At 71.0% G+C, this 57,232-nt stretch carries 50 protein-coding genes, 1 pseudogene and 1 riboswitch (2 of these 52 cut by a window edge); of the genes and pseudogenes, 22 read left to right on the forward strand and 29 right to left on the reverse strand.

The genetic code is table 11. The annotated features are described in order from the left end of the window. Positions 1–384: the 3' end of a replicative DNA helicase gene (dnaB, locus tag IF88_RS0105245; RefSeq protein WP_030707751.1), read on the forward strand. The gene continues 1,083 nt to the left of window position 1, outside the view; only the last 384 of its 1,467 coding nucleotides appear in the window; the start codon falls outside the window, past its left edge; the stop codon is at positions 382–384. Positions 385–393: 9 nt separating this feature from the next. Continuing rightward, on the forward strand, positions 394–1,779 hold the full coding sequence (locus IF88_RS0105250) for a serine hydrolase domain-containing protein (RefSeq protein ID WP_030707752.1): 1,386 nt from the start codon (positions 394–396) through the stop codon (positions 1,777–1,779). 60 nt (positions 1,780–1,839) lie between these two features. On the opposite strand, the gene IF88_RS0105255 is transcribed toward IF88_RS0105250, so the two are convergent. From IF88_RS0105255 to IF88_RS0105265, 3 genes are read right to left on the reverse strand one after another with little or no spacing between them, the layout of a single operon-like run. Further along, positions 1,840–3,015: a winged helix DNA-binding domain-containing protein gene (locus IF88_RS0105255; protein WP_030707753.1), complete on the reverse strand. Its 1,176-nt coding sequence runs from the start codon at positions 3,013–3,015 to the stop codon at positions 1,840–1,842. Positions 3,016–3,072: 57 nt separating this feature from the next. Continuing rightward, on the reverse strand, positions 3,073–3,534 hold the full coding sequence (locus IF88_RS0105260) for a GNAT family N-acetyltransferase (RefSeq protein ID WP_030707754.1): 462 nt from the start codon (positions 3,532–3,534) through the stop codon (positions 3,073–3,075). Positions 3,535–3,551: 17 nt separating this feature from the next. Continuing rightward, positions 3,552–4,445, reverse strand: a complete 894-nt coding sequence (locus IF88_RS0105265; RefSeq protein ID WP_107050479.1) for a GNAT family N-acetyltransferase — start codon at positions 4,443–4,445, stop codon at positions 3,552–3,554. A 108-nt stretch (positions 4,446–4,553) separates the two neighbouring features. Here IF88_RS0105265 and IF88_RS0105270 point away from each other — a divergent pair, with 108 nt between their 5' ends. Continuing rightward, the gene (locus IF88_RS0105270; RefSeq protein ID WP_030707756.1) at positions 4,554–5,204 is read left to right on the forward strand and encodes an HAD family hydrolase; all 651 of its coding nucleotides are present in this window, start codon (positions 4,554–4,556) and stop codon (positions 5,202–5,204) included. A gap of 104 nt (positions 5,205–5,308) precedes the next feature. After that, the gene (locus IF88_RS0105275; RefSeq protein ID WP_420710908.1) at positions 5,309–6,535 is read left to right on the forward strand and encodes a globin domain-containing protein; all 1,227 of its coding nucleotides are present in this window, start codon (positions 5,309–5,311) and stop codon (positions 6,533–6,535) included. A 33-nt stretch (positions 6,536–6,568) separates the two neighbouring features. Here the strand turns inward: IF88_RS0105275 and IF88_RS0105280 are convergent, their stop codons facing one another. The 5 genes and pseudogenes from IF88_RS0105280 to IF88_RS0105300 all read right to left on the reverse strand — a co-directional run bounded on the left by IF88_RS0105280 (position 6,569) and on the right by IF88_RS0105300 (position 10,250). Further along, positions 6,569–7,048 carry an NUDIX domain-containing protein gene (locus IF88_RS0105280; RefSeq protein WP_030707758.1) on the reverse strand — a complete coding sequence of 160 codons (480 nt, stop codon included), beginning with the start codon at positions 7,046–7,048 and terminating at the stop codon, positions 6,569–6,571. 63 nt (positions 7,049–7,111) lie between these two features. Next, a pseudogene (locus IF88_RS40045) lies at positions 7,112–8,017 on the reverse strand (LysR family transcriptional regulator). A 174-nt stretch (positions 8,018–8,191) separates the two neighbouring features. After that, entirely contained in the window at positions 8,192–9,361 is a 1,170-nt protein-coding gene (locus IF88_RS0105290) for a cystathionine gamma-lyase (RefSeq protein ID WP_078892727.1), read from the reverse strand. After that, a complete protein-coding gene (locus IF88_RS0105295; protein WP_030707760.1) occupies positions 9,358–9,849 on the reverse strand; it encodes a protein-tyrosine-phosphatase in 492 nt (163 codons plus the stop codon). The genes IF88_RS0105290 and IF88_RS0105295 overlap by 4 nt, the downstream gene beginning before the upstream one ends. Before the next feature lie 20 nt (positions 9,850–9,869). Then, positions 9,870–10,250, reverse strand: coding sequence for a phage holin family protein (locus IF88_RS0105300; protein WP_030707761.1), 381 nt, complete (start codon positions 10,248–10,250; stop codon positions 9,870–9,872). Between the two features lie 89 nt (positions 10,251–10,339). Here IF88_RS0105300 and IF88_RS0105305 point away from each other — a divergent pair, with 89 nt between their 5' ends. From IF88_RS0105305 to IF88_RS0105320, 4 genes are all read left to right on the forward strand, one after another. Further along, a complete protein-coding gene (locus tag IF88_RS0105305) occupies positions 10,340–10,657 on the forward strand; it encodes a cupin domain-containing protein (RefSeq protein ID WP_030707762.1) in 318 nt (105 codons plus the stop codon). Between the two features lie 143 nt (positions 10,658–10,800). Further along, entirely contained in the window at positions 10,801–11,025 is a 225-nt protein-coding gene (locus IF88_RS0105310; protein ID WP_030707763.1) for a DUF5326 family protein, read from the forward strand. 333 nt (positions 11,026–11,358) lie between these two features. Continuing rightward, positions 11,359–12,096: a helix-turn-helix domain-containing protein gene (locus IF88_RS0105315; protein ID WP_030707764.1), complete on the forward strand. Its 738-nt coding sequence runs from the start codon at positions 11,359–11,361 to the stop codon at positions 12,094–12,096. Positions 12,097–12,193: 97 nt separating this feature from the next. Continuing rightward, positions 12,194–12,643 carry an SsgA family sporulation/cell division regulator gene (locus IF88_RS0105320; RefSeq protein ID WP_030707766.1) on the forward strand — a complete coding sequence of 150 codons (450 nt, stop codon included), beginning with the start codon at positions 12,194–12,196 and terminating at the stop codon, positions 12,641–12,643. Positions 12,644–12,653: 10 nt separating this feature from the next. Here the strand turns inward: IF88_RS0105320 and IF88_RS0105325 are convergent, their stop codons facing one another. Continuing rightward, positions 12,654–14,102, reverse strand: coding sequence for a YibE/F family protein (locus IF88_RS0105325; protein WP_037805518.1), 1,449 nt, complete (start codon positions 14,100–14,102; stop codon positions 12,654–12,656). A 72-nt stretch (positions 14,103–14,174) separates the two neighbouring features. Beyond that, a riboswitch (TPP riboswitch) is annotated at positions 14,175–14,320 on the forward strand. Here IF88_RS0105325 and thiC point away from each other — a divergent pair. Beyond that, complete coding sequence (thiC, locus tag IF88_RS0105330; RefSeq protein WP_030707768.1) at positions 14,314–16,101, forward strand: phosphomethylpyrimidine synthase ThiC; 1,788 nt, start codon at positions 14,314–14,316, stop codon at positions 16,099–16,101. Its footprint overlaps the riboswitch before it by 7 nt. A gap of 149 nt (positions 16,102–16,250) precedes the next feature. Here the strand turns inward: thiC and IF88_RS0105335 are convergent, their stop codons facing one another. The 3 genes from IF88_RS0105335 to IF88_RS0105345 form a co-directional block, all read right to left on the reverse strand. Further along, positions 16,251–17,069, reverse strand: a complete 819-nt coding sequence (locus tag IF88_RS0105335; RefSeq protein ID WP_030707769.1) for a hypothetical protein — start codon at positions 17,067–17,069, stop codon at positions 16,251–16,253. Between the two features lie 149 nt (positions 17,070–17,218). After that, a complete protein-coding gene (locus IF88_RS0105340; protein ID WP_030707770.1) occupies positions 17,219–18,442 on the reverse strand; it encodes a metallophosphoesterase in 1,224 nt (407 codons plus the stop codon). 230 nt (positions 18,443–18,672) lie between these two features. Further along, positions 18,673–19,788, reverse strand: a complete 1,116-nt coding sequence (locus IF88_RS0105345) for a LacI family DNA-binding transcriptional regulator (protein WP_030707771.1) — start codon at positions 19,786–19,788, stop codon at positions 18,673–18,675. A gap of 361 nt (positions 19,789–20,149) precedes the next feature. Between IF88_RS0105345 and hisC the strand changes: the two genes are divergently transcribed. Beyond that, on the forward strand, positions 20,150–21,229 hold the full coding sequence (gene hisC, locus IF88_RS0105350) for a histidinol-phosphate transaminase (protein WP_030707773.1): 1,080 nt from the start codon (positions 20,150–20,152) through the stop codon (positions 21,227–21,229). Between the two features lie 72 nt (positions 21,230–21,301). On the opposite strand, the gene IF88_RS0105355 is transcribed toward hisC, so the two are convergent. Then, positions 21,302–21,670, reverse strand: a complete 369-nt coding sequence (locus IF88_RS0105355; protein ID WP_107050474.1) for a cyclophilin-like fold protein — start codon at positions 21,668–21,670, stop codon at positions 21,302–21,304. 190 nt (positions 21,671–21,860) lie between these two features. Here IF88_RS0105355 and IF88_RS0105360 point away from each other — a divergent pair, with 190 nt between their 5' ends. The 4 genes from IF88_RS0105360 to IF88_RS0105375 are packed head-to-tail and all read left to right on the forward strand — an operon-like array spanning position 21,861 to position 29,870. Next, a complete protein-coding gene (locus IF88_RS0105360) occupies positions 21,861–23,366 on the forward strand; it encodes a cytochrome ubiquinol oxidase subunit I (protein ID WP_030707777.1) in 1,506 nt (501 codons plus the stop codon). Positions 23,367–23,384: 18 nt separating this feature from the next. Beyond that, a complete protein-coding gene (gene cydB / locus IF88_RS0105365) occupies positions 23,385–24,386 on the forward strand; it encodes a cytochrome d ubiquinol oxidase subunit II (protein WP_030707779.1) in 1,002 nt (333 codons plus the stop codon). Between the two features lie 48 nt (positions 24,387–24,434). Beyond that, positions 24,435–28,070 (forward strand): thiol reductant ABC exporter subunit CydD, encoded by a 3,636-nt coding sequence (gene cydD, locus IF88_RS0105370; protein ID WP_037805519.1) that lies wholly within the window; start codon positions 24,435–24,437, stop codon positions 28,068–28,070. Between the two features lie 24 nt (positions 28,071–28,094). Continuing rightward, positions 28,095–29,870 carry a GAF domain-containing sensor histidine kinase gene (locus tag IF88_RS0105375; protein WP_234323442.1) on the forward strand — a complete coding sequence of 592 codons (1,776 nt, stop codon included), beginning with the start codon at positions 28,095–28,097 and terminating at the stop codon, positions 29,868–29,870. A 39-nt stretch (positions 29,871–29,909) separates the two neighbouring features. Here IF88_RS0105375 and IF88_RS0105380 read toward each other — a convergent pair whose 3' ends face one another. Then, positions 29,910–30,779, reverse strand: a complete 870-nt coding sequence (locus tag IF88_RS0105380; RefSeq protein ID WP_030707784.1) for a Cof-type HAD-IIB family hydrolase — start codon at positions 30,777–30,779, stop codon at positions 29,910–29,912. 121 nt (positions 30,780–30,900) lie between these two features. Between IF88_RS0105380 and IF88_RS43195 the strand changes: the two genes are divergently transcribed. Continuing rightward, complete coding sequence (locus IF88_RS43195) at positions 30,901–31,806, forward strand: LLM class flavin-dependent oxidoreductase (protein ID WP_078892728.1); 906 nt, start codon at positions 30,901–30,903, stop codon at positions 31,804–31,806. A 1,822-nt stretch (positions 31,807–33,628) separates the two neighbouring features. Here the strand turns inward: IF88_RS43195 and IF88_RS0105390 are convergent. Both IF88_RS0105390 and IF88_RS0105395 read right to left on the reverse strand, forming a co-directional pair. Then, a complete protein-coding gene (locus IF88_RS0105390; protein ID WP_030707788.1) occupies positions 33,629–35,485 on the reverse strand; it encodes an HSP90 family protein in 1,857 nt (618 codons plus the stop codon). Between the two features lie 177 nt (positions 35,486–35,662). Next, a complete protein-coding gene (locus tag IF88_RS0105395; protein ID WP_030707790.1) occupies positions 35,663–36,202 on the reverse strand; it encodes an RNA 2'-phosphotransferase in 540 nt (179 codons plus the stop codon). 132 nt (positions 36,203–36,334) lie between these two features. On the opposite strand from IF88_RS0105395, the gene IF88_RS40055 reads away from it, so the two are divergent. Next, entirely contained in the window at positions 36,335–37,168 is an 834-nt protein-coding gene (locus IF88_RS40055; RefSeq protein WP_051836498.1) for an aquaporin, read from the forward strand. Positions 37,169–37,258: 90 nt separating this feature from the next. On the opposite strand, the gene IF88_RS0105405 is transcribed toward IF88_RS40055, so the two are convergent. The 3 genes from IF88_RS0105405 to IF88_RS0105415 all read right to left on the reverse strand — a co-directional run bounded on the left by IF88_RS0105405 (position 37,259) and on the right by IF88_RS0105415 (position 41,025). Then, a complete protein-coding gene (locus tag IF88_RS0105405) occupies positions 37,259–38,179 on the reverse strand; it encodes a MerR family transcriptional regulator (RefSeq protein ID WP_030707794.1) in 921 nt (306 codons plus the stop codon). A 180-nt stretch (positions 38,180–38,359) separates the two neighbouring features. After that, positions 38,360–40,159, reverse strand: a complete 1,800-nt coding sequence (locus IF88_RS0105410) for an SDR family oxidoreductase (RefSeq protein WP_234323443.1) — start codon at positions 40,157–40,159, stop codon at positions 38,360–38,362. After that, complete coding sequence (locus tag IF88_RS0105415) at positions 40,156–41,025, reverse strand: M24 family metallopeptidase (protein ID WP_030707800.1); 870 nt, start codon at positions 41,023–41,025, stop codon at positions 40,156–40,158. The genes IF88_RS0105410 and IF88_RS0105415 overlap by 4 nt, the downstream gene beginning before the upstream one ends. A 217-nt stretch (positions 41,026–41,242) precedes the next feature. On the opposite strand from IF88_RS0105415, the gene IF88_RS0105420 reads away from it, so the two are divergent. From IF88_RS0105420 to IF88_RS0105440, 5 genes are all read left to right on the forward strand, one after another. Then, entirely contained in the window at positions 41,243–42,232 is a 990-nt protein-coding gene (locus IF88_RS0105420) for an ABC transporter ATP-binding protein (RefSeq protein ID WP_078892730.1), read from the forward strand. Continuing rightward, the gene (locus tag IF88_RS0105425) at positions 42,222–43,109 is read left to right on the forward strand and encodes an ABC transporter permease (protein WP_030707804.1); all 888 of its coding nucleotides are present in this window, start codon (positions 42,222–42,224) and stop codon (positions 43,107–43,109) included. The genes IF88_RS0105420 and IF88_RS0105425 overlap by 11 nt, the downstream gene beginning before the upstream one ends. Beyond that, on the forward strand, positions 43,106–44,017 hold the full coding sequence (locus IF88_RS0105430) for an ABC transporter ATP-binding protein (RefSeq protein WP_030707806.1): 912 nt from the start codon (positions 43,106–43,108) through the stop codon (positions 44,015–44,017). Before IF88_RS0105425 ends, IF88_RS0105430 begins: the two co-directional genes overlap by 4 nt. Positions 44,018–44,032: 15 nt before the next feature. Continuing rightward, a complete protein-coding gene (locus tag IF88_RS0105435; protein WP_030707808.1) occupies positions 44,033–44,752 on the forward strand; it encodes an ABC transporter permease in 720 nt (239 codons plus the stop codon). An 83-nt stretch (positions 44,753–44,835) separates the two neighbouring features. Beyond that, on the forward strand, positions 44,836–45,486 hold the full coding sequence (locus IF88_RS0105440; RefSeq protein ID WP_030707810.1) for a rhomboid-like protein: 651 nt from the start codon (positions 44,836–44,838) through the stop codon (positions 45,484–45,486). A 240-nt stretch (positions 45,487–45,726) separates the two neighbouring features. Here the strand turns inward: IF88_RS0105440 and IF88_RS0105445 are convergent, their stop codons facing one another. The 9 genes from IF88_RS0105445 to IF88_RS0105485 all read right to left on the reverse strand — a co-directional run bounded on the left by IF88_RS0105445 (position 45,727) and on the right by IF88_RS0105485 (position 55,602). Further along, the gene (locus IF88_RS0105445; RefSeq protein WP_030707812.1) at positions 45,727–46,539 is read right to left on the reverse strand and encodes an HAD family hydrolase; all 813 of its coding nucleotides are present in this window, start codon (positions 46,537–46,539) and stop codon (positions 45,727–45,729) included. Then, entirely contained in the window at positions 46,536–47,813 is a 1,278-nt protein-coding gene (serS, locus tag IF88_RS0105450) for a serine--tRNA ligase (RefSeq protein ID WP_030707814.1), read from the reverse strand. The genes IF88_RS0105445 and serS overlap by 4 nt, the downstream gene beginning before the upstream one ends. Before the next feature lie 539 nt (positions 47,814–48,352). After that, the gene (gene pheA, locus IF88_RS0105455; protein ID WP_030707821.1) at positions 48,353–49,288 is read right to left on the reverse strand and encodes a prephenate dehydratase; all 936 of its coding nucleotides are present in this window, start codon (positions 49,286–49,288) and stop codon (positions 48,353–48,355) included. A 42-nt stretch (positions 49,289–49,330) separates the two neighbouring features. Continuing rightward, complete coding sequence (gene efeB, locus IF88_RS0105460) at positions 49,331–50,623, reverse strand: iron uptake transporter deferrochelatase/peroxidase subunit (RefSeq protein WP_030707827.1); 1,293 nt, start codon at positions 50,621–50,623, stop codon at positions 49,331–49,333. A gap of 5 nt (positions 50,624–50,628) precedes the next feature. Next, complete coding sequence (locus IF88_RS0105465; RefSeq protein ID WP_030707828.1) at positions 50,629–52,704, reverse strand: copper resistance CopC/CopD family protein; 2,076 nt, start codon at positions 52,702–52,704, stop codon at positions 50,629–50,631. 22 nt (positions 52,705–52,726) lie between these two features. Continuing rightward, the gene (locus IF88_RS0105470; RefSeq protein ID WP_030707830.1) at positions 52,727–53,206 is read right to left on the reverse strand and encodes a copper chaperone PCu(A)C; all 480 of its coding nucleotides are present in this window, start codon (positions 53,204–53,206) and stop codon (positions 52,727–52,729) included. Continuing rightward, complete coding sequence (locus tag IF88_RS0105475; protein WP_030707832.1) at positions 53,203–53,856, reverse strand: SCO family protein; 654 nt, start codon at positions 53,854–53,856, stop codon at positions 53,203–53,205. The genes IF88_RS0105470 and IF88_RS0105475 overlap by 4 nt, the downstream gene beginning before the upstream one ends. A 67-nt stretch (positions 53,857–53,923) precedes the next feature. Next, on the reverse strand, positions 53,924–54,646 hold the full coding sequence (locus tag IF88_RS0105480) for a YcnI family protein (RefSeq protein ID WP_030707833.1): 723 nt from the start codon (positions 54,644–54,646) through the stop codon (positions 53,924–53,926). A 110-nt stretch (positions 54,647–54,756) separates the two neighbouring features. Continuing rightward, on the reverse strand, positions 54,757–55,602 hold the full coding sequence (locus tag IF88_RS0105485; protein WP_030707835.1) for a hypothetical protein: 846 nt from the start codon (positions 55,600–55,602) through the stop codon (positions 54,757–54,759). A gap of 225 nt (positions 55,603–55,827) precedes the next feature. Between IF88_RS0105485 and IF88_RS0105490 the strand changes: the two genes are divergently transcribed. Then, positions 55,828–56,271: an ATP-binding protein gene (locus IF88_RS0105490; protein ID WP_030707837.1), complete on the forward strand. Its 444-nt coding sequence runs from the start codon at positions 55,828–55,830 to the stop codon at positions 56,269–56,271. Positions 56,272–56,332: 61 nt separating this feature from the next. Here IF88_RS0105490 and IF88_RS0105495 read toward each other — a convergent pair whose 3' ends face one another. Continuing rightward, on the reverse strand, positions 56,333–57,232 hold the 3' portion of the coding sequence (locus IF88_RS0105495) for an aminopeptidase P family protein (RefSeq protein WP_030707844.1). 567 nt of this gene lie beyond the right edge of the window; the window shows 900 of its 1,467 coding nt (coding positions 568–1,467); the start codon falls outside the window, past its right edge — the gene reads right to left on this strand; its stop codon occupies positions 56,333–56,335.

The raw sequence follows: 57,232 nt of genomic DNA on the forward strand, positions 1-57,232 counted from the left end.
ATCGACTACCTCCAGCTGATGCAGTCGGGCGGCTCGCGACGTCCCGAGAGCCGTCAGCAGGAGGTCTCGGACATGTCCCGAAACCTCAAGCTGCTGGCGAAGGAGCTCGAGGTCCCCGTGATCGCGCTCTCCCAGCTGAACCGTGGTCCGGAACAGCGCACCGACAAGAAGCCGATGGTCTCCGACCTGCGTGAATCGGGCTCGATCGAGCAGGACGCCGACATGGTGATCCTGCTGCACCGCGAGGACGCGTACGAGAAGGAGTCCCCCCGCGCGGGTGAGGCGGACCTGATCGTGGCCAAGCACCGTAACGGCCCCACGGCCACGATCACCGTGGCCTTCCAGGGCCACTATTCACGCTTCGTGGACATGGCCAACACGTAGCATCCGATCATGGATGATCTTTCTGAGGACCTGGAACTTCTCCCTGCCACCCGGCGGGCTCTCCGGCACCGGATCGCCGTCGCCCAGAGCGCGGGGCGGGCGCCGTCCGTCGTGGCGGCCGTGCTGCGGGGCGGTGAGGTGGTCTGGGAGGGCTCTCGGACCTCGGTCGAAGGGCACGGCCCCGACGGGAACGTCCAGTACCGGATCGGCTCGATCACCAAGACCTTCACGGCAGTTCTGGTGCTGCGCCTGCGGGACGAGGGACTGCTGAGCCTCTCGGATCCGCTGGAGAAGCACCTGCCGGGGACGGGCGCCGGCGAGGTGACCGTCGCCCAGTTGCTGGCCCACACCGGCGGACTGGCCGCCGAGACCCCCGGCGCGTGGTGGGAGCGCACCCCCGGCGCACTGCGTCCCGAGCTCTCCGACGTCCTGGGCGACGAGCCGTTCGCCCTCACCCCGGGCCGCCGCCATCACTACTCCAACCCCGGCTACACCCTGCTGGGTTCGCTGGTGGAGGCGCTGCGCGGGCAGCCCTGGGAAGAGGTGCTGCGGGCCGAGGTGCTGGAGCCCCTCGGGCTGGACCGTACGAGCGGACAGCCGCAGGCCCCGCACGCGGGCGGTTGGGCGGTGCACCCGTGGGCGGACCTGATGATGCCCGAGCCGCTGGAGGACCTGGGGCTGATGGCTCCGGCCGGACAACTGTGGTCGACGACCAGGGACCTGGCGCGGTTCGCCGACTTCCTGCTGCACGGTGACGAGCGGGTCCTGAGCGCGGAGTCCGTACGGGAGATGCGCACGCCGGCAGCGCCGCCGGAGCCCGGTCTCGCCGATCTCGGCTACGGGCTGGGGATGCAGCTGACGGCCGACGGGGACCGGAGGCTCGCGGGCCACAGCGGATCGCTGCCCGGCTTCGTCGCGGGTCTGTGGCTGAGCGAGGCGGACGACGTGGCGGCGGTGGTGCTGGCGAACTGCACCTCGGGGCTTGCGGCCGCGACGGTGGCGGCGGAACTCGTCGGGATCGTGGCGGACGCCGAGCCGCGGTTCCCGAAGCCGTGGCGGCCCTTCCTGGAGTCGGACCGGGTGCCGCTGGAGCTGTGCGGCCCCTGGTACTGGGGGACTTCGGCGCAGGTGGTGCGGCTGACGGCGGACGGGCTGCTGGAGCTGGGCCCGGTGGGCGGGTCCGGGCGCACGGCCCGGTTCCGGGCCGGGCCGGACGGCACCTGGACCGGACTGTCCGGCTATTACGCCGGTGAGACGCTGCGGGCGGTGCGCCGGGAGGACGGCTCGGTGAGCCACCTCGATCTGGCGTCCTTCGTCTTCACGCGCGAACCGTACGACGCCCAGGCCCCGGTGCCCGGCGGGGTGGACCCGCGGGGCTGGCGGGGCATCGGCTGACGGCGGCCCGGGGCCCCGGCCCCCGGCCCCGGCCCCCGGCCCCGGCCCCCGGCCCCGGGCTCAGGCGACGAGTTCGCGTTCCAGCGGGGTGCGGAAGCGCGGGGTGATCCGGGCCTCGCCCACCCATGCGGCGAGGCGGGCCGCCTCGACGGTGATCGCCTCCTCGGCGGCGCGGCCGGGACCGCCCAGCAGCCGCCAGACGATCTCGCCGTCGGAACGCTGGGCCCAGCCGCCGACGATCTCGCCGTTCCACCACACGGTGGGGCCGATGTTGCCGGCGTAGTCGAACAGTGCGGACTTGTGGGCGGGGTCGAGGTGGAACCCGCGGTCGGCCCAGCCCATGCCGGCGGGGTCGAGACCGGGCAGCAGCGCGGCCCAGGGCTCCGGGGCCGGTTCGGGTGCCGTGTCCCCGGGGCCGACGAGGGCGGTGCTGCCGTCCTCGAGGCGGACCTGGTCCGGTCCCACGGCGGCGAGTGCCGTGCGTACGTCCGTGAAGGTCCAGCCGGTCCACCACTTGAGGTCGGCCTCGGTGGCGGGGCCGTAGGCGTGGAGCCAGCGGCCGGCGATCTCCGCGCGGGCCTCGGCGGCGGGTACGGCGGGCCAGGGCTCGGTGTGCACCCAGCGGTACTGGCTGGAGGTCCACGACCCGCGCGGTCGGCCGCGCCGGATCCGGCCGTCTGCGGCCAGCAGCCGGATGACACGGGTGGCGACGCCGGTCTCCGTCTCGTACTTCTTACCCCGGCCGATGGTGATCTTCTGGCGCAGTGCGGGCACGGCGGCCGACAACTGGCTTCCGGTGGCCGGTCCGTGTACGTCGAGGGCGTTGAGCGCGGCCGCCTCCGCCTGCGCCAGCCACTGCGCGTCGAGCCCCTGACCGTCCTCGTCGAGGTGCTTGAGGAGGGTGCGGCGCTCCTTGACGGCGATGGCCCGGGCGGACGAGGCGTCGACGAAGGGGGCGAGTTCCGCCGAGACCGCGAAGAGCGTGTTGCGCATGCTGAGCAGCCGCACGAGGCTGACGTCCTCGTAGAGCGCCTGCTCGATCAGATCGGGGTCGCCTTCGGCGAGCCGGGCGCGGGCGGAGAGGAAGATCGTCGCGGCGTCGGTGGCGTGCAGGGCGACGACGGAGTCCGCTGCCTCCGCCACCGTGGCGGCCCGGGCCGAGGGAGCGAGGCGATGGCGCCGGCCGAGCCGGTGGCGGCGCTCGGCAGTGGTGACGAGGGGCGGGCTGGGGCTCATCCTCCCGATCGTAGGCCGGGCCGCCGACAGGGCGACCCGGCCCGCGGGCCGTCGTGATCAGAGCTGCAGCTTGAACCCGACGTGGGAGGCGGTGAATCCGAGCCGCTCGTAGAAACGGTGGGCGTCGGTCCGGGTCGCGTCCGAGGTCAGCTGGACGAGCGAGCAGCCCTCGGCACGGGACTTCTCCACCGCCCACTCGATGAACCGGGTGCCCAGGCCGCCACCGCGCTCGTCCGCATGGACGCGGACACCCTCGATGATGGAGCGGGTGGCCCCCTTGCGGGAGAGACCGGGGACGATCGTCAGCTGGAGGGTGCCCACGACGCGGTCCGCGCGGACGGCGACGACCAGGTGCTGGTTCGGGTCTCCGGTGAGGCGCCGCAGGGCCGCGCGGTACGGGGTGAGGTCCTGGGGGGACTCGCGGGTGGCGCCCAGCGGGTCGTCTGCCAGCATGGCGACGATGGCGGGCAGATCGGCCTCGGTGGCGGGCCGGATGGCCGGCTCGGGGGTGTCGGTCATGAAGGGTGCTTCCTCTCTCAGCCCGCTGCCACGGTGAGCGGAGCCCAGCGGCGGGTCCAGTCGCCGGGCAGGTCGGGGATGTCACGGGTCATGACGGCGTTGAAGGCCACGGAGCCGAGGCCGCGGTCCTTGAGCCAGGCGAGGAGCTCCTCGTGCCGTACGTCGACATCGGTGCGCAGCACCCGGTCCGTACCCGCGGCGAGCGCGGTGACCAGTGACTGGGCGGTGCCGGTGTCCTCGGCGATCAGCGGGCCGATGACATGGGTGTCCATGTTGGGCCAGGCGGCGGCGTAGCCGGTGAGGGTGCCGTCTCCGCTGCGGTCCTCGGCGACGATCAACTGGTCGGCGAAGGCGGGCAGCCTGGTGATCATGTGCGTACGGTCGGTGCCGAAGACCTCGGCGTCCAGACGCAGGATGCCCTGGAGGTCTCCGGCGGTGGCCGGCCGGACCAGCGGGGTGCCGTACGCACCGGAGGCGCCCTCGGGCCGGAAGGCACCCTTCAGCATCTCGGCGCGGCCCGTGGTCTTGAAGCCGAGCTCTTCGTACAACGGGCGGCCGTACGGAGTGGCGTGCAAGGTGAGGGGCACACCCTTGAGTACGTCGTCGCAGACGTGGGTCATCAGGCGTCGGCCGAGGCCCTGACGGGCGTAGCGGTCGGCGACGAGGACCATGCCGATGGCGGCGAGTTCCGGGCCGGCGCCGGTGTGGCCGTACCGGGTGACGATGCACGCGGCCGCGAGCCCCCGGCCGTCCGGGGCGTCGACGCCGTACCCCTTTCCGGCAGCGAGGAGCAGACCCCACTTGTGGTCCTCGCGGAGCCAGCCGCGATCTTCGGACAAGTCGGCGCAGCGGTGGAGATCGTCCACGGTCAGCGCCCGGATCGGCAGATCGGTGATGTGTGGTGGTGTCACCGGCTCAGACTGGATCATGGACCGGGAGCCGTCCAGAGGATTTGGGTGGAGATGTTTCACGTGAAACACGCTGTTTCACGTGAAACCAAGCCACTAGCCTCGATGGCTATGACGCTCCTGCACCTCTTCGACCTCGACGGCACGCTGATGTACGGGTCGGCCGCGCCGGTCGAGATCTCCCGCCAACTCGGCCTGAGTACCGAGATCGCCAAGCTGGAAAGGGCCTTCGGCGCGCTGGAGATCGGGCCGCACGAGTTCTCGGTGGCCGCCCACGCGCTCTGGGCCGAGCTCACGCCCGCGCATGTGCGGGCGGCGTTCGACGGGTCCCCCTGGCTCACGGGAATCCGGGACGTCTGGCAGGAGATCCGGGAGCGCGGGGACTACTGCGCGGTGATCTCCCTGTCGCCCTCCTTCTTCGTGGAGCTGCTCCTGGAGTGGGGTGCGCACGCCGCGCACGGTTCGGTCTTCCCGGAGGTGCCGTTCACCCGGCCCGTGGAGGCTGCGGGGATCCTCACGCCCGAGGGCAAGGTCACGGTGGCGGACCGGCTGTGCGAGCGGTTCGGCGTGAGCCGGGGCGACTGCGTCGCGTACGGGGACTCGGTGACCGACTCGGTGCTCTTCGACGTGGTGCCGGTGTCGGTGGCGGTCAACGCACGGCCCTATCTGGCGGAGCGCGCGACCCATGTCTACCAGGGCCGGGACCTTCGGGAGGCATACCAGCTCGTAGGGGAGGCACGCCCGGGAGTTCCGGCATCTTAGGAGGAAAGTGGGTTCGAAACGCGGATTTTCCGCGTTTCCCCACCGGCCTGTGAACCGGCTGGCACGCTGTGGAACCCCGGAACCACGGATTCACAGACCGTGGCGTGTGCAGACCGACCGAGATGCTCGAAGCGAGGCACCGCATGGACGCTCCGCCCACCAGATCGGCCAGACGCGAATCGGCCCGGATACCCGCCCAGGGCGGTGCGGCCGAGCCCTCACCGGATGCCGTGCTCATCCGTCGGAGCCTCGCGGAGATCGCCCCCATCGCCGACAAGGTCACCTCGTACTTCTACGCGCTGGTCTTCTCCGGACACCCCGAAGTGCGGGGCATGTTCCCCGCCGCCATGGACACGCAGCGCGACAGGCTGCTGAAGGCGCTGCTGACCGCCGCCGAGCACATCGACAATCCTGAGGTACTCGCCCCCTACCTGCGCCGACTGGGCACGGGGCACCGCAAGTACGGCACCATGGCCGGCCATTACCCGGTGGTCGGCGAGGCCCTGGTCGGGGCGCTGGCCCGGTACGCCACCGACAGCTGGGGGCCGGAGACCGAGGCCGCGTGGGTGCGGGCGTACACCGCGATCTCCCAGATCATGATCGACGCGGCGGCCGAGGACGAGGTGAAGGCCCCGGCGTGGTGGCACGCGGAGGTGGTCTCCCACGATCTGCGCACCTCGGACATCGCGGTGCTGACGGTCCGCCCCGACCAGCCGTACGCCTTCCTGGCCGGCCAGTACGCGAGCCTGGAGACCCCGTGGTGGCCGCGGGTCTGGCGGCACTACTCCTTCGCCTCGGCGCCCCGCGCCGACGGCCTGCTGTCCTTCCACGTCAAGGCCGTTCCCGCCGGCTGGGTATCCAACGCGCTGGTGCGCCACGCCCGCCCGGGGGACGTGCTGCGTCTCGGACCGCCGGCCGGGTCGATGGTGGTGGACCACACCACGGACAACGGGATGCTGTGCCTGGGCGGCGGCACCGGCATCGCCCCGATCAAGGCGCTCATCGAGGACGTGGCCGAGCACGGCGAGCGCCGGCCGGTGGAGGTGTTCTTCGGGGCACGCAGCGACAGCGATCTGTACGACAAGGACACGCTGCTCGGACTGCAGCGCTCGCATCCGTGGCTGTCGGTGCGCCCGGTGGTGGGCGACGGGCTGGCCGGGCAGCTGCCCCAGGCCGTGGGCGAACACGGGCCGTGGAGCTCGTACGACGCCTTCGTCTCCGGGCCGCCCGCGATGATCCGGAGCGGGGTGGACGAGCTCCTTCGGATCGGCATCCCCGGCGAGCGGATCCGCCACGACGCCGTGGAGGAACTGGTGGGCATCGCCGGCTGAGACCGGCGGGCAGGCCGCCGGTCTCGGCCGGGCTCAGCCCAGGTCGGGGGCGTGCATGGCGCGGACGCCCTCGATGTTGCCGTCGAGGTAGTGCCGCAGGGACAGCGGAACGAGATGGACGGCGGCGATGCCCACGCGGCTGAAGGGCACGCGGACGATCTCGTACTCGCCCTCGGGTTCGTCGATTTCGGGGCCGTGGCGAAGGCTCGGGTCCATCGATTCGAGGCGGCAGACGAAGAAGTGCTGCACCTTCACGCCGGTCACCCCCCTGTCGGCGATGTGCTCGACGGTGTCGACGAAGCAGGGCACCACATCGGTGATCTTCGCGCCGAGTTCTTCGTGGACCTCTCGGTGGAGGGCGTCGATGACGGTGGCGTCCGAGGACTCCACTCCCCCGCCGGGGGTGACCCAGTACGGATCGACGCCGGGCTTGGTGCGCTTGATGAGGATCAGGTCGTCACCGTCGAGCAGGATCGCGCGGGCGGTGCGTTTGACCACGGGACGTTCGGTCATGGGAGAAGAGTGGCCCACCGCTCCCCTTCTGAAACGCGCCACGGGCCGGAAAAGGGGGGGGGCTCACCAGTGCACGGCGGCGTCCACCAGCCGGTCGTGCGCCCGCGCGAGGTGGGCGAGGGCGAGGCTCCCGGTCCGCACGACCAGGAACCAGGTGCGCAGCGGCGGCACGGAGGGCTCGGCCAGGGCCACGATCCGGCCGCTGCCGAGGGCTTCCCGGCACAGGTAGCGGGGCAGGACGGCGAGCCCGGCGCCGGCCCCGACGCATTCCAGTACGGCCCGCAGATCGGGTGCGACCACGGTGGCGGCCAGGGACCGGGCAGCGGGCGGGGGTGTCGAAGACGGCGGCCCAGCAGCGGGTGACGAGCGGCAGGCTCTCGTGGACCTCCACGAGCGGGATGCCGTCGAGAGCGGCGGGGCCCTCCTCGCACAGGCGCCCCGGGTTGACGAGGGCGGCCCAGTAGGGCGCGGCGACCAGGACGTGCTCCTCGTCGCACAGGGCGGTGACGGTGAAGAGCCCGCCGCGCGGATGGGCGGTGGTGACGACGAGGTCGTGGTGACCGGCGGCGAGCCCGTCCAGGGTCGCTCCGGCGCCGGTCTCCAGGGTGGCGCGCAGGGTGTGGCCTGTCCGACGAGGGGCGCCAGGGCGGGGAGTACGCGCAGGCCGAGGAACTCGGGCCGCCCGGCGACGTGAAGGGTGCGCGACGCACCGGCGGCCTCCCGCTCGGCCTCGGTGATCCGCAGCAGGGCGTCGAGGTGCGGGGCCGCCTTGTGGGCCAGTTCGTCGCCGACGGCGGTGGGGGTGACACCGCGGGCCCGGCGGTGGAAGAGGGGCCGCCCCAACTGCCGCTCCAGGATGCGTATCTGCGAGGTCACGGCCGGCTGGGAGAGCCCCAGGAGGGCGGCGGCGCGGGTGAACGAGCCGGCCCGGTGAACGGCGACGAAGGCGCGCAGCAGGGCCAGGTCCATCGCGACACCTCTCGGCGGGGGCCTTCGACTACAAATATGCCGATAGGCCCCTGTCGTTACCGTGATGGGACTCTGACGCGGAGTCAATCAGCCTTGTCGCGTGGTTCTTCGCGCGCGGAACCCTGGGCGTCCGAGCCATGGGGGGGAGGTTCGGACCGCCCGTCCAGGGCCTGCTCAGCCGGCGCGGCCTGCGCGGTCGAGGGCCCGCAGCACGTCCGCGACCAGGTCCTCGGTGTCCTCGGCCCCGGCGGAGAAGCGGATGAACCCCTCCGGCACGGCGTCGCCGCCCCACCGTCCGCGCCGCTCCGCGGTGGACCGCACTCCACCGAAACTCGTGGCGTCCTCGACCAGGTGCAGAGCGGACATGAAGCGTTCCGCGTGGGCACGGTCGGACAGGGTGAAGGAGACCACCGAGCCGAAGCCCCGCATCTGGCGTGCGGCCGTCTTGTGCGAGGGGTCCGTGGCCAGGCCCGGGTAGCGCAGCCCGGTCACGTCGGGGCGGCCGGCCAGCGCCTCGGCGACGGCCAGGGCGTTGGCCCACTGGCGCTGCGCACGCAGCTGGATCGTGGCCAGGGAGCGGTGGGCGAGCCAGGCCTCCATCGGGCCCGCGATCGCGCCGACGATCTTGCGCCAACGCCGGACGCCCGCGGCGAGCTCCGGGTCGCGGCAGACCACGTACCCGAGCAGCAGGTCGCCGTGGCCGGTGAGGCCCTTGGTGCCGCTCGCCACGGAGAAGTCGGCCCCGAGCTCCAGGGGCCGCTGTCCGAGGGGGGTGGCGAGGGTGTTGTCGACGGCGACGAGCGTCCCGCCCCGGTGCGCCGCGTCCACGAGGCGCCGTACGTCGCACACGTCGAGCCCCGGGTTGGACGGGGTCTCGATCCACAGCAGCCGGGCTCCGTCGAGGACCGCGAGCTGGGCGTCGTCGCCGGTCGGGGCGGTGCGCACGTGGATCCCGTACGCCTCCAGCTGCTCCCGCACCAGGGGCAGTGCCTGGTAGCCGTCGTCGGGCAGGACCACGGTGTCGCCGGTGCGCGCCTGGGAGAGGAGGACGGCGGAGACGGCCGCCATGCCGGAGGCGAAGACGATGGTGTGCACCTCCTCGCCGGGGGCCTCCAGTTCCCCGATCGCCCGCTCCAGCAGGGTCCACGTGGGGTTGGTGTCGCGACCGTAGGCGTACGGGCCTTCGACGTCGCCCGGGAGGTGGAAGTGGGCGGCGAAGACCGGTCCGGGCAGGGTCGGTTCGTTCTTCACGGGCTCCGGCAGTCCGGCGCGGACCGCGCGCGTGCCGTCGCCGATCGCCTCGGCGGTTCCTTCGGGGGTTCCTTCGGGGGCGTACTCGTTCACGCGGTGTGCTCCTTCACGGCCTCGCGTACGTCGTCCAGCAGACCGGGGCTCGCCGCCTCGACCAGCTCCAGGCACTCCTCGAACCCGTCGAGGGAACCGTAGTAGGGATCCGGTACGTCGGTCTCCGCGGCCGTGGCCGCCGGATCGTAGGACCGCAGCAGCCGGATCTTGGCGGCGTGCTGCGGGGTGGGTGCGAGCGCCCGCAGGTCCCGCAGGTGCCCGGCGTCGAGCGCGATGACGAGGTCCAGGCGTTCGAACCAGGAGGCGTGGAACTGCCGGGCCCGGTGGTCCTGCTCGTATCCCGCCGCCTCCAGGACGGAGGCGGTGCGCGGGTCGGCGCCGTCGCCCTCGTGCCAGCCGCCGGTCCCGGCACTGTCCACCTCCACCAGGGCGTCGAGGCCGGCTCGCGTCACATGGGCGCGGAAGACGGACTCCGCCATGGGGGAGCGGCATATGTTGCCCGTGCAGACGAAGCAGACGCGGTACATGGGCGTCATGGAAGTCCCGTTCAGTCCTTGTCGGGCAGGACCATGTTCACGGCCCAGGAGACGATGGAGATGATCAGGGCGCCCAGGAGCGCGGTCCAGAACCCGTCGACGTGGAAGCTGAGGTCGAGCTTCGAGGCCAGCCACGAGGTCAGGAGCAGCATCAAGGCGTTCACGACGAGGGTGAACAGACCCAGGGTGAGGACGAACAGCGGCAGCGAGAGCAGCTTCACCAAGGGCTTGACGATCAGGTTCACCAGGCCGAAGACCAGTGCGACCAGGATCAGGGTGAGCGTCCGGCGGCCCAGACTGCTGCCGTCGTCGAGGGTGATGCCGGCGAGCAGCCAGACGGCGACGGCCAGGGCCGCGGCGTTGGCGAGCGTCTTGACTACGAAATTCATCATGTGTCTGATCGTGGCAGAGATGATCCCGGTGGGACATCCGCAGATCAGCGGATGCGACGGCGCTACCGAACACAAGGGGCACAACCACGATGAAAGCGTTCCGGCTTGACGAGCTCGAAGCCGAGCGGGCCGCCAACGACGGCGCCTATCTGCAGTTCCTGCGGGAGCGGCACATGTCGGTCGGGCTGTACGCGCTCGATGCCGGGCAGGTCGATCCGCAGCAGCCGCACCGCCAGGACGAGGTGTACTTCGTCGTGAGCGGACGGGCCTCGATCACGGTCGGGGAGGAGACGACCACCGTGGCGCGCGGCAGCGTCGTCTACGTCCCGGCGGGCGTCCCGCACAAGTTCCACCACATCACCGAGGACCTGAAGGTGATGGTGGTGTTCTCCCCGCCGGAGAGCTGAGCGCACCGGACGCCTGGGGGTCGCCGCTCCGGTTCCCCTAAGGGGAGGTTCAGGGGACTCCGGGGGCTCGCGGGCCCCGATCCGGGTCCGTGGACTCCTAGCATCGAGAGCAGGAAGTCACGGGCGAGGAAGAGGTCGAGGACATGAACGGCATCCGAGAGACATTCGCAGGCATGCCCTGGTGGGTTAAGTGGGTCGCCGTTCCGCTGCTGGCGCTGTTCGTGTTCGGCGGTGTGATCACCACCATCCTGAGCGTGCTGATCGGGTTCGTCTTCAAGCTGCTCCTCTTCATCGGCCTCGTCGCCGGCCTGGTGTTCGTCGTGAAGAAGATCGGCGGCCGTACCAAGTCCTCCTCCGGCGACTGGTAGGAGGAGGGGCCGGCCGCAGGGGGACCGGCCGGATGAGGGCGGAAGGGGACGAGCCGGGTGGTTCCGGGATTAAGCCAGATGAGGTAACGTGAAGTGCTAAACCGCTCACATCCCTGGAATCGGCGGATAGAGTGGCAATCTGCGCCGTTCCCTGGGCACCGAAAGCCGGTACTGCCGCTCTGACCTGCGGCGATGCAAATGAACCGCCGAGTACGACCCCCAGGGGCCACGGCATACGCGGGGGCGGCCCCCGCAGGATGGGTCTCCCCGAAGGCCCGCCGCCACACCTGGGGGTGAGCTTTGTCTCCGGTTCACAATGCCGGTGTGCCGACACTGATCGGTTCGGTGCAGAGGGCGCTGAGACTCCTCGAAGCAGCGGGGTCCCATAGCGGGGGAGCGCCGGCGAAACAGCTCGCGCGCGAGGCCGGGCTCCCGCTCCCCACCGCGTACCACCTGCTGCGCACCCTCACGCACGAGGGCTATCTGCGCCGGGAGGGCGGGGTCTTCGTCCTGGGCGACGCCGCATGTCGGCTCGCGGGTGGGGGACTCCAGCAGAAACGTCGCAGCATGATCCTCGACTCCCTCGCGCACTTCCGCGACGCGGTCGGGGCCCCCGTCTACTTCGCGGTCTACCGCGAGGGTGAGATCGAGGTCGTGGGTGTTTCCGCCACCCCGTCCAGCCCGGCCTGCGAGGAGTGGGCCGACTTCCGTGAGACCGGCCATGCGCACGCCATCGGACAGTGCCTGCTCGGGCAACTCGACGAGGAAATGCGCAAGGACCATTACGACCGTCATCCGGTCGAGCCGATCACCGCTTATACCGTGCGGGATCTCCGGTCCCTGGAGCACCGGATCGGGGCGCTGGGGCGAATGCAGCCAGTAACCGAACGCCAGGAATATGCACTTGGCACAGTCTGCGCGGCCATCCCCATCACGGCGGGCGATACCGCCGCAACGATGGCGATTTCTCTCCCCTTGCACCAGGAAGATCGATTGCTCTATGTAGTCGATCGGCTACGGAGTGAAGTAGGCGCGCTGTTGCGCACCCTCTCCTTCTCTATCAGTATCTGAAAACTCACTCCTTGTGATCTGCTAGCGCTTCCACCACTCTTGTCAAGAGGAGCCTGGGGGATCATTCCTGGCCACTTCCACTACAGCGGGGTAGGCAATGCGCGAGTCGGTACAGGCAGAGGTCATGATGAGTTTCCTCGTTTCCGAGGAGCTCTCGTTCAGGATTCCGGTGGAACTCCGGTACGACGCCCGTGATCCCTACGCGGTCCGCCTGACCTTCCACCTTCCCGGAGACGCGCCCGTGACCTGGGCGTTCGGCCGGGAGCTCCTCCTCGACGGCATCAACAAGCCGTGCGGTGACGGCGATGTGCACATCGCCCCCACGACCCCGGAAGAGCTGTCCGACGTCCACATCCGGCTGCAGGTCGGCGGCGACAGAGCCTTGTTCCGCGCCAGCGCGGCGCCGCTCGTCGCGTTCCTCGACCGCACCGACCGGCTCGTACCGCTCGGACAAGAGCGGAACCTGGGCGACTTCGAGGAGAACCTCGACGAGGCGCTCGGCAAGATCCTGGCCGAGTCGAAGCAGAACGAGCAGAACGCCGGCTGACGCCTCACCCTCAGCGCTTGCGCCGCCGGCCCCGGCCGCCGCGGACCGGTCCCGAGACCGCCGCGACGTCCGGGGATCCCGGCCGGTCGGCGGACACCACCAGCGAGGCCAGCGCCGTCGTCACGGGGACCGAGGCCACCAGTCCGATCGATCCCACGAGGGTCCGTACGATCTCCACCGCGACCAGCTCGCTGTTCGCCACCGAGCCCATGCTGCTGTTGGCGATCGAGAACAGCAGCAGCAGCGGCAGCGCGGCACCCGCGTAGGCCAGCACCAGGGTGTTGACCACCGACGCGATGTGATCGCGGCCGATCCTGATCGCCGCCCGGTACAGGCCGCGCGGTCCCATCGAGGGGTCCGCCGCGTGCAGTTCCCAGACCGCCGAGGTCTGGGTGACCGTCACGTCGTCGAGTACGCCCAGCGATCCGATGATCACACTCGCGAGCAGCAGGCCGCTCATGTCGATGTCCGGGTAGAGCCCGTGGATCAGCCCGGTGTTGTCGTCCGTGTTGCCGGTGAGCGACGCCCAGTCGATGAACACCGAGCCCAGCAGGCCGATCAGCAGCAGCGAGGCGAGGGTGCCGAGGACGGCGACCGAGGTGCGGGCGGTCAGCCCGTGGCACATGTAGAGCGCGATCAGCATGATGGCGCTCGCCCCGACCACCGCGACCACGAGCGGGTTCGAACCCTGCAGGATGGCCGGGAGGATGAAGAGGGTCAGCACGCCGAAGCTGACGATCAGCGCGATCAGGGCGAACAGCCCGCGCATCCGCCCGACGAGGACGACCGAGACCGCGAAGATGCCGGCCAGCACGGCCAAGGGGATCTTGCGGTTCACGTCGATCACCGAGTACTGGAGGTCGCGGGGGGCGTCCGGCGCGTACGCCACGACCACCTCCTGGCCGTCCGTCAACTGCCGTGGCGCGCCGGGCTGGACGACCTCCACGAAGGTGCGGCCCTTGTCCGGGCCGCTGCCGATCTCGACGGTGGCCTTCTTGCACTCCCCGGTCTGCGCCGCCTGCGCCTCGCGGCCCTCGGGCGTGGAGGGGTCGGCGGTCGGCGGCACCTGCGCGGCGTTCACGGACTTGCAGTCGACGTGTTCGAGGGAGACGACCCTGCCCTGCTGCGTCTGTCGGTCGAAGCCCACCCCCGTGCGCTCGTGGGCGGGGGCGCCGCCCGGCCAGAGCACCACCATGCCGATGAAGACGGCGGTGGCGAAGGGGATCAGCACGGCCGCGATGACCTTGCGCAGGTGCTTCGAGACGGGGGCCGCCGGGCCGTGGCCGTGGCTGTGGGAATGGCCGCCGTGACCGGCGGAGTGACCGCGGCCGTGACCGGCGGAGTGGCCGGCGGACGGCCCGGACGAGTGCTCTGCGGAGTGCCCGGAACCGTGGTGCTCGTGGCCGGTGTGGCCATGGGGCTCAGTGGGCTCGGTGGGGGGCTGCGGCGAGGGCGTCACCAGCAGATCATCGCAAGAGATGAGGGGGCCCACTGTTCAGCACGCCCTGGATGACGCTAGCGTGGGGGCACCTTTGCACAACGCGGGAGCTCGGAGCACCGGGCTGAGAGGACGCTGATCACCGTACGCGCATCACGGATGCGTACGGGAGGAGGCTGCGTCGACCGCCGAACCTGTTACCGGGTAATGCCGGCGTAGGGAGATAGGTCTCATGACCATTCAGGACGCACGCACGCCTGCCGTCAGCCAGGACGCCGACGGCCAGACCGAGCGCCAGCCCGGCTGGCACAAGGGCTACCTCGCGGGCTCCCGCCCCGACATCCGGGTGCCGGTCCGCCAGGTCCACCTCACCAACGGCAAGGACGTGACGCTCTACGACACGTCCGGTCCGTACACCGACCCGCAGATCGAGACCGACGTCCGCCGGGGCCTCGCCCCGCTGCGCGAGAACTGGATCATCGGCCGCGGCGACACCGAGGAGTACGCGGGCCGTCCCGTACGCCCCGAGGACGACGGCATCAAGCACACCTCGCCGCGCGGTGGCCTCAAGAACCTGGACGCGGTCTTCCCGGGCCGCCCGCGCCAGCCCCGCCGGGGCCGCGGCGGCCAGGCCGTCACACAGCTCGCGTACGCCCGCCGGGGCGAGATCACCCCGGAGATGGAGTACGTCGCGATCCGCGAGAACGTCTCCCCCGAGGTCGTCCGCGAGGAGATCGCCGCAGGTCGCGCGGTGCTTCCCGCGAACGTGAACCACCCCGAGATCGAGCCGATGATCATCGGCAAGCGGTTCCTGGTGAAGGTCAACGCCAACATCGGAAACTCCGCGGTCACCTCCTCCATCGAGGAGGAGGTCGACAAGATGACCTGGGCGACCAAGTGGGGCGCCGACACGGTCATGGACCTCTCGACGGGCCGCAACATCCACACCACCCGCGAGTGGGTGCTGCGCAACTCCCCCGTCCCGATCGGCACCGTGCCGCTCTACCAGGCGCTGGAGAAGGTCGACGGCCGTGCCGAGGAACTGACCTGGGAGATCTACAAGGACACGGTCATCGAGCAGGCCGAGCAGGGCGTCGACTACATGACGGTCCACGCCGGCGTACTGCTGCCGTACGTGCCGCTGACCGCCCGCCGCAAGACCGGCATCGTCTCGCGCGGTGGCTCGATCATGGCCGCGTGGTGCCTCGCGCACCACAAGGAGAACTTCCTCTACACGAACTTCGAGGAGCTCTGCGAGATCCTCGCGACGTATGACGTCACGTACTCGCTGGGCGACGGCCTGCGCCCCGGCTCCATCGCGGACGCCAACGACGCGGCGCAGTTCGCCGAGCTGAAGACGCTGGGCGAGCTCAACACGATCGCCAAGCGCCACAACGTGCAGACGATGATCGAGGGCCCGGGCCACGTCCCGATGCACAAGATCAAGGAGAACATCGACCTCCAGCAGGAGATCTGCGAGGAGGCGCCGTTCTACACGCTCGGCCCGCTCACCACGGACGTCGCCCCCGCGTACGACCACATCACCTCGGGCATCGGCGCCGCGATGATCGCCTGGTGGGGCACCGCGATGCTCTGCTACGTCACGCCCAAGGAGCACCTGGGCCTGCCCAACCGCGACGACGTGAAGACCGGCGTCATCACGTACAAGATCGCCGCGCACGCCGCCGACCTGGCCAAGGGGCACCCCGGCGCTCAGGAGTGGGACGACGCTCTCTCGGACGCGCGGTTCGAGTTCCGCTGGGAGGACCAGTTCAACCTGGCCCTCGACCCGGACACGGCCCGTGAGTTCCACGACGAGACCCTTCCCGCCGAGCCGGCCAAGACCGCGCACTTCTGCTCCATGTGCGGTCCGAAGTTCTGCTCGATGAAGATCTCGCAGGACATCCGCCGCGAGCACGGCGGCGACCTGAAGGCCGATGAGATCCAGGCGGGCATGGCGGAGAAGTCCGCCGAGTTCGCGGCCTCGGGCAACCGCGTCTACCTGCCGCTGGCCGACTGACGCGACGCACGACCGGAGGGCGCCGCTCCAAGGCCTGTCGGGCCGGGGGGCGCCTGCCGCGTCAGGCGACCACGAGGTACGGGTCCCCCGACCCCAACCACCTGCCGATGCGCCCGAAGCAGCCGAAGCGGGCGCGAGTCGGCCGGAGGCTACTCCGGCCGTTGCTCCGGCCCGCCGAAGTCCGGGCTGGTGAAGTCCGGGGGCGTGTAGTCGGGGCGGGGTCCCTCCGAGGGGGATCCGGGGCTGGTGAAGTCGGGCCGGGTGTATCCCAGGTTGGGGATGCGCCCGGCCGCCGGCGTTCTGGGGGTCGGGAAGCCCGGCCCCGCGCTCGGATCGGCCAGCGCGTCCCGCAGGAACGGCATGATCCCCCGCTCCAGCAGGGCGTGCCGCCAGGCCTCGCGGGCCCGCGCCACCTCGTCGGGTACGGCCTCGGTCTCGTCCGCCACCACCTCGGTCGCGCTGTTGCGGACGGCCGTTACCAACAGCCCGATCACCGCGAACAGCAGCGCCGCGACGGTGAGCGCGCCGAACAGCCAGCCCGCCGTCAGCATCGTCTCGGCGAAGGCGGGTTCGGGCTCGATCAGCTTCAGGCTGTAGCCCACGAGCAGGAATATCAGCATGGCCGTGCCCGCCAGGACGGGTGCGAGGACCGCGACCACGGCGCTGGCGCCCGCGCCGCCGCCCAGGCCCTGTCCGTCGTCCTCGTCCACCGCGGCGCCGGGTGTGGACAGCACCTCGCCGCGTCGTTCCGCGCGGACCTTCACGTAGTGGCCGTACTCGGCGGCGGCGGCCGCCGCCAGCAGTGCGCTGGCCCCCTGGGCCATGGTGCGCAGCTGTTCGGCGTTCAGCCGTTCGCCGAGCGTGGCGAGCTCGGGCCGTTCGTTCGCGGTGCGCAGCGCCTCGTCGAGGAGCCGGTCGAACTCTGCTCGGTCTTCGGTCAGCAGGTGCGGAGCGCTGGTCATGTGCATCCCCCGATGCTCCGTAGAAGCCGGTATTCCCGCGTAGAACGGGGCGCCGGCACAAACGGAGGAGAGCCTGCTACGGATAGAGCGATGGTAGAGCGACCACGCCACAGGTTGACAGGGGCTTTGCGGAAATACCCCCGTGGTGACAAACCTCAGTCGTTCAAGGGGAGCTGTACGACCAGCAGCTTGCCCGCCATCGTCACCCCGCCGTCCATCGCGATGGCGAGCCCTTCCGCGTACACGTGCGGGCCGTTCACGGCCTCCGGGCCGCGCGACTCGTCCCCGTCCTCGGTGCCCACCTCGCCGAGCAGGTACGGGATGGGGCTGTGCCCGTGCACGACGCGGCTGCCGCCGTAGGTGCCGAGCAGTTCGCGTACGGCCTGCGGGCCGGTCCCCTCGTCGCGGAAGGCGAACCGCTTGGTGAACTTGCGGAAGAGGTCCCAAGTGATGTCGGCGTCGCCCCGGTTGAGGAGCTCGTGGATCGTGTCGTTGACGTCCTCGATGGAGTCGCCGTAGTCGAGGTAGGCCGTGGTGTCGGAGTGCAGCAGCAGGTGGTCCTCCTCCAGGACGGCCGCGTCCAGCCGCGACATCCACTGCAGGTGTACGTCCTGAAGGCGCTCCATGTCGGAGCGCTGGCCCCCGTTGAGGAGCCAGGCGGCCTGGAAGCTGGCGGTGCCGGCGCCGGAGACGACGGGGGTGTCGCCGAACCGCTTGGCGCCGATGAGCAGCAGCTCGTGGTTGCCCATCAGGGCCTTGCAGTAGCCGCCGGCGGCGGCGGCCTCGGCGGACAGCCGCATCACGAGGTCGATGACGCCGATGCCGTCGGGGCCGCGGTCGGTGAAGTCGCCGAGGAACCAGAGCCGGGCGTTGCCGGCGGACCAGCGGCGTTCCGCGTCGATCAGGCCCTGGGCGTGGAGTTCGGTGACGAGCTCGTCGAGGTAGCCGTGGACGTCGCCGACGACGTAGAGCGGGCCGGGGCCGTCGGCGGCGGCCTCCTGCGGGACGTACTGGACCTGGACGGTGTCACCGGGACCGCCGACGGCGCCGCGGCCGATGATCGGCAGGTCGCGGTGGGTCGGGGTGTAGCCCTCGAAGTCGTCGTCCTCGGGGTCCTGGCTCGTCGCGTGAGCGGGATGCGAGGCGGGCGGTGCGGCGGGCGGTGCGGCGGGCGGCGCGGTCGGCGCCGGCGCGTAGCCGGGCTGCGGGGGTACGGCCGGCGTGCCGTCGTCGTAGTACGCCGGGTACTCGCCGTAGACGGGAGCCCCGCCGGGATTCCCGGAAGATACGGCGTACGCGGCGGGTTCGGTGACTGGAACCCGGAAGTCCCGCAGCGTGTCCGTCCGCATCGCGGGTCCCTGACCGGCCCCCTGAGTCATCGACCCCTCCACCACCGTCGCGCTGCCGTACACCTGCGGACCCTCCTGACCTCCGGGGAGGAGGGTCCGTGATGTCGTGCGCCCATCATAGGAATGCGGCTCGCGCTCTGTGACGCACCAGGGGTGGTGAATCCTTTGCGGAGCCGATCATTCCTACCGTTTTCTACCGATATCTGTGTTGCTGAAATGTTCGGCCGGGTCCTCGGCAGGCCGACCGGACGGTCTGGCGGTCAGTCCTGGGCCGGGGAACGGGGTGGGCTGACGGTCGTACGCGCCTGCCTGCGCTGCGACGAGGTACGGATGATCAGCTCGGTCGGGACGACCTGTTCGACGGGGCGTCCGGTGTCCACTCCCTCGATCGCGTCGATGAGCAGCTGCACGACGGCGGTGCCGATGCGGCGCGGTTTGAGGGAGAGCGTGGTGATGGGCGGTTCGGTGTTGGCGTAGACGGTGGACTCGCTGCAGCACACGAGCAGCAGGTCCTCGGGGACGCGCAGGCCGTAGCGCCGGGCGGCGGCGAGCAGGTCGGTGCCGTTGGGGTCGAAGAGCCCGTAGACGGCGTCGGGCCGGTCGGGCCGGGCGAGGAGCCGGTCGGCGGCGACGGCGCCCGCGCACGGGTCGTGGGCGGGGTAGGACTCGTAGACGGGGTCCTGGCCGACGCGCTCGCACCAGTTGAGGTAGGCGGTGGTGGAGAGCCGGGTGTAGGTGTCGGTGGTGGTGCCGGTCAGCAGCCCGATCCGGCGGGCGCCGGCGGCGGCGAGGTGGTCGAGCAGGCCGAGTACGGCGGCCTCGTGGTCGTTGTCGACCCAGGCGGTGACGGGGAGGGAGCCTGCGGGGCGGCCGTCGGAGACCACGGGCAGGCCTTGGCGGACCAGTTCGGTGACGACGGGATCGTGGTCGGAGGGGTCGATGACGACGGTGCCGTCGAGGGCGACGTTGGACCACACGTCGTGGCGGGAGGTGGCGGGGAGGATGACGAGGGCGTAGCCGCGGGCGAGCGCGGCTGAGGTGGCGGCCCTGGCCATCTCGGCGAAGTAGGCGAATTCGGTGAAGGTGAAAGGTTCATCCCCGTACGTCGTCACGGTCAGGCCGATGAGGCCCGACTTGCCGGTACGGAGGGTGCGGGCGGCGGCCGACGGGCGGTAGCCCAGCCGGTCGGCCACCTCGCGAACGTGGCGGCGGGTGGCGTCCGGCAGCCGTCCCTTGCCATTGAGCGCGTCGGAGACGGTTGTGATGGAGACGCCCGCCGCGGCGGCCACGTCCCTGATGCCGGCCCGGCCCTGTCGGCCGGCGGCCCGCCGGGTGGTCTCGGTCCGGCTCACCTGATGCTTCCCTGCTGCTGTCATGGCGAGCCGATAGTAGGGCTCGGTGGGGTGGGTGGTCCGGGTGCATATGCAGGCGTTGACAGGCACGATTCTGCATGGTTCGCCACCCCCAATGACCTTGGAAATGAAGGTATTTGATCGCTGAGAGTGAGGGTGAAGCATGTCGGCGGGTCCGGGCATGCCAAAACGGTGTGGTCTCGGGACGGTCTCAACTCACCTGCACGAGGGACGCGCGCCACGGCGCAGGCCACCGGCGCGCGCATATATGCGCGCGCTCCCCCGCATTCCAGGCGCCCCCATTCTCGGAACGGCGGAATCCTCATAAGGTGAGCAGTATTGAGTCGACGGCGACGTCGGACGGGACGGTCGAGGAGGACCTGCGGTGAGCGAGAAGAGCCCGAAGCTGCGCGCCGAGCTGGACGGCATTCCGACGTACAAGCCCGGGAAGCCGGCTGCCGCGGGAGGGCCCGTCGCGTACAAGCTGTCGTCGAACGAGAACCCGTACCCGCCGCTGCCGGGCGTGCTGGAGACCGCGGTCTCGGCGGCCGGCAGCTTCAACCGGTACCCCGACATGGCCTGCACCGGCCTCGTGAACGAGCTCGCCGAGCGCTTCGGAGTGCCGGTCGAGCACATCGCCACGGGCACCGGCTCGGTCGGCGTGGCCCAGTCGCTGATCCAGGCGGCGGCCGGCCCGGGCGACGAGGTGATCTACGCCTGGCGCTCCTTCGAGGCGTACCCGATCCTCACGCAGATCTCGGGCGCGACCTCGGTGCAGGTCCCGCTGACCGACGGGGACGTGCACGACCTGGAGGCCATGGCGGCGGCGATCACCGACCGGACCCGGCTGATCTTCGTCTGCAACCCGAACAACCCCACCGGCACCGCTGTGCGCCGCGCCGAGCTGGAGCGCTTCCTGGACCGGGTGCCCTCGGACGTCCTGGTGGTCCTGGACGAGGCGTACCGCGAGTTCGTGCGCGACACGGACGTCCCGGACGGCGTCGAGCTCTACCGCGACCGCCCGAACGTGGCCGTGCTGCGTACGTTCTCCAAGGCGTACGGCCTGGCCGGCCTGCGGGTCGGCTTCGCCATCGCGCACGAGCCGGTGGCCGCGGCGCTGCGCAAGACGGCCATGCCGTTCGGCGTCAGCCAGCTCGCGCAGGACGCGGCGGTGGCCTCGCTGCGCGCCGAGGACGAGCTGATGGGCCGCGTCGGGGCGCTGGTGGGCGAGCGCGCGCGGGTGCACGAGACGCTGCTCGCGCAGGGCTGGTCCGTGCCGGACACCCAGGCGAACTTCGTGTGGATGCGGCTGGGGGAGCGGACCGCCGAGTTCGCGGCGGCCTGCGAGAAGGCCGGTGTGGTGGTCCGGCCCTTCGCGGGCGAGGGCCTGCGGGTCACGATCGGTGAGACCGAGGCGAACGACCTCTTCCTGCACACGGCGGAGGCGTTCTTCAAGGAGCTGTAGGCGGCCGTGGTTGTCCTGGCGGCCGGACCCGGCAGGGGCCGGCCAGGCCCGGTCCGGGCCTGCGGGGACGGGCTAGGCCAGTTCCACGCGGATGGGATCGCCGTCGCGGACGGTGGAGAGCAGGCGGGGGTCGCCGTCGAACGAGCCGAGCACGTTGCACGGGCTCGCCAGGCGGCTCTCGCCTCCGCGTGAGATGGGTGTGGGGCCGTAGGGCAGCGCGAGCGCGTCGCCCTCGGTCCAGAAGGCGACCGTGCCCGGCTCCACGACCTGCTGGGCGTCGTGTTCCAGGGCCACGCAGACGCCGGTGTCGAAGTAGACCTCCTCGCCCCAGGTGTTCGCGGAGGCGGAGATCGGAAGGGCCTCGGCCAGCGCCTTGCTGGTCGGGGTCTCGTCAAGGGTCGCGGTGAGCTGGCCCGCAGGCCAGGAAATCCGTATCTGCATGAGCCGCATTCAACAATCTGTTGAATGGATTGGCTAGAGGGGTACCCCGCCTGACGGCCGCCGACGGTGGTACGACATAATGCTTGTGAATGTGAACGCGTTCACAAGCGTGTCCTGCTTCCTCCCGGATTGGGTGGGACACAACAGGCAGCCTGCCGCATGATCACGGCGACGCGAAGGAGACGAGGACGTGGACCTGGCTTTGGCGCCGGAGACTCTGGCGCGCTGGCAGTTCGGCATCACCACCGTCTATCACTTCCTCTTCGTACCCCTGACGATCTCGCTCGCCGCGCTCACGGCCGGCCTGCAGACCGCGTGGGTGCGCACCGAGAAGGAGAAGTACCTCAGGGCCACGAAGTTCTGGGGGAAGCTTTTCTTGATCAATATCGCGATGGGTGTCGTCACCGGCATCGTCCAGGAGTTCCAGTTCGGCATGAACTGGTCCGACTACTCGCGCTTCGTCGGCGACATCTTCGGTGCCCCCCTGGCATTCGAGGCGTTGATCGCGTTCTTCTTCGAGTCGACCTTCATCGGTCTGTGGATCTTCGGCTGGGACAAGCTGCCCAAGAAGATCCACCTGGCCTGCATCTGGATGGTGTCCATCGGCACGGTCCTGTCCGCCTACTTCATCCTGGCGGCCAATTCCTGGATGCAGCACCCGGTCGGCTACCGCATCAACGAGGAGCGGGGCCGGGCCGAGCTCACCGACTTCTGGCTCGTGCTCACCCAGAACACCGCCCTCACCCAGTTCTTCCACACCATCACGGCCGCCTTCCTGGTGGGCGGTGCGTTCATGACCGGCATCGCCGCCTTCCACCTGGCGCGCAAGAGGCACATCCCCGTGATGCGGAGCTCGCTGCGGCTCGGCCTGGTCGTCATGATCATCGCCGGCATGGGCACCGCCCTGAGCGGTGACCTGCTCGGCAAGGTGATGTTCAAGCAGCAGCCCATGAAGATGGCCGCCGCCGAGGCGCTCTGGGACGGCGAGGCGCCGGCCCCCTTCTCGGTCTTCGCCTACGGCGACGTGGAGAAGGGCCACAACAAGGTCGCGATAGAGATTCCCGGCCTGCTGTCCTTCCTGGCCAACGACGACTTCACCTCGTTCGTCCCGGGCATCAACGACGTCAACAAGGCGGAGCAGGAGAAGTTCGGCCCCGGCGACTACCGGCCCAACATCCCGGTCGCCTACTGGGGTTTCCGCTGGATGATCGGCTTCGGCATGGCCTCCCTCGGCATCGGCGTGCTGGGTCTGTGGCTGACCCGCAAGAAGTTCATGCTGCCGCCCGGCCTGCGTACCGGGGAGGACGAGGTCCCCAACCTGGTCCTCTTCAAGAAGGCGCTGAGCCCGAAGTTCGCCGACCTGTACTGGATCGTCGCGCTCTGGACGATGGGCTTCCCGCTGATCGCCAGCTCGTGGGGCTGGATCTTCACCGAGATGGGGCGCCAGCCCTGGGTGGTCTACGGAGTCCTGCGCACCCGGGACGCGGTCTCGCCGAACGTCTCCCAGGCCGAGGTGCTCACCTCGATGATCGGCTTCACTCTCCTCTACGCGGTGCTCGCCGTCATCGAGGTCAAGCTCCTCGTCAAGTACGTCAAGGCCGGACCGCCCGAGCTCACCGAGGCCGATCTCAACCCGCCCACCAAGATCGGCGGGGACGACAAGAACCCCGACCGGCCGATGGCCTTCTCGTACTGAGGCTGAGGAGACCGCACCATGCAACTCCACGACGTCTGGTTCGTACTCATCGCCGTCCTGTGGACCGGCTACTTCTTCCTGGAGGGCTTCGACTTCGGAGTCGGCGTACTGACCAAGCTGCTCGCCCGCGACCGTACGGAGAGGCGGGTCCTGATCAACACCATCGGGCCCGTGTGGGACGGCAACGAGGTCTGGCTGCTCACGGCGGGCGGTGCGACCTTCGCCGCCTTCCCCGAGTGGTACGCCACCCTCTTCTCCGGCTTCTACCTGCCGCTGCTGCTCATCCTGGTGTGCCTCATCATCCGCGGCGTCGCCTTCGAGTACCGGCACAAGCGCCCCGAGGACCGGTGGCAGACCAACTGGGAACACGCGATCTTCTGGACCTCGCTGATCCCCGCCTTCCTGTGGGGCGTGGCCTTCGCCAACATCGTCCGCGGTGTGAAGATCGACGAGAACATGGAGTACGTCGGCAGCCTCTTCGACCTGCTCAACGTCTACTCGATCCTGGGCGGACTGGTCACCCTCACCCTCTTCACCTTCCACGGCGCCGTCTTCACCTCGCTCAAGACGGTCGGTGACATCCGGGACCGCTCGCGGAAGCTGGCGACCGGGCTGGGCGTCATCACCGCCGCGCTGGCACTGGTCTTCCTGATCTGGACCCAGGTCTCCCGCGGCGACGGCAAGAGCCTGGTCGCGATGGCCGTCGCCGTGCTGGCACTGCTCGGGGCGCTCGGCGCCAACCTCAAGGGTCGCGAGGGCTGGTCTTTCGCACTGTCCGGGGTCACCATCGCGGCGGCCGTCGCGATGCTCTTCCTGACGCTCTTCCCGAACGTCATGCCGTCCTCGCTGAACGACGCCTGGAACCTCACGGTCACCAACGCCTCGTCCAGCCCGTACACCTTGAAGATCATGACCTGGTGCGCGGCCGTGGCCACCCCGCTCGTCCTCCTCTACCAGGGCTGGACGTACTGGGTGTTCCGCAAGCGGATCGGTACGCAGCACATCGTCGACGTGCACTGAGTTCCGCGCCACCCCGCCCGTCCGACCCTCCCCTGGGGGATGTTTCACGTGAAACCGATCGACCCGCGCCTGCTTCGGTACGCCCGCTCGACCCGCCTCTTCCTGGGCGCGGTCGTGGCCCTGGGGCTCGTCGGGGCCGGGCTGGTCGTCGGTCAGGCGATGCTGCTCGCCGAGATCGTGGTCGGAGCCTTCGAGAAGGGCCTGGGCGGCGAAGCGCTCCGGACGCCGCTGCTGCTGCTCGCGGCGGTGGCGCTCGGGCGCGGCCTGATCGCCTGGCTGACGGAGCTGGCGGCGCACCGCGCCAGCGCGGCGGTCAAATCGGAGCTGCGGGGTCGGCTGCTGGACCGGGCTGCGGATCTCGGCCCCGGCCGGCTCACCGGGCAGAAGACCGGGTCGCTGGTGTCACTGGCCACCCGGGGTGTGGACGCGCTCGACGACTACTTCTCCCGCTACCTGCCCCAGCTGGGTCTCGCGGTGGTCGTGCCGGTGGCGGTCCTGGCCCGCATCGTCACCGAGGACTGGGTGTCGGCGGCCATCATCGTGGTCACGCTGCCCCTGATCCCCGTGTTCATGGTGCTCATCGGCATGGCCACCCAGTCCCGGATGGACCGCCAGTGGCGGCTGCTGTCCCGGTTGTCGGGGCACTTCCTCGACGTGGTGGCCGGCCTTCCCACGCTGAAGGTCTTCGGCCGGGCCAAGGCGCAGGCCGAGTCGATCCGCAAGATCACCGACGACTACCGGCGCGCGACGATGCGGACCCTGCGCATCGCCTTCCTCTCCTCCTTCGCCCTGGAACTGCTGGCGACCCTGTCGGTGGCCCTGGTCGCCGTGACCATCGGCATGCGACTGGTCCACGGTGAGCTGGACCTCTACACCGGCCTGGTCATCCTGATCCTGGCGCCCGAGGCGTACCTGCCGCTGCGGCAGGTGGGGGCGCAGTACCACGCGGCCGCGGAGGGACTGGCGGCCGCGGAGGAGATCTTCGAGATCCTGGAGGCCCCCGCCACCGGTCCGGCGGGGACGGCCGGGCTGCCCGGCGGCGCCCCCCTGCGGATCGAGATCGACGGGGTCGCCGTCCGCTACGAGGGCCGGGGCGAGGACTCCCCCGGGCCGGTCTCGCTGACCGTCGCGCCGGGAGAGTGCGTGGCCCTCACCGGTCCGAGCGGCGCGGGCAAGTCCACCCTGCTCCAGGTGCTGCTGGGGTTCGTGACGCCGACCGCGGGGCGGGTGCGGATCGCCGGCGTGGACCTGGCCGAGCTGTCGTCGGTGCACTGGCGGGAGCAGGTCGCCTGGGTGCCGCAGCGGCCGCACCTGTTCGCCGGGACGATCGCCGAGAACGTCCGGTTGGCCCGCGCGGGGGCCTCCGACAGCGAGGTGGACGGGGCCCTGAAGGACGCCGGGGCCTGGGAGTTCGTGACCGCGCTGCCGCGCGGGGCGCAGACGCTGCTCGGCGAGGGCGGTGTGGGACTGTCCGCCGGGCAGCGGCAGCGACTGGCCCTGGCGCGCGCCTTCCTCGCGGACCGGCCCGTGCTGCTCCTGGACGAGCCGACGGCTGCGCTGGACGGTGAGACCGAGGCGGGGATCGTGGACGCGGTCCGGCGGCTGTCCGCAGGGCGGACCGTCCTGCTGGTCGTGCACCGGCCAGCGCTGCTCGCGGTCGCGGACCGGGTGGTCCCGATGGCGGCGGGCGGGCCCGCCGAGCTCTTGGCCGACGGGCGCCCCGTTGAGGGGTCTCTTGCCGAGGGGCCCCGCCGGGGCGGTGCTCTTCCCGAGGGGCCGGACCGTGAGGGGCTGCTCCCCCACCCGGGCGCTTCCCGTGACGCGGGCCGTGCCCAGTCCCCCGGCGACAGCGGCCCGGACGCCGGGGAGTGGATCCTCGGCGCCGAGCCCGAGCGGGTGCGGGCCGGCGGCGGGACCGATGCGCGCGGGGCCGATCCGCTGCGCCGGGTGCGGGCGGTGGCCAAGGCCTGGCAGGGACGGTTCAGGCTCGGGCTGCTGCTCGGGGCGCTGGCCGTGGGATGCAGCGTCGGCCTGATGGCCGTGTCCGGCTGGCTGATCTCACGGGCCTCCGAACAGCCGCCCGTGCTCTATCTGATGGTGGCCGTCACAGCCACCCGGGCCTTCGGAATGGGGCGCGCCGTCTTCCGGTACGCGGAACGGCTCGTCTCCCACGACGCCGTGCTGCGGATGCTCGCCGACCTGCGGGTGTCCGTCTACCGGCGGCTGGAGCGCATCGCGCCCGCCGGGCTGCGCGAGCACCGGCGCGGGGACCTGCTGGTCCGACTGGTGGCCGACGCCGACGCCCTCCAGGACTACTGGCTGCGCTGGCTGCTGCCGGTCGGTACCGCCCTGCTCGTCGGAACCGGTTCGGTCGCCTTCACCACCTGGCTGCTTCCCGAGGCCGGAGCCGTGCTCGCCACCGGGCTGCTCGCCGCCGGCATCGGGGTGCCGCTGGTCAGCGGGGCCTGCGCCCGCCGGGCGGAGCGCAGGCTCGCGCCCGGGCGGGGCGAGCTCGCCACCCGGGTGGCCGATCTCCTCACCGGCACCGCGGAGCTGACCGTGGCCGGTGCGCTGGACGACCGTAAGGGCCGGGCGCATGAGAGCGACGGTGTGCTGACCCGCATCGCGGCGCGGGGTGCCGCCGCGAGCGGGCTGGGCGGCGGGCTGTCCGCCCTCGTGTGCGGGCTCACCGTGGTGGCCGCCGCGGCCGTCGCCGCGAACGCCGTCCATGACGGGCGGCTGTCCGGGGTGGCCATGGCCGTTGCGGTCCTGACGCCCCTCGCCGCCTTCGAGGCGGTGAACGGACTTCCGCTCGCCGTCCAGTACCGTCAGCGGGTGCGCCGCAGCGCCGAGCGGGTCTACGAGGTCATCGACGCGCCGGTCCCGGTCGCCGAGCCGGAGCAGCCCGCCGCCGCTCCCGCTTCGCCCTTCCCGCTGCGGCTGACGGGGCTCGCCGCCCGCCACCCCGGCCAGGACCGTGACGCCCTGCACGGGCTGGACCTGACCCTGGAGGCCGGCCGCCGCATCGCCGTCGTCGGCCCCTCGGGCTCCGGAAAGACCACGCTGGCCCAGGTCATGCTCCGCTTCCTGGATCCGTACGAGGGCACGTACACCCTGGGCGGGACCGACGCGCGCACCCTCGACGGCGACGATGTCCGCGCGCTCGTGGGCCTGTGCGCCCAGGACGCCCACATCTTCGACAGCTCGGTGCGGGAGAACCTGCGCCTGGCCCGGACCGGGGCGGGCGAGGAGCAGCTGCGCGAGGCGCTGGCCGCGGCCCGGTTGCTGGAGTGGGCCGACGGACTTCCGGACGGCCTGGACACCCTGGTCGGCGAGCACGGCGAGCGGATCTCGGGCGGTCAGCGCCAGCGACTGGCCCTGGCCCGGGCGCTGCTCGCGGACTTCCCCGTACTGGTCCTGGATGAGCCGGCCGAGCACCTGGACCTGGCCACGGCGGACGCCCTGACGGCGGACCTGCTGGCCGCGACCGAGGGCCGGACCACCGTGCTGATCACGCACCGGCTGGCCGGCCTGGCGGCGGTCGACGAGGTGATCGTGCTGGACCACGGCGAGGTCGTGCAGCGCGGCGCGTACGCGGGGCTGGCCGCGGCCGAGGGACCGCTGCGGAGGCTGCTGGAGCGCGAAAGGGCCACGGACGGGACTTTGGCCAACTTTCCCCGCTAATGGGGACTAACTAGTCTCAAGAACATGTCAGCGCAGCAGTCGCAACAGTCGCCGGCTTCGTCGGATCCGCTGCCGGATCCCTCGCCGGCCGCACCGGCCGTGCCCGTGCCGTCGGACCCGCTGGTGGCCGCCACCGAGGCCACCAGGAGCCTGCAGGGCCTGTCCACCGAGCTCACGGCCCGGGTACCGCAACTGCTGGAGGCGATGCGGTCGGTCGGGACCGGCCTCGAACTGCACTCCACGCTGGACCGCATCTGCGAGACCGCGGCCGAGCTCGCGGGCGCCCGCTACGCGGCGATCGGCGTCGTCGACACGGAGGGCCGCGGGCTCTCGGACTTCGTCACCCACGGGATCGCCCCGGAGCTGGACCGGAAGATCGGACACCGCCCCGACGGGAAGCGGGGCCTGCTCGGAGCACTGATCTCACATTCCGACACCGTGCTGCTCGCCGATCTGACGAAGGATCCGCGCTCCGCGGGATTCCCGGCGCACCACCCGCCCATGAAGACCTTCCTCGGTGTCCCGATCCGGGTGCAGGGAGAGATCTTCGGCAATCTGTACCTCGCCGAGAAGAACGGCGGCCGAGAGTTCAACGACTACGACGTCCACATGGTCCGGGTCCTGGCCACCGAGGCCGGCATCGCCATCGGCAACGCCCGGCTGTACGAGGCCGCCACGCAGCGCGAGCGCTGGATCGACGGCTCGGTGGCCGTCACCACCGCCCTCCTGTCCGGCGGGGACGCGGACGACGCCCTCGTGGTGGTGGCGGAGCAGGCCCGCCGACTCGCCGACTCCTCCGCGGGGATCGTGCTGCTGCCGGCCGAGGAGGGCGGGATGGAGATCGTCGCCGTCTCGGCCGAGAACCCGGCCACCTCGCTCGGTGTGGTGATCCCGGCCGAGAGCCCGGTGGTGGACAGTCTGTTGCGCGGCGAGCCGGTCTTCGTGGACGACGCCGCGTCCGACCCCCGCACGATGAGCAAGCTGACCAGCCAGTACGGGCCCTGCATGATGCTGCCCCTGCACAGCGGCGGGCGGGTGCTGGGCGCCCTGGTCACCCCCCGGGGGCGTGGCAAGCGTCCGTTCAGTGAGGCCGAGCGGACCCTGGCCACTCAGTTCGCCTCGCAGGCGGCGCTCGCCCTGATGATGGCCGAGGCGCAGCGCGACCGTGAGCGGCTGGCCGTGTTCGAGGACCGGGACAGGATCGCCCGCGACCTGCACGACCTGGTCATCCAGCGGTTGTTCGCCACCGGGATGATGCTGGAGGGCGCCCAGCGCCGGTCCATCGTTCCCGAGGTCCGCGACGGCGTGGGCAAGGCCGTGGACGAACTGGACGTGACGATCCAGGAGATCCGCACCGCCATCTTCGCCCTCCATCAGGGCCCCGCTGAGGCTCCGTCCGGGTTGCGCACCCGGGTGCTGAGGGAGATCAACATGGCGGCAGTGCCCCTGGGCTTCAAGCCCGCGCACCGCTTCCTCGGCCCGATCGACACCGTCGTCGACGAGCTGGTCGGCAAGAACCTGATCGCCGCGCTGCGCGAAGCGCTGTCCAATGCCTTCCGCCATGCCGACGCGTCCCGGATCGAGGTGGTCCTCGACTGCACCGTCACGCTCGCCGACGGCCGGCCGGGGATCCGGCTGGAGGTCGCCGACGACGGGGTGGGCATCCCCGAAGGGGGCCGGCGCAGCGGGCTGCGCAATCTGCGCCGACGGGCCGAGGCACTGGGCGGCGCGAGCTCGTACGGCCCGGGGCTCGGCGAGGACGGCGGCGGGACCACCCTGGTGTGGGAGGCCCCGCTCTGAGGTGCCCGGTGTCCGTGCCTGTGCGCTCGGAGCCGCTGCTCAGGCCTGCTGCCGTGCGATGAGTTCGGCCAGGATCCGCTCGATGACGAGGGCGACCCCGTCCTCGTTGTTGGCGACCGTACGGCCGGACGCGGCCGCGATCACATCCGGGTGCGCGTTGCCCATCGCGTACGAGGTGCCGGCCCAGTTGAGCATCTCCACGTCGTTCGGCATGTCCCCGAACGCGACGACCTCGTCGGGGGAAATGCCCCGCTCGGCGCAGCACAGCGCCAGCGTGCTGGCCTTGGAGACCCCGTGCCCGCTGATCTCCAGCAGGGCCGTGGGGCTGGAGCGGGTGATCGACGCGTAGGCGCCGGCGGCGGAGCGGGCCAGCGTCAGGAACTCGTCCGGGGCGATCTCGGAGTGGTGCGCCAGCAGCTTCAGTACGGGCGCCCCGCCCCCGTCCGTGTCCTCCCGCAGCAGCTCCTCGGCCGTGGCGATCCTGGCGGCCGGGTCCTTGAAGAACGGCGGGTACGCCGGCTCGTAGTTGATGCCGGTGGTCAGCTCGACCGCGAAGGACGTGCCGGGTGCGGCGATCCGCAGGGCATCGACGACGGCGAGCGCGGCCGCCTGCGGGAGGGACCTGACCTGGACGAACTCCCGTCCGGCGTGCAGGTCGACGACCGCCGCGCCATTGGCGCAGATCGCGAGGCCGTGCCCGTGGACGTGATCGCTGACCACGTCCATCCAGCGGGCCGGGCGTCCGGTGACGAAGAAGACCTCGATCCCGGCCTCCTCGGCGGCGGCGAGCGCGGCGACGGTACGCGGCGAGACGGATTTGTCGTCGCGCAGCAGGGTGCCGTCGAGGTCGGTGGCGATGAGCCGGGGCGTGGGGGTGGGCCCGTCCGGGCGCTGGGGAGCCGAGGTCACGCTCCATCTTCGCCCATGGTCGGGGACGGTCGGACCATGATCGGGTCCGGTTGCTGGCCGGATGATGTTTCACACGAGGCGATGTTTCACGTGAAACATCGCCTCGCCGTAGGCTCGACGCATGAGTCTGCGTCTGAGCACGGTGATCCTTCCGGTACGTCGATGGCATGAGGGAGGCCGCGATCAGTGGCTCCGGGCTGAGCAGCTCGGATTCCACACCGCCTACACCTACGACCACCTGTCCTGGCGGACCTTCCGCGATGGCCCGTGGTTCGGTGCTCTGCCCACCCTGACCGCGGCGGCCACCGCGACCGAGCGGCTGCGCCTGGGCACGCTCGTCACCTCTCCGAACTTCCGCCACCCGGTGACTCTCGCCAAGGAGCTCATGTCCCTGGACGACATCTCCGGCGGGCGGGTCACCCTCGGCATCGGAGCAGGCGGCAACGGCTTCGACGCCACCGCGCTGGGCCAGGAGGCCTGGTCCCCGCGTGAGCGCGCCGACCGCTTCGGCGAGTTCGTGCCGCTGCTGGACCAGTTGCTGACCGAGGGCTCGGTGAGCCACGAGGGCACCTTCTACTCCGCCGAGGAGGCCCGCAACATCCCCGGCTGCGTGCAGGGGCCGCGGCTGCCGTTCGCGGTCGCCGCGACAGGACCGCGCGGTCTGCGGCTCGCCGCCCGCCACGGCCAGGCCTGGGTGACCACGGGCGACCCGAAGCTCTTCGAGGAGGGCACCCCCGAGCAGTCGCGGGAGGCCCTGCGCGGACAGCTCGAACGGCTCGACAAGGCCTTCGTGGAGATCGGGCGGGATCCCGATTCCATGGAGAAGATCCTGCTGACAGGCTTCACGCCCGAGGCCAACACCGTGCTGGAGTCGGTGGACGCGTTCGTCGACTTCGCCGGCCGCCACCGCGAGCTCGGCTTCACCGAGCTGGTGATCCACGCGCCGATCCCGGACTCCGACTTCGCCGCCGACGAGGCCGTCTTCGAGAAGATCGCCACCGAGGCCCTGGCCCAGCTCGACAGCTGATCCGCCTGCCGTCGCCGCTCCGGTCCAGTCCGGAGCGGCGGCGGCGACGGCGACGACCGAGGCTCTACGCCCCGTTCAGCTGCTCGAAAAGGCGCTCCGCCGACGGCAGGAGCCAGTCGCTCTTCCTCCCCGCCGTGGTGGTGGTCCTGGTGCTGGTCGTCCGGGCCGGCCGCCTCAACCGAGCGCAGGTACGACTCCACGCGGATCGCCGACAGTTCCGCGAGCGCGATCCGCCGGGCCCGCAACGGTTCGGCGGCGTCCAATGCCTCGGCGGACCGCAGGGCGATCCGCAGCAGCTTCCGGATCTCCGCGGGCGCGGCCCCCGACTGCGCGGCCACGCTCGCCAGCCGCAGCTCGGCGAGCGCGGCGCGCTCCGCCCGGCCGAGCGCCCGGTAGGCGTCGCGGACCGCGGCGAGGAGCTGGGGAGCCTCCTCGGCCCCGCGCCGCGCGGCGGCCAGGGCCTGCTGGTCCGCGAGGTCGGCGCGGACCAGCGGATCGTGCTCCGGCTGCGCCTCCACCCGTACGGCCACCTCGGCCCACAGGGCGTCCGCACCCGGATGACTCACGTCACGGGCACCGCGGGCCCGCTCCACGAGCTCGGTGAACCCGGCGGGCACCGAGACCGGCGCGGACACGGCGGAGGCGGCGCCCACAGCGGCACCGGCGGTGGCAGCGGCATCGGCACCGGCACCGGCCGTGTCGGTCCGGGGCAGTTCCGCACTGCGCACCCCCAGCGGCAGCGCGCCCACCAGCGGCTCCCGGCCCACCCGCGCGAGGAAGCGGTCCGAGACCCGGGTCGTGCCGTTGCGCGCGTCGAACTGCCGGGCGATGTCCAGGCAGCCCGCGTGGAGCACCTCGTACAGCTCGGAGACCGTACGGGGTGCTCCCTCGTAGGGGACGGCCGGGCTCCGGCCGTGGCCCAGCTCCTCCAGACGGCGCAGCAGCACGAGGATGCCGCCGTGGAAGGCAAGCCGGTCGTCGAGATTGGCGAGCGGAGCCACATGGGCGGCGTGCTCGGCCAGGATCTCCAGTCCGCGCGACTCGTTGCCGGTGAGCGCGCAGAATTCGATGTGCTTGCCGACCGACGGCAGCAGGCTCTCGTTGCCGCGGGCCATGCGGTAGCCGCGCACATGGTTCGAGCGCGCCTCGTCGGCCCGGCCGAGCCGCAGCAGCGGCAACAGCGAGGTGGCCAGGACCCGGTGCGGCTCCTCGGCGCAGACCAGATCGCCCGTGAGCACCGGCTTCCACAGCTCCAGCGCCTCGGCGTCATCGCCCTGCACGACGGCGTACTGGCCCTGGCCGTTGAGCTCGCAGGCCTGGCAGTCGCTCATGTCGTCGCGTTCCGCGGCCAGCCAGCGCCGGAAGGCCCGCTCGGCGCGCTCGTCGTCGCCGATCGCATGGGCGAGCCACAGCTCGGCCTCGCGTACGGGCCGCTCGCTGTAGCCCGCGATCTTGTAGCGGCGCTCCATCTCGTCCAGCCAGCCGACGGCCGACTCCAGCGGGATCCCGGGAGAGTCCGAGATGGCCGAGGCCACCCACTTGAACTGCCAGAACAGCGAGTGCGCGTCCCATTCGCCGAAGGCGCCCGGGTCCTGGTCGTACTCCTGGAGCAGCCGCGCGAAGGGCACCAGCATCTTCGACGACTCGGAGCTGTAGAGATACGCGTTGATCAGGTTGTCCAGGGCCTCGCGGAACAGCGCACGGTCGCCGTTCGCCTCGGCCGCACCGGCCAGGGCCTCGGCGTGCGCGTTGCGCGCCGCGCCGTTCGGCGCTTCGCGGTTCTCCGCCAGACCCCGCACGATCTCCTCGCGCGTCAGCGTCGTCACTTCTGGTCCTCCTGGGCATCGCGGGCATCGGTGGAGTGCGTCGCCCATTCCAGGAGTCCGAGGAAGGCCCGGTTGAGCAGGGTGGAGTCGGCGGGGCGCAGCGGCCGCTGCGACATCAGCAGGGCCTGCCCGTACAGCGATTCGACGGCGGTGCCGGTCAGCGCCTCGTCGGGAAGGGCGGCGATCCGCCGGATCAGGGGATTGTTGTGGTTGAGGACCAGCCGGGCGCGCGGCGCGGAGCCCCGCAGCGCGCCGAGGATGCCGCTCCACAGGGAGTCGGCGCTCTCCAGCGCGGCGGTGCGGTCGCGCTCTTGGCGGGCCTGGCGGTCGTCGAGGTAGAGCGCGGGGACGGCGACGGGTTGGAAGGCGCGCAGCACCACGTCGCAGCCCTGGGGCTCCAGGCGGGTGCGCGCGGTGGCCAGGAAGGCGGCGAGTTCCAGTTCGGCTGCGGTCGGCACCGGGTCCAGCCGCTCGGTGACGGCTCCGGCGTCCAGCTCGGTGATCTTGAGGTCAGGCCGCACGGCGGGCAGCAGGGCCAGTAGGTCCGCGTCGTAGGTGTAGCCGGCGTTGATGACCCCGAGCCCGTGGGCGGCGGCGATCGGTGCGATCTGGCGGAACTCCTCGACGGTGCGCGTGAAGTGGATGTCCGTGTGGGCGGCCGCGAACTCCTGCAGGCTCATCGAGCCGTCGCTGGTCTCGAAGGGCAGCCACGGCAGCATCAGCCCGAGCAGTTCGGAGTCGTGCCGGGCCATGGACTTCACACCGAGGTGGTGGACGCGCAGGAAGGCGGCCAGGCGGTCCGGTTCGCTCGCGGCGAGCTCGGCGAGCCAGCCGCGGACGCGGGCGCCGAGCGCCTCCCGTACGGCGGCCAGGGTCTCGTCGTCGTAGAGGTTCTCCCGGGAGGCGGTGGGCCGCAGGGTGTCCGTGTCGAGGACGGCGCGGACGAAGAAGGCCCAGTCCGGCAGCAGGTTGTCGGCCCGGTCGGTCAGCAGCATGCCCTTGAGGTGGACGCGGTGTCCGGCCCGGTGGGCGGGGCTGGTCGGCTCCGGAAGGACGTACGCCACCCCGCGCACGCCGGCGACCGGCAGGTCGAGGTCGATGCTGTCGAGCGGGGTGAAGCCGAAGAGCTGCGCGCAGTGCCCGGCGAGCGCGACGCGGCGGGCGGCGGGGGTGGGGAAGGGCCGGTCCCATACGGCGGGGCGGTCGGTGACGGGGCGCGGCTCGCCGCCCTCGCCGTCGTCGAAGGTGATGGCGTACGGCAGGAGGGAGCCGTAGTCGCGGGCCAGTTCCTCGACCGTCGCCGGGGCGGTCCATTCCGCGGCGCCCGGGCGGGCTTCGAGGACGACGGTGGTACCGGGCTCCGGGCGTGCCTCGTGGGGCAGTTCGCGGACGGTGTACGAACCGTCGTCCGTGGCGAGCCATTCCACGGGCGCGGCATCGGGGTCGCGGGCGGAGCGGGTGACGACGCGGATCTGGCGGGCCACGACGAAGCACGCGAGCAGCCCGATGCCGAACTGGCCGAGGAACTCACGGCGGGTGGCTTCCAGACCGTGCTCGGCGATGGAGCCGTCGCCTCCGCGCTTTGAGCTGCGGCCGATGGTGGCGAGCAGGGAATGGGCCTCGTCGGCGGTCAGGCCGATGCCGCTGTCCTCGATGGTCACGCGGCCGCCGGACGCCGACAGCCGGATGCGGACCTCGGTTTCCGGGTCGAGGGCGTGGCGGGCGGTGACCGCGTCCACGGCGTTCTGCAGGAGCTCGCGGACGTAGACGCGCGGGCTGGAGTAGAGGTGGTGGGAGAGGAGATCCACCAGGCCGCGCAGATCGACCTGGAAATTGTGGGGTGCGGACGTCATAGGGCGTCACCTCGCGTACATGCAGGGATGGATCGGTGATCGCGAGGTGCCCCCCTCACGGATCCCGGAGTGGGACACACATTAGGGGGATGGTCCGACAATCTCAGCGTGAATTCCCGCCCTTGGGAGTGCCTCCGGAACCGCCGCTGAAAGCCCTGCCGGGCGCGCTGCCGGAAGCTACTGGAAACGCAGGAACTGCGGCGGTACCGCGTCCACCAGCCACACCCCGTTGGCGCTGATCCGGAAGACGTGACCGGCCGCACGCATCGCACCCGCGTCCACGGCGAGCACGACGGGCCGCCCGCGCCGCGCGCCGACGCGGGTCGCGGTCTCCCGGTCCGGGGACAGGTGCACGTGGTGGCGGGTCATCGGGCGCAGGCCCTCGGCGCGGATCGCGTCCAGGGCGGCGGCGACGGTGCCGTGGTAGAGGTACGCGGGCGGCTCGGCCTCCGGAAGGTCCAGGTCCACGGCGACGGTGTGCCCCTGGTTCGCCCGGATCCGGGTGCCCTCGACGGCGAACCGTTGCTTGTCGTTGGCGGCGACGACGTGGTCGAGTTCGGCGCGGCTGAAGTGGAATCCGTGGGCGGCGGCCGCCTCCAGCAGATCGTCGATCTCCACCCAGCCCTGGGGATCGAGCACCAGTCCGATCCGTTCCGGCTGGTGCCGCAGGTGTTTCGAGACGTACTTCGACACCTTCACGGTGCGTCTTTCATCCATGGCCCCAGCGTGCCCGCTCGGGCGGTCTTCCGGCAGGGATTTTCGGTGCGGCCCGATGGTGGACACCCTCTATCGCCATTCCAAGATGCGGAATACATTTTCCGCTGCCACTTCTGCTCAGGGGGAGAAACCATGACAGCCCATGCCTCTCTGCCACGCCGTGCGGCTGCCGAGCTGATCGGGACCGCCGGCCTGCTCGTGGTCGTGATCGGCTCCGGACTCCAGGCCGCCGAGCTCAGCCGGGACACCGGGGTCGCCCTCATCGCCAACTCGCTCGCCTCGGCCATCGGCCTCGGGCTGATCATCACCCTCTTCGGGCCGCTGTCCGGCGCCCACCTCAACCCGGTGGTCACCCTCACCTCCTGGTGGGCCCGGCGCACCGGCGGTGAGGGGCTCGGCGGCCGGGAGGCATTCGTCTACACCGTGGCCCAGACCGCGGGCGCCATCGGCGGCGCCCTCCTCGCGGAGACCATGTTCGGCCGGACCCCGGGCACTTTCTCCACCCAGGTGCGCGACGGCGGGCACCTGCTCATCGGCGAGGTGGTCGCCACCGCCGGTCTCGTCCTCGTGATCCAGGGCCTCGGGCGGATCGGGCGCCCCCGGCTCGTCCCGGCGGCGGTCGCGGCGTACATCGCCGCCGCGATCTGGTTCACCTCCTCCGGGTCCTTCGCCAACCCGGCCGGCACGATCGGGCGCAGCTTCAGCGATTCCTTCACCGGCATCGCCCCGCAGTCGCTGCCCGGATTCGTCGCCGCCCAGTTGATCGGCGGGATCCTCGGCCTGGCCCTGGCCGCCCTGCTGTACGGGAAGGGGAACCCCAGCGGGAACGGCAGCGGAAGCGGGAACGGGGCCTCGCGGACCGCGAAGCCGGTGCCGGTCGAGACCGCCGTGCCGGCGTCCCTGCCCGGCACCGGGCCGGCGGACGGCGCGAGCCCCACGAAGGCGGCGTACGAGCCCGTCGACTGAGGCGCCGCCTCAGTTGCCCACAGGAAAAGGGGAGTTGTCCACAGCCGTTTGGGCGGGTTTTGACGGCAAATGCATGACCCGCCCTGTGGACTACCGGCCGGGCTCGGCCCGGCGCGCCAGATCGTTCATGGTCCGGGCCTGGAGCTCCCGCTCCGTCGCGGCCCGGACGAACTCCGCCACGTGGTCGGGGCCCACCAGATCCTGCACCGCCCGTACCGTCCCGGCCGGCAGCGCCACCGGCGAGGGCCCCGACGGCTGGGGCGTGCCCGCCGCCCCCAGGTGCCGCTGCAGATGCCGGGTCGCGAAGAGCCGCATCGCCCGCGCCAGCTCCGCGTCCACGGTCTGCTGGGCGAGCGGGCGCAGCCGCCGCACCATCGTCGCCGCCTTCGCCGCGTCCGCGTCCGTGGGCGGCACCTGCCCGAGGTAGCGCGCGAAGACGTGCTCGGTGGTGAACTCCAGGAACCGCGAGGCGATGTGCTCCACCTGCCCGCGCAGTTCCCGCAGGTGTCCGGTGATCGCCGGCAGCGGCACCCCGGCCGCGTACAGCTCGGCGGCAACCGCCAGCTCCTGTGGGGAGGGCACCAGGAACTGGTCCGGGCGCCCCGGGATCCGCTCCAGGACCCCCAGCTCGCAGGCCTCGCCCACCGCCTCGTCGTCCGGCCGGCCGCCGAACCGCTCGTTCAGCTCCTCCCGGCTGATCCGGGCGGCCTCCTCGTCGGTCCAGGGCCCGTGCACCTCGGCGACCAGCCCCAGTACGCCGCCCAGGCCGCGTCCCGCGTCCCAGGCCTCCAGCAACTCCTTGATGGAGGCCAGGGTGTAGCCGCGGTCGAGCAGGTCCGCGATCTGGCGCAGCCGCGCCAGGTGCGTGTCCCGGTAGACGTTGGAACGGCCGCGCCGCTCCGGCTTCGGCAGCAGCCCGCGGTCCTGGTACGCCCGGATCGTGCGCACCGTCGCCCCGCTGTGGTGCGCCAGATCCTCGATCCGGTACTCGGCTACCGCCTGATCGGACAATCCCGGCTCCCTACGACATCGCGGCTGGGCCGACCGCGCCGCCCGGCGCCGGCCGGGCGGCAGGTGAAGCCGCGAGGTGCTCGACCGCCCTGCGCAGCGAGCCCTCCTGCGAGGGATGGTACGACCGCCGGAAGGAGCGGGGTATGGCCGTGCCGGGCTCTGTCCACCACGAGCCCCCGCTCACAGCTTCGGCTCCAGCCTCGCGAGGCGCCGCAGGACGCGTGGGGCGTGGCGGGACATCCACAGGGCGCCCTTGGACTCGGGAGTCACCGGGACGACGGCCTCGTTGCGGACCACGGCGCGCAGGATGGCGTCGGCGACCTTCTCCGGCGGGAAGTTGCGCAGCCCGTACAGCCGCGAGGAGCGTTCCTGGCGGCGCTTCTCCTCGGCCTCGTCCACCCCGGCGAAGCGCGACGTGGCGGTGATGTTGGTGTTGACGATGCCGGGGCAGATCGCGGAGACACCGATCGACTTCGACGCCAGTTCCGCGCGCAGGCACTCCGACAGCATCAGCACCGCGGCCTTCGAGGTGCTGTAGGCGGGCAGGGTCCTGGAGGGCAGGTAGGCCGCGGCGGAGGCGGTGTTGACGATGTGCCCGCCCTGGCCGCGCTCGGCCATCTGCCTGCCGAAGATCCGGCAGCCGTGGATGACGCCCCACAGATTGACGTCCAGGACCTTCTTCCAGTCCTCGGCCGTCGTGTCGAGGAAGGCTCCGGACAGGCCGATCCCGGCGTTGTTGACCAGGACGTCCACGATGCCGTACTCGGCTGCGACCTTCGCCGCGAGCTTCTCCATCGCCTGCTCGTCGCTGACGTCCACGCACTCGGCCCAGGCCTCGGCGGCGCCCACGAGCCGGGCCATGTCGGCCGTGCGCGCCGCGCCCTCGGCGTCGCGGTCGACGGCCACCACCCGGGCCCCGGCCTCGGCGAACGCGAAGGCGGTGGCCCGGCCGATACCGCTGGCCGCACCGGTGACGAGGACCAGCTGGCCGCCGAAGCGGTCGGCGTACGGGCCCGGCGCCTTGAGCTCCGGTGCCCGCGTGGCCGGTTCCTCCCGGGCGGTGACGAACTCGCCGATCCAGGCGGCCAGCTGGTCCGGCCGGGTCCTGGGCACCCAGTGCTTGGCGGGCAGCGTGCGCCGCAGCAGGTCCGGGGCCCAGTGCTCCAGGCCGTCGTAGAGCCGCTCGGACAGGAACGCGTCCCCGGTCGGGGTGATCAGCTGCACGGGTGCGTGGGCGTACGCGTCGGGGCGCGGCCGGCGCAGCCGCGCCCGCACGTTGTCGCGGTAGAGCCAGGCGCCGTGCGCCGCGTCCGAAGGCAGCGAGGCCGTCGGGTACGAGCCGGCCGGAACCTTCTCGACGCGCTGGAGGATCGACGGCCACCGCTTGCCGAGCGGTCCGCGCCAGGCGAGTTCCGGCAGCACGGGGGTGTGCAGCATGTAGACGTACCAGGACTTGGCGCCCTGGCCGAGCAACTGCCCGGCCGCGCGCGGGGTCGGCCGCGTCATCCGCTTCTTGATCCAGTGCCCGAAGTGGTCGAGGGAGGGACCGGAAATCGAGGTGAAGGAGGCGATCCGGCCCTCGGTACGGCGGACCGTCGCGAACTCCCAGCCCTGTACGGAGCCCCAGTCGTGGCCGACCAGGTGCACGGGCCGGTCCGGGCTGACCGCGTCCGCCACCGCCAGGAAGTCGTCGGTCAGCTTCTCCAGGGTGAAACCGCCGCGCAGCGGCTGCGGCGCGGTGGAGCGCCCGTGGCCGCGTACGTCGTAGAGCACCACGTGGAAGCGGGCGGCGAGCCGCTCGGCGACCTCCGACCAGACCTCTTTGCTGTCCGGGTAACCGTGCACCAGCAGCACGGTCGGGCGGTCCGCCTCGCCGAGCTCGACGACGCACAGCTCGATCCCTCCGGTGCTCACCCAGCGCTCGCGCGCACCCGCCGGCCCCGCCACTCCTGCTCCGCTCATCCCGCTCATGCCGCTCATGCTGCCTTCTCCTCGGCCCAGCGCCGCACGTGCGGCAAGTCGTCGTCCAGCCAGAACGCGCTCTCCTCGGGATCCCGGGAGTCGGTGACGACCAGGATCTCCTCGAACTTCGCGCCGGTACCCCGGAAGCCCAGGTGCGGCTCCACCGCCCACAGTCCGGGCTGCGGCGGATGGTCGGAGAAGTGGTACGGACTCCACAGCGGGGACCAGCCCTCGCGATGACCGTGCAGGGCGTCACCGGCCAGCCCCTTGAGGGACTGGGTGCCGAACCCGAAGGCGGTCGGGGACCAGCGCCGCTCCTTGACCCGGTCGATCTTGTGCGCGATCACGCCGAACGGATAGGCCCGGTGCCGGTTGGCGTACCCCTGCCGGGTCATCAGCCGCTCGACGTTCTCGTAGATCTCGCGCAGGGAGCGGCGCTCGCGCACCTGCTCCAGGATCAGTACGCGATGGGCTTGGAGGTCGGCCATCAGCCGGTCCTGCACCGGATTCAGTCCGAGGCTGCCCGAGTAGCCGATGTCGGCCGCGTAGCCCTTGAAGACCGGTGCCATGTCGAGGATGAACGGCATCCCCGGCTCCAGCTTCCGGTGGGTCGGGAAGAACTGCAGCGGGATCTTGAAGTTCGCGAAGGCGGTGCGGTCCCCGAACCAGGCGAAGGGCAGGTGGAACCAGTCCCGTACGCCGCGGTCGCGCAGCCACTGGCGCTGCATGCGCGCCGCCTCGCGCTCGGTCACGCCTGGCCGCAGCTGGGCCGCGACGGCCTCGGCGCACTCGTACGAGAGGCGCTGCACCTCTCTGAACCCGCCCAGATCGGCGGAGAGTCGTCCGGAGAGTCGCGCGGTGCGTTGCTTGGTGTCCCCAGCCATGTCAGCCCGTCCATCCGTCTAGCCGTACGCGCCCGTAACTTGACACTGATGAATGTGACAATGACCGGAGATCACGTCAAGGGTCGTGCACAGACCTGTGGATAAAGTTGTCCGGTCCACATCAGCCTCCAGTACGGGTACGTACGCCTCAAGGCGGAGACGGGATCCCACTCAAGGTCTGACGCTTCGCGAGAGCCGCGCCACTAACGTCGAGCCCGTGACTGTCATCGCGACCGAAAGCCTGAGCAAGCGGTACCCCCGAGTGACCGCCCTCGACCGGCTCTCCCTGGACATCGGGCCTGGTGTGACCGGCCTCGTGGGTGCCAACGGAGCCGGCAAGTCCACGCTGATCAAAATTCTGCTGGGACTGTCCCCCGCCACCGAGGGCAGCGCCGCCGTGCTCGGCCTCGACGTCAAAACGCATGGCAGTGCCATCCGTGAACGCGTCGGGTACATGCCCGAGCACGACTGCCTGCCACCCGACGTCTCGGCCACCGAGTTCGTCGTCCACATGGCGCGCATGTCCGGGCTGCCGCCGACCGCGGCCCGCGAGCGCACCGCCGACACCCTGCGCCACGTCGGGCTGTACGAGGAGCGCTACCGTCCCATCGGCGGCTACTCCACCGGCATGAAGCAGCGCGTCAAGCTCGCCCAGGCACTCGTCCACGACCCCCAGCTGGTGCTCCTCGACGAGCCGACCAACGGCCTGGACCCGGTCGGCCGTGACGAGATGCTCGGCCTGATCCGCCGCGTCTACACGGACTTCGGCATCTCCGTCCTGGTCACCTCCCACCTCCTCGGAGAGCTGGAGCGGACCTGCGACCACGTGGTGGTCGTCGACGGCGGCAAGCTGCTGCGCTCCAGCTCCACCAGCGACTTCACCCAGATCACCACGACCCTCGCGGTCGAGGTCACCGACTCCGACGCCCACCCGGACGGCACCGCCGCCCTGCGCAAGGCGCTCACCGAGGTGGGCGTCGTCCTGCACGAGGGCAGCGAGCAAGGCCTGCCCGGCGCCGGCCACATCCTCCTCGTCGAGGCCTCCGGCGAGGACACCTACGACACCGTCCGCGACACGGTCGCCGATCTCGGCATCGGCCTGGTCCGCATGGAGCAGCGCCGCCACCACATCGCGGAGGTCTTCCGCGACAGCGATCGGTCCGCGCACTCCGTCCAGCAGAAGGGAGCCGGTTCCGATGGCGCCTGAGACCTCCACCCAGATCCACAACATCGGCTACCGGTCCTACGACGGCCCCCGGCTCGGCCGTGCCTACGCCCGCAAGTCGCTGTTCTCGCAGTCCCTGCGCGGCGCCTACGGACTCGGCCGCTCGGCCAAGTCCAAGGTCCTGCCGATGATCCTCTTCGCGGTGATGTGCGTTCCCGCACTGATCATCGTCGCGGTAGCCATCGCGGTGCCCGGCTCCACCGACCTGCCGATCAAGTACACGACGTACGCCCTGACCACCCAGGTGATCATCGGCCTCTTCCTCGCGTCCCAGGCGCCGCAGTCCGTCTCCCGGGACCTGCGCTTCAAGACGGTGCCGCTCTACTTCTCGCGGCCCATCGAACGCGTCGACTACGTCGTGGCCAAGTACGCGGCCATGGCCTCGGCGCTGTTCATCCTCACCGCGACCCCGCTGCTGATCATGTGGATCGGCTCGCTCCTGGCGAAGTTCGACTTCGCCCACCAGACCAAGGGATTCGGGCAGGGACTCGTGTCGGTTCTGCTGCTGTCGCTGCTCTTCTCCGGCCTCGGCCTGGTCATGGCCGCGCTCACCCCGCGCCGCGGCTTCGGCGTCGCCGCGATCATCGCGGTGCTCCTGATTCCGTTCGGCGCGGTGACCGCGGTCCAGGGGATCGCCTACAGCACGGGGAACGCCGGAGCCATCGAGTGGATGGGCCTGTTCTCCCCGATCACCCTCATCGACGGCGTACAGACCGCGTTCCTCGACGCGACCTCCGCCTTCCCCGGCGGCGAGGGTCCCTCGGCCGGCGTCGGTGCCGTCTACCTGCTCGTCGCCCTCGGCCTCATCGCCGGCTCCTACGCCGCCCTGATGGCCCGCTACCGGAAGGCCGGGCTGTGACCACCATCGACATCGACCACACCTCCCGCTGGTTCGGGAACGTCGTCGCCGTCAACGACGTGACCATGAGCATCGGACCCGGTGTCACCGGGCTCCTGGGTCCCAACGGCGCGGGCAAGTCCACCCTCATCAACATGATGGGCGGCTTCCTCGCCCCCTCCACGGGCACCGTCACCCTCGACGGCGCGCCGATCTGGCAGAACGAGCAGGTCTACAAGCAGATCGGCGTCGTGCCCGAGCGCGAGGCGATGTACGACTTCCTCACCGGCCGGGAGTTCGTCGTCGCCAACGCCGAGCTGCACGGCCTCGACGACGCGGACGCCCAGCGGGCCCTCGCCACCGTCGAGATGGAGTACGCCCAGGACCGCAAGATCTCCACGTACTCCAAGGGCATGCGCCAGCGCGTGAAGATGGCGTCCGCCCTCGTCCACAACCCGTCCGTGCTGCTCCTGGACGAGCCGTTCAACGGGATGGACCCGCGCCAGCGCATGCAGCTGATGGATCTGCTGCGGCGCATGGGCGACGAGGGACGCACCGTCCTGTTCTCCTCCCACATCCTGGAGGAGGTCGAGCAGCTCGCCTCGCACATCGAGGTGGTCGTCGCCGGCCGGCACGCGGCTTCCGGTGACTTCCGCAAGATCCGCCGCCTGATGACGGACCGCCCGCACCGCTATCTCGTCCGCTCCTCTGACGACAGGGCGCTCGCGGCGGCCCTGATCGCCGACCCCTCCACGGCCGGTATCGAGGTCGACCTGAAGGAGGGCGCGCTGCGCATCCAGGCCGTCGACTTCGGCCGCTTCACGGAGCTGCTGCCCCGTGTGGCTCGCGCGCACGGCATCCGGCTGATGACGGTCTCGCCATCCGACGAGTCCCTTGAGTCGGTCTTCTCCTACCTCGTCTCGGCCTGAAAGGAGCTGGCACCCATGTACGACCCCACCGTTGCCCGGCTCACCTACCGGGCCCTGCTCGGTCGGCGGCGCGCACTGATCCTCTTCGCGCTGCCCGCCCTGCTGATCGTCATCGCCCTCGCCGTCCGTGCCTTCGCCGGTGTGGACGACAAGGTCGCCGCGGACCTCCTCGGGGGCTTCGCCCTCGCCACCATGGTTCCGCTGATCGGCGTCATCGCCGGCACCGGCGCCATCGGCCCGGAGATCGACGACGGCTCGATCGTCTACCTGCTCTCCAAGCCGCTGAAGCGCCCGACGATCATCATGACCAAGCTGATCGTGGCGATCGCCGTCACCATGGCCTTCTCCGCGATCCCCACCCTGATCGCCGGTTTCATCCTCAACGGCAACGGCCAGCAGATCGCCGTCGCCTACACGATCGCCGCCCTCGTGGCCTCGATCGCCTACAGCGCGCTGTTCCTGCTGCTCGGCACCGTCAGCCGGCACGCGGTTGTCTTCGGTCTGGTCTACGCCCTGATCTGGGAGTCGCTCTTCGGCAGCCTGGTCTCCGGCGCCAAGACCCTCAGCGTCCAGCAGTGGGCCCTGGCGCTGGCCGAGAAGGTCGCCGGTGACGGGTACGTCGACGCCACCGTGGGCCTTCCCACCGCCGCGGTCCTGCTCTCCGTGGTCACGGTCGGCGCCACCGTCTACGCGGGCCAGAAGCTGCGCCGCCTCACCCTGGCGGGCGAGGAGTAAGTCCCGCCGCAGCACCTGCGAACCAGTGCCCCGCCCGGCCCACCGGCCAGGCGGGGCACAGCTTTGCGGGTCATCATCGGTGCATGATCGAGCACAGCGAGCCGGAGCCGTCCAGGCCCCTGCGGTCCTGGATACGTTCTTCTCCGGGGACGCACATCTGGCTGCTGATCATCGCCGTCACCAGCATCGTCGTCGTGATCGCGCCCGACCGCGTCGAGCACGTCCTGCTCCACCGCAACAGCAGCAACATCCACCAGCTCGTCCAACACCCCATACGGGCGCTCCTGAGCAGCGCGTTCTGGATCGAGAACCCGGCCTCGCTCGCTCTCTACGCCGTCCTCTTCGAGCTGTTCTACGCGCCCGTCGAACGCTGGCTCGGTACCCAGCGCTGGCTCCTGATCGTGGCGAGCGCGCACATCATCGCCACCCTGGTCAGCCAGAGGGTCCTGCTGATGGCCATCGAGGACCACCGGGCCCCGCGCAGCATGACCCATGTCGTCGACATCGGCGTCAGCTACGGGCTGGCGGCGGCCGTCGGTGTCCTCACCTACCGGCTCCCCAGCCCCTGGCGGTGGTTCTACCTGGCCGGAGCGGTCGCCTTCTTCGGGCTCCCTCTCGCCACCGGCGGCACCTTCACCGACCTCGGCCACGCCATCGCGCTCTCCGTCGGCCTGCTCGCCTGGCCGCTCACCCGCCACGATGTTTCACGTGAAACACGACCCCGTTTCACGTGAAACGCGACGACCTTCGCGATGCGCGTCTTGGCCGTCCCCGCGGCAGGACGGTTGACGGTCATGCGTCGACCTACGCGCCCGCGCCGTCGGATTCACGGCTGATGCGCGGAAATTCGCTGGTACGCGACTTCCGCCCGGGGCAGAGTGAGTTGTGCGGGGAGCAACAAAAGGTCCGGGACAGCCACTTCGAGCGCGCCTCGCGGCGCGGGCTGTCCCGGACCTCTCGTACGTCCCTACCGGCTACGCGGCGCCCAGCAGACGCTCCAGCACCACCGCGATGCCGTCCTCCTCGTTGGAGGCCGTCACCTCGTCGGCCACCGTCTTGAGCTCCGCATGGGCATTGGCCATGGCCACACCGTGCGCGGCCCAGCCGAACATCGGGATGTCGTTGGGCATGTCACCGAAGGCGATCGTCTCCGCCGCCTTCACCCCCAGTCGGCGCGCGGCCAGCGACAGGCCTGTGGCCTTGGTCAGGCCGAGCGGCAGTATCTCGACGATGCCCGGACCCGCCATGACGATGTCGACCAGGCTGCCGACGGTCTCCCGGGCAGCCTTGACGAGCGCGTCTTCGTCCAGCTCGGGGTGCTGGATGTAGAGCTTGTTCAGCGGGGCCGTCCACACCGCGGCGGTGTCCTCCAGGTAGAGGGCCGGGAGGCCCTCCTGCACCTGGTAACCGGGCCCGAACAGGACCTCGCCGTCCACCCCGTCCCGGCTGGCCGCCAGAGCCAGCGGTCCGATCTCGGCCTCCAGCTTCGCCAGCGCGAGACCGGCCAGCTGCCGGTCCAGCGTCACCGAGGTCAGCAGCCGGTGCGCACCCGCGTCGTACACCTGCGCGCCCTGCCCGCAGACGGCGATCCCCTTGTAGCCGAGATCGTCCAGCACGTGCCGGGTCCACGGCACGGCACGGCCGGTGACGATGATGTGCGCCGCGCCCGCCGCGGTGGCCGCGACGAGCGCTTCACGGGTACGTTCCGAGACGGTGTCGTCACCACGCAGCAGCGTGCCGTCGAGATCGGTGGCGACGAGCTTGTACGGGAACGGGGCCGGGCTCACTTGTTGATCGGCTCCAGGACCTCGCGGCCACCGAGGTAGGGGCGCAGTGCCTGGGGCACCCGTACCGAACCGTCGGCCTGCTGGTGGTTCTCGAGGATCGCCACGATCGTGCGCGGAACGGCGCACAGGGTGCCGTTCAGAGTGGACAGCGGCTGGGTCTTCTTGCCGTCGCGGTAGCGGATCGACAGGCGGCGGGCCTGGAAGCCGTCACAGTTCGAGGCGGAGGTCAGCTCGCGGTACTTGCCCTGGGTAGGGATCCACGCCTCGCAGTCGAACTTGCGCGAGGCGGAGGCACCGAGGTCACCGGTGGCGACATCGATCACCTGGAACGGCAGCTCCAGGCTGGTCAGCCACTGCTTCTCCCACTCCAGGAGCCGCTGGTGCTCGGCCTCGGCCTCCTCCGGCGCGACGTACGAGAACATCTCGACCTTGTCGAACTGGTGGACGCGGAAGATGCCGCGGGTGTCCTTGCCGTACGTACCGGCCTCGCGGCGGAAGCACGGCGAGAAGCCGGCGTACCGCAGCGGCAGCTTCTCGGCGTCGATGATCTCGTCCATGTGGTACGCGGCGAGCGGCACCTCGGAGGTGCCGACCAGGTAGTAGTCGTCCTTCTCCAGGTGGTAGACGTTCTCCGCGGCCTGGCCGAGGAAGCCGGTGCCCTCCATGGCGCGCGGACGGACCAGCGCCGGGGTCAGCATCGGGATGAAGCCGGCCTCGGTGGCCTGTGCGATGGCCGCGTTGACCAGCGCCAGCTCCAGCAGGGCGCCCACACCGGTCAGGTAGTAGAAGCGCGAGCCCGAGACCTTGGCCCCGCGCTCGACGTCGATGGCGCCGAGCGATTCGCCGAGCTCAAGGTGGTCCTTGGGCTCGAATCCCTCGGCGGCGAAGTCGCGGATGGTGCCGTGCGTCTCCAGGACGGTGAAGTCCTCCTCGCCGCCGACAGGGACGTCCTCGTGGACGATGTTGCCGAGCTGCAGGAGGAGCTGCTTGGCGGCCTCGTCGGCCTCGTTCTGCTCGGCCTCGGCGGCCTTGACGTCCTGCTTGAGCTGCTCGGCCTTCTTCAGCAGCTCGGCCCGCTCCTCGGGGGAGGCCTTCGGAATGAGCTTCCCGAGGGACTTCTGCTCATTGCGCAGTTCGTCGAAGCGCATGCCGGAGGACCTGCGGCGCTCGTCGGCGGAGAGCAGCGCGTCGACGAGGTCGACGTCCTCTCCACGGGCGCGCTGCGAGGCGCGGACACGGTCAGGGTCTTCACGGAGCAGCCGGAGGTCAATCACCCCTCCAGGCTACCGGGCGGGGCTTCCCGGGATCACATCGATATCACGCTGCGTGTCGCTATGTCCCAATTGCAACGAATGGATAAGTCTTGTTCGCTGACTGGAAGTGAACCTTCTCGGACCGTCAATAAAAGCGGTCCCATTCCCCGAAAAGGGGCACAATGCCGGCCGCCGGGCCGTCCCTGAGCAGGGCCGGAGGCCGTTCTTGTCCACAGGAATTGCAGCGGTCCGCATCTTATCCACAGGCTGTGTGCTGCATCTGTGGACACAGGAATAGATCATTCCTGATCGGCGGATGGCCGAGGTGAATCAGGGTTCAAACCACCCTCACACACTCATTCGGGTGGGAATGACTCGCCCCAAAGAGTTGATCCGCGATACAGGGGTGACACCGTTCACCTCCCGCTCCCCAGCGCGAAACCTGGGCCCCCCGACCGATTTGTCGACCTTGTCGTGCCGTTCTGTCGACTTGTCCCCAGGTCCCCATCTCGCCCTGTGGATAACTCTGTGGACAGTGGACGGGGCGGTGAACGAACCCCCTACGCCCGGCCGTCGAGGCAGCGAGTCAGCCAGTCGGAGGCGTCCGTGAAGTCACCGTCGGTGGTTCCGGCGCGAGGAGCCCGGACATCACTCTGAGCGACACCGGCGCGCGGATAGGACCCGAGGAAGCGGACCTGGGGACAAGTCCGCTTGAGGCCCATCAGCGCCTCGCTGACCCGGCGGTCGGAGATGTGGCCCTCGGCATCCACGGCGAAGCAGTAGTTGCCGATGCCCTGTCCCGTTGGACGGGACTGGATCAGCATCAGGTTGACCCCGCGGACCGCGAATTCCTGAAGGAGCTCCAGCAGCGCACCGGGGTGGTCGTCGCCCAGCCACAGCACGACGGAGGTCTTGTCGGCGCCGGTCGGGGCGGCGGGCCGCGCCGGACGTCCCACCAGCACGAAGCGGGTCTCGGCGTTCTCCGCGTCGTGGATCTCGGTGACCAGCGGGACGAGCCCGTAGGTGGCGGCGGCGAACTCGCCCGCGAAGGCGGCGTCGAAGCGGCCCTCCTGGACCAGCCGGGCGCCGTCGGCGTTCGAGGCGGCCGACTCCCACACCGCGTCGGGCAGGTTCGCCCGCAGCCAGTTGCGCACCTGCGGCTGGGCGACCGGGTGGCCGGTGACGGTCTTGACGTCCGACAGGGCGGTCCCGGGCCGCACGAGCAGGGCGAAGGCGATGGGCAGCAGCACCTCGCGGTAGATCATCAGCGGTTCGCCTGAAGCCAGCTCGTCGAGGGTGGCGGTGACCCCGCCCTCGACCGAGTTCTCGATCGGGACGAGTGCGGCGGCCGCCTCGCCGTTGCGCACGGCGTCCAGGGCGGCCGGGACCGACACCATCGGGATGAGCTCCCGGGTCGCGGCTTCCGGCAGGGTGCGCAGGGCGGCCTCGGTGAAAGTGCCCTCGGGACCGAGATACGTGAAGCGGGTGGCTGACATGTGATCAGCGTAATGCCGGGGCCGCGCCCACCGGGGTCCTGTTCATCCTTCGAGCAGCCGCTGCCCCACGTATTCGCCGTTGCGGGGGCCGGGCGGAACCGCGTACAGACCGCTGGACTCGTGCCGGATGAACTCCGACAGGGCGTCCCCGCGGTCCAGCTTGCGCTGGACGGGCACGAACCCCCGCAGCGGATCGGCCTGCCAGCAGATGAAGAGGAGTCCGGCGTCCGGGGCGCCGTCCGCGCCGATCCCGTCGTGGAAGGAGAAAGGACGCCGCAGCATGGCCGCCCCGCCGTTCTGCGCGGGGGCGGAGATCCGGGCGTGCGCGTTGGACGGGATCACCGGCTTGCCGTCCGCGCCGAGCTTGTCGAGCGCCATCTCGGTGGTCTCCGTACCGCCGGTCAGCGGCGCGCCGGTGGCCTTGGTACGGCCTATGACCTGCTCCTGCTGGGCGAGCGACTGCTTGTCCCAGTCGTCGAGCAGCATGCGGATGCGCCGTACGACGGCGTAGGAGCCCCCGGCCATCCACGCGTGCTCGGCCGGTCCCGGGCCCGCCGCGGGGACGAAGATCCGCTTGTCGAAGTCTGGCTGCGACGGCTTCGGATTGCCGGTGCCGTCGATCTGGCCCATGAGGTTGCGGGCGGTCATCGGGGTGCCGGTGGCTCCGGGAGACCGGTTGAAGCCGTTCATCTGCCAGCGGACGCGTGCGGCGTCCCCGGCGTCCTTCTGCAGCGCGCGCAGGGCGTGGAAGGCGACGAGTCCGTCGTTCGCACCGATCTGGACCCACAGGTCGCCGTTGCTGCGCTGGGCGTCGAGCCGGTCGGAGGAGAAGTTCGGCAGCGGATCGAGGGCGGCGGGGCGGCGGGCGGCGAGGCCGGTGCGCTCGAAGAAGGAGTGGCCGAAGCCGAATGTGACGGTGAGGGAGGACGGACCGGCATCCAGGGCGATACCGCTGTCGGAGGTCGCGGCGGTCTCGCCGGCCATGAGCCGCCGTGCCGTGTCCGACCAGCGTCGCAGCAGTGCGGAGGCCTCCGTCCGGCCCGCCCCGGGGGTGAGGTCGAAGGCGATGAGGTGCCCCTTGGCCTGCAGGGGCGTGATGATGCCGGCCTGGTGGTCTCCCTGGAAGGCCACCTTGGTGGCGCCGAGGGAGGACAGGCTTCCGGCAGTGCTCGGGGCGGGGGTCCCCGGGGCGGAGCCGCTCCCGGAGTCGGCGAGCGCGGAGTGCGCGAGGGCGCCGCCGGCGGCGCCGAGCGCGAGTCCGGCGGCGCCCGCGGCGCCGACGGTGCCCAGCAGCCGGCGCCGGGAGATCTCGATGTCGGGGTTGCTCTCGGTCACGCTGCTCAGCCGATCTTCACTGTCTTCTGCACGGTGGTCTGGTCGATGTCGGAGGTACGGACGGTCACGTCGATGCGCCATTCGCCGGCGAGCGGCAGCTGGACACCGGAGGCGGTCCAGTGCCCGGGGGCGGCCTGGTCGGGGACGAGCGGCAGGGGGCCGATGTCCTTCGCCGGGAGGGTGAAGGCGACCTTGATCTCGGGGAGGTCGAAGGGCTTGCCGTCGCCGGAGTCGGCCCAGAGGTGCAAGGTGTTGGCGCCGACCCGGCCCGGGTCGAGCTCAAGCCGGACGGACCCCTTGCCGTTCTGGCCGCCGGTGTCGAACGGCAGGGTGATCTTGACGGCGCGGTCGGGGACCGCGGTGGCGCCGGCACTGCCGCGGCCGGCCTCCTGCTCCACGGTGCGCCCGGGCTCGGTGCTGGTGAGCACCGTGGTGACGGCGAGCAGGATCACGGCGATGCCCGCTTCGGCGAGGACGGAGCGGCGCAGGCCGGCACGGTTGGGGTCGGCGTCACGGACCTGCTTCTCGCGTGCGCTCTCACGAGCGGCAAGCTGCCGGGCGAGCTGGGCGGCGCGTTCCGGGTCCGCCGGGACGGTGACGGGCTCTGTTTCACGTGAAACATCGGAGCCGTCCACGTCGTCGGAGCCTGTTTCACGTGAAACATCGTCCGGCCCGGCCACCTCCGCAGGGGCGGCCACGGGCGCCTCGGGGGCATCGGCGAGTCGCGCGGTCCACTTCCGGGACAGGTAGGCGACGCCGAGGAGGACGGCGACCAGGCCCACCTTCACGAGCAACAGCTGTCCGTAGTCGGTGCCGGTGAGGGCGGACCAGCTGCCCAGCTGGCGCCAGGACTGGTAGACGCCGGTGACGGCGAGGACCAGGACGCTGACGAAGGCGACCGTGGAGAAGCGCCGGACGGCCGCGCGCTCCATTCCCGGGACCTTGTGGAGTGCGACGAGCAGTGCGGCGAGACCGCCGAGCCAGGTGGCGACGGCCAGCAGGTGCAGGATGTCGGCCGGCATGGCGATACCGGGCTGGATCCCGGTGGAGGCGTGCTCTGAGAGGGCCCAGGTGGCGGCGATCCCGCCGGCGACGACGGCGCCGCCAAGGGCCAGGCCGAAGGTAAGGTCGTTGGTGGCCCTGGCCTCCTCGTGAGCCTCCTGCTCGTGCGCCTCCTCGTTGTGTGCCTCCTCGTCGTGCGCCTCCTCCTCGTGCCCCTCAGACGCGAGCGCCTTCTCCTCGGGTCCGGCACCCTGCACCCGGCGCGCGTAGACGCCGAAGAGGACCGCGACGAAGAGGGCGGCGGCACCCAGCAGGAGCAGCCGCGAGACGAGCGAGGCGCCGGTCTTCGTCTCCAGGACGGCTCGGAGCCCGTCGAGGTCGAACGCGTCGGCGAACTTCCCGGAGCCCGTGTACGGGGTCCGGAGCACCAGCATCACGAGGGTGGCCGTGGTGAGGGTGACCCAGGCGCGCACGACCAGCTTCTGGAGTGGCCGTTCGGCGGCCCCCCGGCGCCAGCACAGCAGGATGAAGGCGGCGCCGCCCACGAGGACGGTGAAGCCGGCGTAGGCGGCGTAGCGGGCGATCCCGTACGCGATGCCGACGGGTCCGCCGCCCGCCTGCGTGGCGGGCAGCGTGACATCGGTGGCCGAGGGCGCGCCGATGGAGAAGGTGAAGGCGCCGGAGATCGGATGACTGTCGGCCGAGACGGCCTGCCAGGCGACGGTGTAGGTGCCGTCGGGCAGGCCGGTGTGCAGGGCGGTCCCGTAGCGGACGGTGTTCCCGCTGCACATGTCGCGCAGCTCGCCGGTGTCGACCCGCCGGCCCTGGGGGTCGAGGACGCGGATGGAGTCGTCGCCCAGTGCGACCTGCTCCGAGAAGGAGAGCGTCACCTGGGCGGGTGCCGTGGCGACCACCGCCCCGTCCTTGGGGTCGCTCGCGGTGAGTGCGGCGTGCGCCGTGGCCGGTGAGGCCGCGGTGAACAGGGCTGCCAGCAGAGCTGCGAGGACCAGCGCGAGCCGTGGCAGCAATGCCGTGGCACGGACGCGGGCCGTGGAGGGGGCGGGGGCGGTGGCCGTCATGGCGTGTCAGTTCCTCGGTCCGTCAGTGGGCTTTGCCAGCCGTGGATTTCGGATTCTTCGCGTCGTACGTTCGTTCCTTCACGTCCAGCTCGACCTTGACGGGGCCCGCCTTCTCGAAGCGGAGCTCGACGGTGACCTTGTCCCCGACGTTCGGCGTGTTCTTGAGCCCCATGAACATGATGTGGTTGCCGCCGCGCTCCAGCCGGAGCTCGCCGTTCGCCGGCACGTCCATCGCCTGGACCTGCTGCATCTTCTGGTCCTTGGTCTCGTGGATCTGGAGATCGCCGGAGAGCGGGGAGGTGGCGCCGGTGAGCTTGTCGGCGGTCTCGGTGTTGTTCTTGATGACCATGAAGGCGCCGGCCATCTTGTCGTTCACGGGCTGGGGCATGAACGCGCCGCTGACCGCCACCTTCGGCGCGCTGTCGCCGGAGCAACCGGACAGGGCGAGTGCCGCCGTCAGGGAGAGGGCGGCGGCGAGGGTGCGGGTGGTGCGGGCGTTCACGGGGTCTCTCCCTTGACGAGCTTCGGCAGGTCCTTGGTGTAGTCGTCGACGGTGGTGCCCTCGCCGTAGAGGACGTAGCCCTCGTCGGTCTTGGGTGAGAACGCGATGACCTGGGCGCCGTGCATGGAGACGACGTCGCCGTTGGCATCCTTCGTGGCTGCCTCTATACCGATGCCGAGCGTGCGCGCCGCGGCCTGGATGGCGGCGAAGTCCCCGGTGAGTCCGATGAAGGACGGGTCCTGCGCCTTGAGCCACGAGTCGAGGGACTCGGGAGTGTCCCGTTCGGGGTCTGTGGTGACGAAGACGACCCGGAGGTTGTCCTGGTCGGCCTTGGGGAGCGCCTTCTTGGCCACGGCGATGTTGCTCATCGTCAGGGGGCACACGTCGGGGCAGTGGGTGTAGCCGAAGTAGATCAGCGTCGGCTGGCCCTTGGTCTGCTCACGCAGGTTCCACGGCTTGCCGGTGGTGTCCGTGAGGACGAGCTCCGGCTTGTTGAAGGGGCGGTCCAGGACGGTCGCGGCCTTGGCGTTGTTCTGGCCGCCGGCGATCTGGGTGACCGAGCCGGGCTTGGCGGACTCACCGCCGCAGGCGGTGAGGGTGAGTGCGGCCGCTGCGAGGAGAGCGGCGGCCGCCACACGTGTGGTGCGCATGGAGAGGAGTCCCTGGGATCGGGGATGGTTCGGATGTGGAGCGGTGGCGCGCACGGGCGCCGGAAGGTCAGACGGAGCGGCGACGCGAGGCGACGCCGAAGGCGACCCCGCCGAGTCCGATGACGATGCCGGCGACGCCGAGGACGCGCGCGGTGGTGTCGGAGCCGTGCTCGGCGGTGGCCTCGTCGTGCCCGTGCCCGGCGTCCTTCTCGGCGTTCTTCGCCTCGTCGGCCTTGGCGTCGCTGTGGTGGTCGTCGCCCTTCGCGGCGATCAGCTTCAGGACGGGAGCCGGGTTCTGCGGTTCCGCGGCACCTTCCTTGGCCTCCTCGATCCAGCGGACGACCTCGCCGTTGTCATAGGTCTGGATGGACTTGAAGACCATCTGGTCGGCGCTCTCGGGCAGCTTGCCGACGGAGACCGGGAACTGCTGGAACTTGCCGGGCTCGATCTTGCCGCCGGACCAGGTCACCTTGGTGACGACCTCGTTGACCTGCTTGCCGTGCACGGTCAGCGGCTTGTCGAGCTTGGTCTTCTCGACGTTGGACGTCCAGCCGGGGATGTCCTGCGGCATGACGGACGTGAGCGGCTGGTCGACCGGGAAGTTGACCTCGAGCTGAGTGGTCGAAGCGTTGTCGCGCTCGTTCGGGACCTTGAAGTTGAGTGTCGCGTAGCCACCCTTGGCGGCCTCTCCGACGGGCTGCACGCCGACGTGCGCGAAGGCGGTACCGGACAGGACGAGGACGGAGCCGGCGGCGAGGGCGGCGGCGAAGGAGATGCGAGAGGTCTTCATGGCAGAAACACTCCACGGAAGCAGTGGTGACGGTGGCTCCGCGCACGGGCGCGCACGGAGTTCGCGGCACCGGTGCTCCCACCGTGTGTCCCGGGGAGGAGGGTGCCGCGTCAGGCTGCGAGGGCGAGGGCCATGGGCGGCCCGCGCCTGATCACCGTGTCCTGGAGTGCCTCCCGGCCGGTGTGGGCAGCCGGGTCGGACCCGGTGCGCAGGGCCCCCGGGAGCCGCGCGGGCGCGCCCGGAAGGCCGGCGCCGAGGGCCCGTACGAAGGCCAGCGCGGCGCGCAGCGGGCGTACCGGGGCGGCGGCTTCGGCGGAGAGCCGGGACAGTTCCACGAGGCGGAAGAGCGCGGCGTCGCCACGGCCGAGCAACCAGCCGGCGGCGAGCGCGGCGAGCAGGTGGCCGAGCAGCATGGCGGGGCTGAACAGGCCCGTCGCGGGCGCCGTGATGGCGGCCTGGGCCACGTGCGCGTGGGCGCTGTGCCCCTGGGCGGCGACCTGTCCGGCCGTGGCGACCTGTCCGGCCTGTTGGGCCAGGGTGGCCGGGTCCAGGCCCGCGGCCTCCAGGATCTGCCGGGCGTCGGCCTGGCTGAGCGGTACGGAGTTGCCCCCGCAGACCAGCCGGGCGGCGAGCGCCGCGAGCGAGCTGTCGGAGGCGCCGGCCGGTGCCTGCGCGGCCACGGTGCTGTGCTGGCCGAGGCCGAACAGCGCGTGCAGGGCCAGTTGTCCGGTGGCGAGCCCGGCGGCGATGCCGGGCAGGGTGCGACGGTGGCCGGCGAGCGCGGCCGCGACCGCGAAGACGGCGAGGAAGCCGATGCACAGGGACCACCAGGGCACGGTGGCGCAGGACGCCAGGGCGTGCCCGGCCGCGGACAGCACGACGCAGACCGCGGTGAACACCGCGGCCCGGATGAGCCGGAGGCCGGCTCCGGCGTGCGTCGCGTGGGGGTCAGACATGGCCGGGCCATCATCGCACTGCGCTCAGGGCGTCCATACGGCAGGTCCGGAAGGTCCACATGGTCCCCTCTGCGCAGACCGTCCGGCCACGGCCCCGGGCGGGCGCACGCCTTCCGGCCGCATACACCGCTCCCCGGGAGAGCCGCATCGGCCGAACGAGGGCAATGGGGCCCCGGACGGCCGCAGGGCGCTTACGGTCTCCCTCGGGCGGCAATAGGTAACCGTATGAGCATCTGGTGGTCTCTCCACTTGAGGCGCGAAGCCGCGAGCGTGCCGCTCGCCAGGCGATTGCTGCTGGGGACTATGGAGACCGCGGGGGTGGACCCGGACATCTCCTTCGACCTCTCGGTGGCGCTGAGCGAGGCGTGTGCGAACGCCGTGGAGCACGGCGGGGGCGGTGACCTTCCGGAGGAGACCGCGGCGTACCACGTCACGGCCTACCTGGACGGGGACCGCTGCCGCATCGAGGTGACCGATTCCGGTCCGGGGTTCCCGCCCGCGACGGAGCCCCACCGTAGACCCTCCCTCGCCGAGCACGGCCGGGGCCTCGGCCTGATCGCCGAACTCGCCGATCACGTCCGTTTCCGCAACCGGCCGGGCCGCGGCGCGGTGGTGAGCTTCGACAAGATGCTGAAGTGGCGCGACGACGCGCTGCTGAAGGTGTCCTAGACACGGTGATGGGCGGGACCCCGTGAGGGATCCCGCCCACCGAAGAGCACCGGCGCAGGCGTCAGCCCTTGAGGCGCGCCATCCAGGCCTCGACCTCGGCCGAGGCGCGGGGCAGCCCGGCCGACAGGTTCCGGTTGCCGTCCTCCGTGACGAGGATGTCGTCCTCGATCCGGACACCGATGCCGCGGTACTCCTCCGGCACGGTCAGGTCGTCGGCCTGGAAGTAGAGACCCGGCTCGACGGTGAGGCACATGCCCGGCTCCAGCGTGCCGTCGACGTACGCCTCGGTGCGCGCGGCGGCGCAGTCGTGGACGTCCATGCCGAGCATGTGGCCGGTGCCGTGCAGGGTCCAGCGGCGCTGCAGGCCCAGCTCCAGGACGCGCTCGACCGGGCCCTCCAGCAGACCCCACTCGACGAGCTTCTCGGCCAGCACGTGCTGGGAGGCGTCGTGGAAGTCGCGGAACTTCGCCCCCGGCTTCACCGCGGCGATGCCGGCTTCCTGGGACGCGTAGACCGCGTCGTAGATCTTGCGCTGGATGTCGGTGTACGTGCCGTTGATCGGCAGCGTGCGCGTGACGTCGGCGGTGTAGAGGGAGTGCGTCTCCACACCGGCGTCGAGCAGCAGCAGGTCGCCGGAACGGACGTCGCCGTCGTTGCGGACCCAGTGCAGGGTGCAGGCGTGCGGGCCGGCGGCGCAGATGGAGCCGTAGCCGACGTCGTTGCCCTCGACGCGGGCGCGCAGGAAGAAGGTGCCCTCGATGTAGCGCTCGGACGTGGCCTCGGCCTTGTCCAGGACCTTCACGACGTCCTCGAAACCGCGGACGGTGGAGTCGACGGCCTTCTGCAGCTCGCCGATCTCGAAGGCGTCCTTCACGGCGCGGGCCTCGGAGAGGTAGACGCGCAGCTCCTCGTCGCGCTCCTTGGTCACCTTGTCGGTGAGGGCGGACTCGATCACGGAGTC

This window comes from Streptomyces sp. NRRL F-2580 (assembly GCF_000720115.1).
Lineage (GTDB): Bacteria > Actinomycetota > Actinomycetes > Streptomycetales > Streptomycetaceae > Streptomyces.

Coding starts and splice junctions, on each gene's coding strand:
- IF88_RS0105250 (WP_030707752.1), top strand. CDS start 394: ATGGATGATCTTTCTGAGGACCTGGAACTTCTCCCTGCCACCCGGCGG.
- IF88_RS0105255 (WP_030707753.1), bottom strand. CDS start 3,015: ATGAGCCCCAGCCCGCCCCTCGTCACCACTGCCGAGCGCCGCCACCGG.
- IF88_RS0105260 (WP_030707754.1), bottom strand. CDS start 3,534: ATGACCGACACCCCCGAGCCGGCCATCCGGCCCGCCACCGAGGCCGAT.
- IF88_RS0105270 (WP_030707756.1), top strand. CDS start 4,554: ATGACGCTCCTGCACCTCTTCGACCTCGACGGCACGCTGATGTACGGG.
- IF88_RS0105280 (WP_030707758.1), bottom strand. CDS start 7,048: ATGACCGAACGTCCCGTGGTCAAACGCACCGCCCGCGCGATCCTGCTC.
- IF88_RS0105295 (WP_030707760.1), bottom strand. CDS start 9,849: ATGTACCGCGTCTGCTTCGTCTGCACGGGCAACATATGCCGCTCCCCC.
- IF88_RS0105300 (WP_030707761.1), bottom strand. CDS start 10,250: ATGATGAATTTCGTAGTCAAGACGCTCGCCAACGCCGCGGCCCTGGCC.
- IF88_RS0105305 (WP_030707762.1), top strand. CDS start 10,340: ATGAAAGCGTTCCGGCTTGACGAGCTCGAAGCCGAGCGGGCCGCCAAC.
- IF88_RS0105310 (WP_030707763.1), top strand. CDS start 10,801: ATGAACGGCATCCGAGAGACATTCGCAGGCATGCCCTGGTGGGTTAAG.
- IF88_RS0105320 (WP_030707766.1), top strand. CDS start 12,194: ATGCGCGAGTCGGTACAGGCAGAGGTCATGATGAGTTTCCTCGTTTCC.
- thiC (WP_030707768.1), top strand. CDS start 14,314: ATGACCATTCAGGACGCACGCACGCCTGCCGTCAGCCAGGACGCCGAC.
- IF88_RS0105335 (WP_030707769.1), bottom strand. CDS start 17,069: ATGCACATGACCAGCGCTCCGCACCTGCTGACCGAAGACCGAGCAGAG.
- IF88_RS0105340 (WP_030707770.1), bottom strand. CDS start 18,442: ATGACTCAGGGGGCCGGTCAGGGACCCGCGATGCGGACGGACACGCTG.
- IF88_RS0105345 (WP_030707771.1), bottom strand. CDS start 19,788: ATGACAGCAGCAGGGAAGCATCAGGTGAGCCGGACCGAGACCACCCGG.
- IF88_RS0105355 (WP_107050474.1), bottom strand. CDS start 21,670: ATGCAGATACGGATTTCCTGGCCTGCGGGCCAGCTCACCGCGACCCTT.
- cydB (WP_030707779.1), top strand. CDS start 23,385: ATGCAACTCCACGACGTCTGGTTCGTACTCATCGCCGTCCTGTGGACC.
- IF88_RS0105375 (WP_234323442.1), top strand. CDS start 28,095: ATGTCAGCGCAGCAGTCGCAACAGTCGCCGGCTTCGTCGGATCCGCTG.
- IF88_RS43195 (WP_078892728.1), top strand. CDS start 30,901: ATGAGTCTGCGTCTGAGCACGGTGATCCTTCCGGTACGTCGATGGCAT.
- IF88_RS0105390 (WP_030707788.1), bottom strand. CDS start 35,485: ATGACGTCCGCACCCCACAATTTCCAGGTCGATCTGCGCGGCCTGGTG.
- IF88_RS0105395 (WP_030707790.1), bottom strand. CDS start 36,202: ATGGATGAAAGACGCACCGTGAAGGTGTCGAAGTACGTCTCGAAACAC.
- IF88_RS40055 (WP_051836498.1), top strand. CDS start 36,335: ATGACAGCCCATGCCTCTCTGCCACGCCGTGCGGCTGCCGAGCTGATC.
- IF88_RS0105410 (WP_234323443.1), bottom strand. CDS start 40,159: ATGAGCGGCATGAGCGGGATGAGCGGAGCAGGAGTGGCGGGGCCGGCG.
- IF88_RS0105415 (WP_030707800.1), bottom strand. CDS start 41,025: ATGGCTGGGGACACCAAGCAACGCACCGCGCGACTCTCCGGACGACTC.
- IF88_RS0105425 (WP_030707804.1), top strand. CDS start 42,222: ATGGCGCCTGAGACCTCCACCCAGATCCACAACATCGGCTACCGGTCC.
- IF88_RS0105435 (WP_030707808.1), top strand. CDS start 44,033: ATGTACGACCCCACCGTTGCCCGGCTCACCTACCGGGCCCTGCTCGGT.
- IF88_RS0105440 (WP_030707810.1), top strand. CDS start 44,836: ATGATCGAGCACAGCGAGCCGGAGCCGTCCAGGCCCCTGCGGTCCTGG.
- pheA (WP_030707821.1), bottom strand. CDS start 49,288: ATGTCAGCCACCCGCTTCACGTATCTCGGTCCCGAGGGCACTTTCACC.
- IF88_RS0105465 (WP_030707828.1), bottom strand. CDS start 52,704: ATGACGGCCACCGCCCCCGCCCCCTCCACGGCCCGCGTCCGTGCCACG.
- IF88_RS0105475 (WP_030707832.1), bottom strand. CDS start 53,856: ATGCGCACCACACGTGTGGCGGCCGCCGCTCTCCTCGCAGCGGCCGCA.
- IF88_RS0105480 (WP_030707833.1), bottom strand. CDS start 54,646: ATGAAGACCTCTCGCATCTCCTTCGCCGCCGCCCTCGCCGCCGGCTCC.
- IF88_RS0105485 (WP_030707835.1), bottom strand. CDS start 55,602: ATGTCTGACCCCCACGCGACGCACGCCGGAGCCGGCCTCCGGCTCATC.
- IF88_RS0105490 (WP_030707837.1), top strand. CDS start 55,828: ATGAGCATCTGGTGGTCTCTCCACTTGAGGCGCGAAGCCGCGAGCGTG.